At 56.9% G+C, this 57292-nt stretch carries 51 protein-coding genes and 3 pseudogenes (1 of these 54 cut by a window edge); 20 read left to right on the forward strand and 34 right to left on the reverse strand.

Annotation, left to right across the window (positions count from 1 at the left end; translation table 11 throughout):
* Window positions 1–214: 214 nt before the first annotated feature.
* On the reverse strand, window positions 215–832 hold the full coding sequence (gene thrH / locus KGB21_RS19805; protein WP_034147999.1) for a bifunctional phosphoserine phosphatase/homoserine phosphotransferase ThrH: 618 nt from the start codon (window positions 830–832) through the stop codon (window positions 215–217).
* A gap of 163 nt (window positions 833–995) precedes the next feature.
* Between thrH and KGB21_RS19810 the strand changes: the two genes are divergently transcribed.
* Window positions 996–1736: a phosphoadenylyl-sulfate reductase gene (locus KGB21_RS19810; protein ID WP_007971943.1), complete on the forward strand. Its 741-nt coding sequence runs from the start codon at window positions 996–998 to the stop codon at window positions 1734–1736.
* Between the two features lie 128 nt (window positions 1737–1864).
* On the opposite strand, the gene KGB21_RS19815 is transcribed toward KGB21_RS19810, so the two are convergent.
* The 3 genes from KGB21_RS19815 to KGB21_RS19825 all read right to left on the reverse strand — a co-directional run bounded on the left by KGB21_RS19815 (window position 1865) and on the right by KGB21_RS19825 (window position 5057).
* Complete coding sequence (locus tag KGB21_RS19815) at window positions 1865–2788, reverse strand: LysR family transcriptional regulator (RefSeq protein ID WP_034148000.1); 924 nt, start codon at window positions 2786–2788, stop codon at window positions 1865–1867.
* Between the two features lie 403 nt (window positions 2789–3191).
* A complete protein-coding gene (locus tag KGB21_RS19820; RefSeq protein WP_223506439.1) occupies window positions 3192–3605 on the reverse strand; it encodes a hypothetical protein in 414 nt (137 codons plus the stop codon).
* Between the two features lie 675 nt (window positions 3606–4280).
* A complete protein-coding gene (locus KGB21_RS19825; protein ID WP_223506441.1) occupies window positions 4281–5057 on the reverse strand; it encodes a DNA-binding transcriptional regulator in 777 nt (258 codons plus the stop codon).
* A gap of 134 nt (window positions 5058–5191) precedes the next feature.
* Between KGB21_RS19825 and KGB21_RS19830 the strand changes: the two genes are divergently transcribed.
* The 8 genes from KGB21_RS19830 to KGB21_RS19865 all read left to right on the forward strand — a co-directional run bounded on the left by KGB21_RS19830 (window position 5192) and on the right by KGB21_RS19865 (window position 14133).
* Window positions 5192–6850, forward strand: coding sequence for a bifunctional 3-(3-hydroxy-phenyl)propionate/3-hydroxycinnamic acid hydroxylase (locus KGB21_RS19830; RefSeq protein ID WP_223506443.1), 1659 nt, complete (start codon window positions 5192–5194; stop codon window positions 6848–6850).
* Window position 6851: 1 nt separating this feature from the next.
* Window positions 6852–7805, forward strand: a complete 954-nt coding sequence (gene mhpB / locus KGB21_RS19835) for a 3-carboxyethylcatechol 2,3-dioxygenase (protein WP_223506444.1) — start codon at window positions 6852–6854, stop codon at window positions 7803–7805.
* Between the two features lie 17 nt (window positions 7806–7822).
* Window positions 7823–8692, forward strand: a complete 870-nt coding sequence (locus KGB21_RS19840; protein ID WP_077431643.1) for an alpha/beta fold hydrolase — start codon at window positions 7823–7825, stop codon at window positions 8690–8692.
* A gap of 14 nt (window positions 8693–8706) precedes the next feature.
* Complete coding sequence (gene mhpD, locus KGB21_RS19845; protein WP_223506446.1) at window positions 8707–9501, forward strand: 2-keto-4-pentenoate hydratase; 795 nt, start codon at window positions 8707–8709, stop codon at window positions 9499–9501.
* Window positions 9502–9533: 32 nt separating this feature from the next.
* A complete protein-coding gene (locus tag KGB21_RS19850) occupies window positions 9534–10469 on the forward strand; it encodes an acetaldehyde dehydrogenase (acetylating) (RefSeq protein ID WP_223506447.1) in 936 nt (311 codons plus the stop codon).
* Window positions 10470–10479: 10 nt separating this feature from the next.
* On the forward strand, window positions 10480–11499 hold the full coding sequence (gene dmpG / locus KGB21_RS19855; RefSeq protein WP_223506449.1) for a 4-hydroxy-2-oxovalerate aldolase: 1020 nt from the start codon (window positions 10480–10482) through the stop codon (window positions 11497–11499).
* A gap of 84 nt (window positions 11500–11583) precedes the next feature.
* The gene (mhpT, locus tag KGB21_RS19860) at window positions 11584–12789 is read left to right on the forward strand and encodes a 3-(3-hydroxy-phenyl)propionate transporter MhpT (RefSeq protein WP_223506451.1); all 1206 of its coding nucleotides are present in this window, start codon (window positions 11584–11586) and stop codon (window positions 12787–12789) included.
* Between the two features lie 72 nt (window positions 12790–12861).
* Window positions 12862–14133 (forward strand): OprD family porin, encoded by a 1272-nt coding sequence (locus tag KGB21_RS19865; protein WP_223506453.1) that lies wholly within the window; start codon window positions 12862–12864, stop codon window positions 14131–14133.
* Between the two features lie 240 nt (window positions 14134–14373).
* Here KGB21_RS19865 and KGB21_RS19870 read toward each other — a convergent pair whose 3' ends face one another.
* Window positions 14374–18264, reverse strand: coding sequence for an autotransporter outer membrane beta-barrel domain-containing protein (locus KGB21_RS19870; RefSeq protein WP_223506454.1), 3891 nt, complete (start codon window positions 18262–18264; stop codon window positions 14374–14376).
* 467 nt (window positions 18265–18731) lie between these two features.
* Here KGB21_RS19870 and KGB21_RS19875 point away from each other — a divergent pair, with 467 nt between their 5' ends.
* The 3 genes from KGB21_RS19875 (at window position 18732) to KGB21_RS19885 (ending at window position 20675) form a co-directional block, all read left to right on the forward strand.
* Window positions 18732–19274 (forward strand): DUF3455 domain-containing protein, encoded by a 543-nt coding sequence (locus KGB21_RS19875; protein WP_223506456.1) that lies wholly within the window; start codon window positions 18732–18734, stop codon window positions 19272–19274.
* A gap of 106 nt (window positions 19275–19380) precedes the next feature.
* The gene (locus tag KGB21_RS19880) at window positions 19381–19947 is read left to right on the forward strand and encodes a sigma-70 family RNA polymerase sigma factor (protein ID WP_411741406.1); all 567 of its coding nucleotides are present in this window, start codon (window positions 19381–19383) and stop codon (window positions 19945–19947) included.
* Window positions 19944–20675, forward strand: coding sequence for an anti-sigma factor domain-containing protein (locus KGB21_RS19885; protein WP_223506459.1), 732 nt, complete (start codon window positions 19944–19946; stop codon window positions 20673–20675). Before KGB21_RS19880 ends, KGB21_RS19885 begins: the two co-directional genes overlap by 4 nt.
* A 48-nt stretch (window positions 20676–20723) precedes the next feature.
* Here KGB21_RS19885 and KGB21_RS19890 read toward each other — a convergent pair.
* Window positions 20724–20866 (reverse strand): annotated as a pseudogene (locus KGB21_RS19890) (KUP/HAK/KT family potassium transporter); the annotation flags it as partial.
* Here KGB21_RS19890 and KGB21_RS19895 point away from each other — a divergent pair.
* Window positions 20849–20929, forward strand: a pseudogene (locus KGB21_RS19895) (DUF1289 domain-containing protein); the annotation flags it as partial. The pseudogenes KGB21_RS19890 and KGB21_RS19895 overlap by 18 nt on opposite strands.
* Before the next feature lie 182 nt (window positions 20930–21111).
* Window positions 21112–21843: a carbon-nitrogen hydrolase family protein gene (locus KGB21_RS19900; protein WP_223506461.1), complete on the forward strand. Its 732-nt coding sequence runs from the start codon at window positions 21112–21114 to the stop codon at window positions 21841–21843.
* Window positions 21844–22160: 317 nt separating this feature from the next.
* Here the strand turns inward: KGB21_RS19900 and KGB21_RS19905 are convergent, their stop codons facing one another.
* Window positions 22161–23309 carry an aldose epimerase family protein gene (locus KGB21_RS19905; protein ID WP_223506462.1) on the reverse strand — a complete coding sequence of 383 codons (1149 nt, stop codon included), beginning with the start codon at window positions 23307–23309 and terminating at the stop codon, window positions 22161–22163.
* Between the two features lie 152 nt (window positions 23310–23461).
* Window positions 23462–23560, reverse strand: a pseudogene (locus KGB21_RS19910) (integrase); the annotation flags it as partial.
* A 394-nt stretch (window positions 23561–23954) separates the two neighbouring features.
* On the opposite strand from KGB21_RS19910, the gene KGB21_RS19915 reads away from it, so the two are divergent.
* Window positions 23955–24905: an enoyl-CoA hydratase/isomerase family protein gene (locus tag KGB21_RS19915; RefSeq protein ID WP_223506463.1), complete on the forward strand. Its 951-nt coding sequence runs from the start codon at window positions 23955–23957 to the stop codon at window positions 24903–24905.
* Window positions 24906–25239: 334 nt separating this feature from the next.
* Here KGB21_RS19915 and KGB21_RS19920 read toward each other — a convergent pair whose 3' ends face one another.
* The 9 genes from KGB21_RS19920 to KGB21_RS19960 form a co-directional block, all read right to left on the reverse strand.
* Entirely contained in the window at window positions 25240–25986 is a 747-nt protein-coding gene (locus KGB21_RS19920) for a fumarylacetoacetate hydrolase family protein (RefSeq protein ID WP_223506464.1), read from the reverse strand.
* A complete protein-coding gene (gene hydA, locus KGB21_RS19925; protein WP_223506465.1) occupies window positions 25983–27419 on the reverse strand; it encodes a dihydropyrimidinase in 1437 nt (478 codons plus the stop codon). The genes KGB21_RS19920 and hydA overlap by 4 nt, the downstream gene beginning before the upstream one ends.
* Before the next feature lie 57 nt (window positions 27420–27476).
* Window positions 27477–28373 (reverse strand): allantoinase PuuE, encoded by an 897-nt coding sequence (locus KGB21_RS19930; protein ID WP_223506466.1) that lies wholly within the window; start codon window positions 28371–28373, stop codon window positions 27477–27479.
* 54 nt (window positions 28374–28427) lie between these two features.
* Window positions 28428–29297 carry a MurR/RpiR family transcriptional regulator gene (locus KGB21_RS19935; protein WP_223506467.1) on the reverse strand — a complete coding sequence of 290 codons (870 nt, stop codon included), beginning with the start codon at window positions 29295–29297 and terminating at the stop codon, window positions 28428–28430.
* Between the two features lie 36 nt (window positions 29298–29333).
* Window positions 29334–30569 (reverse strand): cysteine desulfurase-like protein, encoded by a 1236-nt coding sequence (locus KGB21_RS19940; RefSeq protein ID WP_223506468.1) that lies wholly within the window; start codon window positions 30567–30569, stop codon window positions 29334–29336.
* Between the two features lie 20 nt (window positions 30570–30589).
* A complete protein-coding gene (locus tag KGB21_RS19945) occupies window positions 30590–31324 on the reverse strand; it encodes an amino acid ABC transporter ATP-binding protein (protein WP_317846735.1) in 735 nt (244 codons plus the stop codon).
* A complete protein-coding gene (locus tag KGB21_RS19950) occupies window positions 31321–31998 on the reverse strand; it encodes an amino acid ABC transporter permease (protein WP_223506469.1) in 678 nt (225 codons plus the stop codon). The genes KGB21_RS19945 and KGB21_RS19950 overlap by 4 nt, the downstream gene beginning before the upstream one ends.
* A gap of 64 nt (window positions 31999–32062) precedes the next feature.
* Window positions 32063–32839 carry a transporter substrate-binding domain-containing protein gene (locus KGB21_RS19955; protein ID WP_223506470.1) on the reverse strand — a complete coding sequence of 259 codons (777 nt, stop codon included), beginning with the start codon at window positions 32837–32839 and terminating at the stop codon, window positions 32063–32065.
* Window positions 32840–33506: 667 nt separating this feature from the next.
* The gene (locus KGB21_RS19960) at window positions 33507–33716 is read right to left on the reverse strand and encodes a hypothetical protein (RefSeq protein WP_223506471.1); all 210 of its coding nucleotides are present in this window, start codon (window positions 33714–33716) and stop codon (window positions 33507–33509) included.
* Between the two features lie 224 nt (window positions 33717–33940).
* Here KGB21_RS19960 and KGB21_RS19965 point away from each other — a divergent pair, with 224 nt between their 5' ends.
* A complete protein-coding gene (locus KGB21_RS19965; protein ID WP_223506472.1) occupies window positions 33941–34330 on the forward strand; it encodes a response regulator in 390 nt (129 codons plus the stop codon).
* Between the two features lie 611 nt (window positions 34331–34941).
* On the opposite strand, the gene KGB21_RS19970 is transcribed toward KGB21_RS19965, so the two are convergent.
* Window positions 34942–36393 carry a DUF1254 domain-containing protein gene (locus KGB21_RS19970; protein ID WP_223506517.1) on the reverse strand — a complete coding sequence of 484 codons (1452 nt, stop codon included), beginning with the start codon at window positions 36391–36393 and terminating at the stop codon, window positions 34942–34944.
* A gap of 380 nt (window positions 36394–36773) precedes the next feature.
* Here KGB21_RS19970 and KGB21_RS19975 point away from each other — a divergent pair, with 380 nt between their 5' ends.
* Window positions 36774–37394 carry a tyrosine-type recombinase/integrase gene (locus tag KGB21_RS19975; RefSeq protein WP_223506473.1) on the forward strand — a complete coding sequence of 207 codons (621 nt, stop codon included), beginning with the start codon at window positions 36774–36776 and terminating at the stop codon, window positions 37392–37394.
* 119 nt (window positions 37395–37513) lie between these two features.
* On the opposite strand, the gene KGB21_RS19980 is transcribed toward KGB21_RS19975, so the two are convergent.
* From KGB21_RS19980 to msrA, 6 genes are all read right to left on the reverse strand, one after another.
* Window positions 37514–37732: a hypothetical protein gene (locus tag KGB21_RS19980; RefSeq protein WP_223506474.1), complete on the reverse strand. Its 219-nt coding sequence runs from the start codon at window positions 37730–37732 to the stop codon at window positions 37514–37516.
* A 200-nt stretch (window positions 37733–37932) separates the two neighbouring features.
* Window positions 37933–38379, reverse strand: coding sequence for a GNAT family N-acetyltransferase (locus tag KGB21_RS19985; protein WP_223506475.1), 447 nt, complete (start codon window positions 38377–38379; stop codon window positions 37933–37935).
* A 237-nt stretch (window positions 38380–38616) separates the two neighbouring features.
* Window positions 38617–39993, reverse strand: coding sequence for a sensor domain-containing diguanylate cyclase (locus KGB21_RS19990; protein ID WP_223506476.1), 1377 nt, complete (start codon window positions 39991–39993; stop codon window positions 38617–38619).
* 271 nt (window positions 39994–40264) lie between these two features.
* Entirely contained in the window at window positions 40265–41464 is a 1200-nt protein-coding gene (locus tag KGB21_RS19995; RefSeq protein WP_223506477.1) for an MFS transporter, read from the reverse strand.
* 348 nt (window positions 41465–41812) lie between these two features.
* Entirely contained in the window at window positions 41813–43435 is a 1623-nt protein-coding gene (locus tag KGB21_RS20000; RefSeq protein WP_223506478.1) for an ABC transporter substrate-binding protein, read from the reverse strand.
* A 57-nt stretch (window positions 43436–43492) separates the two neighbouring features.
* A complete protein-coding gene (gene msrA, locus KGB21_RS20005; protein WP_223506479.1) occupies window positions 43493–43942 on the reverse strand; it encodes a peptide-methionine (S)-S-oxide reductase MsrA in 450 nt (149 codons plus the stop codon).
* A gap of 856 nt (window positions 43943–44798) precedes the next feature.
* On the opposite strand from msrA, the gene KGB21_RS20010 reads away from it, so the two are divergent.
* Window positions 44799–45848 (forward strand): SDR family oxidoreductase, encoded by a 1050-nt coding sequence (locus tag KGB21_RS20010; RefSeq protein WP_223506480.1) that lies wholly within the window; start codon window positions 44799–44801, stop codon window positions 45846–45848.
* 111 nt (window positions 45849–45959) lie between these two features.
* On the opposite strand, the gene KGB21_RS20015 is transcribed toward KGB21_RS20010, so the two are convergent.
* From KGB21_RS20015 to KGB21_RS20025, 3 genes are all read right to left on the reverse strand, one after another.
* On the reverse strand, window positions 45960–46574 hold the full coding sequence (locus tag KGB21_RS20015) for a glutathione S-transferase family protein (protein ID WP_223506481.1): 615 nt from the start codon (window positions 46572–46574) through the stop codon (window positions 45960–45962).
* A 37-nt stretch (window positions 46575–46611) separates the two neighbouring features.
* Window positions 46612–47001, reverse strand: coding sequence for an EF-hand domain-containing protein (locus KGB21_RS20020; RefSeq protein ID WP_223506482.1), 390 nt, complete (start codon window positions 46999–47001; stop codon window positions 46612–46614).
* 479 nt (window positions 47002–47480) lie between these two features.
* Window positions 47481–48368, reverse strand: a complete 888-nt coding sequence (locus KGB21_RS20025) for a LysR family transcriptional regulator (RefSeq protein WP_223506483.1) — start codon at window positions 48366–48368, stop codon at window positions 47481–47483.
* Between the two features lie 138 nt (window positions 48369–48506).
* Here KGB21_RS20025 and KGB21_RS20030 point away from each other — a divergent pair, with 138 nt between their 5' ends.
* The gene (locus KGB21_RS20030) at window positions 48507–49403 is read left to right on the forward strand and encodes an NAD-dependent epimerase/dehydratase family protein (protein ID WP_223506484.1); all 897 of its coding nucleotides are present in this window, start codon (window positions 48507–48509) and stop codon (window positions 49401–49403) included.
* Between the two features lie 48 nt (window positions 49404–49451).
* Here KGB21_RS20030 and KGB21_RS20035 read toward each other — a convergent pair whose 3' ends face one another.
* The 4 genes from KGB21_RS20035 to KGB21_RS20050 form a co-directional block, all read right to left on the reverse strand.
* A complete protein-coding gene (locus tag KGB21_RS20035; RefSeq protein ID WP_223506485.1) occupies window positions 49452–50852 on the reverse strand; it encodes an efflux transporter outer membrane subunit in 1401 nt (466 codons plus the stop codon).
* The gene (locus KGB21_RS20040) at window positions 50852–54043 is read right to left on the reverse strand and encodes an efflux RND transporter permease subunit (protein ID WP_223506486.1); all 3192 of its coding nucleotides are present in this window, start codon (window positions 54041–54043) and stop codon (window positions 50852–50854) included. The genes KGB21_RS20035 and KGB21_RS20040 overlap by 1 nt, the downstream gene beginning before the upstream one ends.
* A gap of 12 nt (window positions 54044–54055) precedes the next feature.
* Window positions 54056–55315 carry a multidrug efflux RND transporter periplasmic adaptor subunit MexE gene (mexE, locus tag KGB21_RS20045; RefSeq protein ID WP_223506487.1) on the reverse strand — a complete coding sequence of 420 codons (1260 nt, stop codon included), beginning with the start codon at window positions 55313–55315 and terminating at the stop codon, window positions 54056–54058.
* Between the two features lie 141 nt (window positions 55316–55456).
* Window positions 55457–55735: a LysR family transcriptional regulator gene (locus KGB21_RS20050; RefSeq protein ID WP_092280725.1), complete on the reverse strand. Its 279-nt coding sequence runs from the start codon at window positions 55733–55735 to the stop codon at window positions 55457–55459.
* A gap of 167 nt (window positions 55736–55902) precedes the next feature.
* Between KGB21_RS20050 and KGB21_RS20055 the strand changes: the two genes are divergently transcribed.
* Window positions 55903–56478 (forward strand): TetR/AcrR family transcriptional regulator, encoded by a 576-nt coding sequence (locus tag KGB21_RS20055; protein ID WP_150734413.1) that lies wholly within the window; start codon window positions 55903–55905, stop codon window positions 56476–56478.
* Window positions 56479–56540: 62 nt separating this feature from the next.
* On the opposite strand, the gene KGB21_RS20060 is transcribed toward KGB21_RS20055, so the two are convergent.
* The 3 genes in view from KGB21_RS20060 to KGB21_RS20070 are tightly spaced (at most 48 nt apart) and all read right to left on the reverse strand, a layout consistent with a single transcriptional unit that may run on beyond the window.
* Window positions 56541–56870, reverse strand: a complete 330-nt coding sequence (locus KGB21_RS20060) for a YciI family protein (RefSeq protein ID WP_223506488.1) — start codon at window positions 56868–56870, stop codon at window positions 56541–56543.
* 48 nt (window positions 56871–56918) lie between these two features.
* Entirely contained in the window at window positions 56919–57248 is a 330-nt protein-coding gene (locus KGB21_RS20065; RefSeq protein ID WP_223506489.1) for a YciI family protein, read from the reverse strand.
* 41 nt (window positions 57249–57289) lie between these two features.
* Window positions 57290–57292, reverse strand: the end of a protein-coding gene (locus tag KGB21_RS20070; protein WP_223506490.1) for an NADPH-dependent F420 reductase. 600 nt of this gene lie beyond the right edge of the window; the window shows 3 of its 603 coding nt (coding positions 601–603); its start codon lies off the right edge, out of view; it ends in the stop codon at window positions 57290–57292.

Consider the following 57292-nt stretch of genomic DNA (forward strand, 5'->3'; position numbering starts at 1 on the left):
GGAATTCATCTCGCATTACAACTATCGCCGTTGCCACTCCGCCTCGAACCACTTGCCGCCTGCGCTGTTCGAGCAACAGGCGGCTTAATCCTCCTACGGGATGGTTTAAAAAAACTGAACCACTACACCGAAGGCTGCGATCTTTTGATTTTGATTTTTAAGATCAAAAGATCGCAGCCTCGTTTCACTCGACAGCTCCTACAGGGGACCGGGTTTACAAGGTCAGGGCGCGGTTGGAAGCCTTGATAAATTCCTGCTTCAGCTCTTCAAAGGTGTGCACCGCCGGGAATTGCGGGAATTCGCGGATCACGTTATCCGGCGCGTGGAACAGAATCCCCGCATCCGCTTCGCCCAGCATCGTGGTGTCGTTGTAGGAATCACCCGCCGCTATCACTCGGTAGTAGAGACTCTTGAACGCCAATACTGACTGACGCTTGGGATCTTTCTGACGCAATTGATAGCTCGTCACTCGCCCGGCATCGTCGGTAATCAGACGATGGCAAAGCAAGGTCGGGAAGCCCAACTGGCGCATCAGCGGCTGGGAGAACTCGTAGAAGGTGTCCGACAGAATCACCACCTGGAAACGCTCACGCAGCCAGTTGACGAACTCGATAGCGCCGTCCAGCGGCTTGAGCGTGGCGATCACTTCCTGGATATCGGCGAGTTTGAGGCCATGCTCGTCGAGAATCCGCAGGCGCTGCTTCATCAGCACGTCATAGTCGGGAATGTCCCGGGTGGTGGCCCTGAGGGATTCGATCCCGGTTTTTTCGGCGAAGGCGATCCAGATTTCCGGGACCAGTACACCTTCAAGATCCAGACAGGCAATTTCCACAAGACACTCCCATTGGTATTGTTTATTGAGTCGAGCGAGCCCGAACTCTAGCGACTCCTCCCCCACCGCGCAACGCATCGAACGCCCCGGCCAGCGCAGCTTTTTGTTACCATCGGCCCCATATAGAGCGCCCAGCGCCACCGACCTGTAGGAAGCCGCCCTGATGAGCCCAACGTTCGACGTCGTGGAACTCGCCACGACCTATGCCAACAAATCCGCCCAGGACATTCTCAAACTCGCCTTCGCCGAGTTCGGCGATGACCTGTGGATCTCTTTCAGCGGCGCCGAGGATGTGGTGCTGGTGGACATGGCCTGGAAGCTGAACAAGAACGTCAAAGTGTTCAGCCTCGACACCGGCCGTCTGCATCCCGAGACCTATCGCTTCATCGATCAGGTGCGCGAGCACTACAAGATCGACATCGAACTGGTGTCGCCGGACTACACCAAGCTCGAACCGTTCGTGAAGGAAAAAGGCCTGTTCAGTTTCTACAAGGATGGTCACGGCGAATGCTGCGGCATCCGCAAGATCGAGCCGCTGCGCCGCAAACTGTCGGGTGTGAAGGCCTGGGCTACCGGCCAGCGCCGCGACCAGAGCCCGGGCACCCGCAGCGCCGTCGCGGTGATGGAAATCGATACCGCGTTCTCCACCCCGGAACGCACACTGTACAAATTCAACCCGCTGGCGCAAATGACCAGCGAAGAGATCTGGGGCTACATCCGCATGCTGGAGCTGCCGTACAACAGCCTGCACGAGCGCGGCTTCATCAGCATCGGCTGCGAACCGTGCACCCGCCCGGTCCTGCCGAACCAGCACGAGCGTGAAGGTCGCTGGTGGTGGGAAGAAGCGACGCAGAAAGAATGCGGACTGCATGCGGGGAATATCATCAGCAAGTCCAAAGCCTGACCCCACGCCTGGCGATATCTCCCTGTAGGAGCCGGCTTGCCGGCTCCTACAAGGGATTTGTGAACGACGCAGATCCAGTGTGGGAGCTAGCCTGCTAGCGATGGCAACACCACGGTCTCAAACCATGCTCAAACCGCACTGAACCTCTGCCCCAACCCCCGCTCCGCAAATTGCTCAATAATGAAATCGACAAACGCCCGGGTCTTCCCCGGTAACAGTTTGTGCTCGGCGTAATAGATAGAAATGTTGCCGTCATCGACATACCAATCCGGCAACACCCGCTGCAACGTCCCTGCCTCCAGATAGCCCACGGCGAACGGCATGCTCACCAGCGCTATACCCAAACCCTGCGCCGCCGTGGCACAAGCCGCTTCCGAATCACTCATGGTCATCCGCGCCTTTAGCGTTAACGGACTGTGTTGCTGAGTGCGACTGGTCAACTGCCAGGAACGCACGCGACCGGTCTGCGGTGAACGAATGAGGATGCCATCGTGAGGCTTGAGATCGTCGGGCTCGACGATCTTCTCATGCGCCGCCAGGTAATCGGCGGAGGCCACCAGCACGCGATGCGCCGGAGTCAGTTTGCGCGCTACCACGCCTTGGGGCAGTTCGAATCCGCCACCTATTGCCGCATCGAACCCCTGGCCGATCAGGTCGACCTGACGGTTGTCGAAATGCCAGTCCGGACTGATCGCCGGAAAGCGCCGCAAAAACTCACCGAGCAATGGCACCACATACAAACGGCCGAACACGGTACCCATGCTGACTTTCAACGTTCCTGCCGGGCGCCCCTCGGCGCTGGCCAGATTGGCCACGGCATTCTGGATCGTGTGCAGACTGGCACTGACCTCACTGAGAAACAGTTGCCCGGCCTCCGTGAGCGTCAGGCTGCGAGTACTGCGCTGAAACAGCCGTACACCCAGCCGCGCTTCAAGTTTGGCCACGCTTTTACCCACCGCCGCCGGGGTCAGGCTCAAGCGCCGCGCGGCTTCGGCGAAGCTGCCGACCTCGGCACTGCGCACGAAGCATTCGATACTGCTGAAGGTTTCCATAAGCGCCACTATAAACTTTTGGTTTACACAGACTATCGCAATTACCGGCTACACAGCCTTCAGTGGTCATTAGAAAATAAAATGAAGTCATTTGATTTTAAAACGAGCAGGCATGTCTGACCCATTCGCGCCAGGCAGTGATCGGCCAAAAGCAGTCGCATACGGAGTTTGGGGAGTAATGGAATAGAGTCGGACTCCACGACGGAGGCGTTGACCAGCGTGTACTAGCCTAATAGCTGGCCATCCTCAACAAGCATGAACGACCTGGAGACGTTGCGCTTTTCGTCCTGGGTGGCCTGCTGGGCGATATAGGCGTTAAGGGCAGGGTAAAGAGCGCAATCAAAGGCTTTGCGGTCTATCGATCTGTCGTACGGGATAGTGCTGAATTCCATTTCCTAAAGGCTTAGCGCAGAGCGAGCAAGGCCTGGAGATTGGCGTTCGGCGGAGGGGGATTGTCGAGTATTTCATGTGCGACAGCCGAATTCATAACGGTGAGGCCTTCCAGATCCACCAAGTCAACGACCATAGCTTCTTTGGGGCGCTCAACAACGCTGTTCATCACGGCCTTCATCTGTTGCTGCAGCTCCTGGATTTCCATCTGCATCGCAGCAATGGACGGCTTGTCTACACGAACCACCAGAGGCTTGAACTTTGCAGGGCGCCGAAAAAATTTGGCTCGGAGTGGGAGGGCCGTCTTGACCTCTTCGTACACTGAGGGGGCACCAGAAATCGCGATCGTCACAATGCGAAGGCTGCCAGCATCCTGGAACGGAGGATGGCCCTTTGCAGTTGGTTTTTCGATCGATTTATCGGTCACATGAACACCTCATTTGCGAGAAGAATATCACAAATAGCTTGACATCGCTTTGCCTGAGGCTGCTACGAGGCAGGGGGTACGGGCTATTCAAGCTTTTTGCGGGTAGGCAAGGGGCTTAAGTGGGAAATAGCACCCTACTTGACCAGCCGTTTGCGTTGCATATGACCATCCATCTGCATTGGACCTGACCAGCTGTTTGCGTGGGACTTGACCACATGCTTTGAATGGATTCCTCGGAGCATCAGAATTTGCTCACCGCCATTTTCATATCATAGGTGGGAATTCGCACGGGCTTGCCCCCATTTGCGTTCGACTTGACCATTCATGTGCAACGTTTTTGACCAGCAAGATTAGTGGATACATGACCGGCAGAGAACGGCCGATTCTGTTGAAAAAGTCGGCCATGGTTTCCACGGCAAAAAAGTACGCGCTTGAGATTGAAATCTTTTCTTAGAGCAGAGGATTCCGGGCTCAGAGTTCGCGTAGCTGCGCGCAAAAAAGGCGTTTTCAGCAGTCAATACGCGGGCAGTCTGGAAGGACCGACTTTTTCAACACTATCGGCCAAAAGTGGACGGTCCCGACTGCCTACTTAATCAGGGGCGACTTAGTCGATGTTCTGCTACCCCAAAACCAATAAGCCTTACCCAGTAAGCTGGCTTTCAGACGCAGGCGACATCAGCCCAATTGAGCCTGGATCTGTTTCACCACGCCCTGCATCGCCGGCAAATAGCGGCGGGCGGCTTCCTCAATGGGCATCGCCTTGGCGATGTACACCAGATTCAGGCAGCCCATCACCCGTTCCTCGTGCATGACCGGTATGGCAATGGCGGCGATCTTGCGTTCCAGACCCCAGTGCGAGTTGTTTTCGCCATACCCCTTGGCCAGGGTGTGCTCCACCAGCCGATCGACAAAACGGCGATCCGCAGCCAGCAGCGATTGTTCGTCTTCGCGGCTGATCATCAATTCGATGAGCTTTTCCCGCTCGGCGGGTGGGCAGAACGCAAAGTACGCACGCCCGGTCGCTGTCATTAGCAAGGGCAGGCGCCGGCCAACCATGGAGCGGTGAAATGACAGGCGGCTGAAGCGATGAGTGGTCTCGCGAATGACCATGGCATCGCCGTCCAGCGTGCATAGGTCGGTGGGCCAGATGACTTCCTGCAACATCTCTCCGAGCAAGGGCGCGGCGATGGAGGAAATCCATTGCTCATCGCGAAAACCTTCACTGAGTTCGCGCACTTTCAACGTCAGGCGATAACTGTCATCCGACTCGCTACGCCGCACATAACCTTCTGCCTGCAAGGTCTCCAGCAACCGTCGGACCGTGGTGCGATGCAGTCCGCTCTGCTCGGCCAGTTGCGCCGTGCTGGCCCCGCCATCGAAGCGGTTCAAGCTATTGATCAGAGCCAGGCCGCGCATCAGCCCACGGACGGACTTGTATTCTGTTTCGCTCATGAATTGCTCAATTATTGTTATGAATCAACGATGTGCACCTAGTGCACACTAACAACTGTTGTCGTTGTCGACCAGCTTCGTGATTTCCATACTGCGCCCAACAAGAAATCCAAAAGCGCTGTACGGAGATATCCATGAGTCCTGCACCCACTCCATCCACATTGGACCTGACCACCGACGTTGCCATTGTCGGCGCCGGTCCTGTCGGCTTGATGATTGCCAATTACCTGGGCCAATGTGGTGTGAACGTCACCTTGGTGGAAAAGCTCGACAGCCTGATCAACTACCCCCGCGCCATCGGCCTGGACGACGAAAGCCTGCGCACCTTCCAGGCTGTTGGCTTGGCCGACGCCGTGCTGCCGCACACCACACCCTGGCACGCCATGCGATTCCTGACCCCCAAAGGTCGCTGCTTTGCCGATATACAGCCCAAGACGGATGAGTTCGGCTGGTCGCGCCGCAACGCCTTCATCCAGCCCTTGGCCGATCGCGTACTGTTCGAAGGCCTGCAGCGTTTTGATAACGTCAAGGTGCTGTTCGGCCGTGAGCTCGAAGGCTTTGAACAAAGCGACATCGGTGTAGTACTGAACCTCAAGGATCAGCAAGGTCGCGGCGAACGTCTTCGGGCCCGTTACCTGATTGGTTGCGACGGTGGCAACAGCCTGGTGCGACGCAGTCTGAACATCAGTTTCGAAGGCAAGACTGCGCCTAATCAGTGGATCGTCGTAGACATCGCCAACGACCCCTTGAGCACACCCCATGTTTACCTGTGCTGTGACCCGGTACGTCCGTACGTTTCCGCCGCCCTTCCCCATGGCGTGCGTCGTTTTGAATTCATGGTCATGCCTGGCGAGACCGAAGCCGAACTGAGCAAACCCGAGAACATGCGCAAGCTGCTGACCAAGGTGCTGCCGAATCCGGATCGCATCGAATTGATCCGCAGCCGCGTCTATACCCACAACGCTCGCCTGGCCGGTCGGTTCCGTGAGGGCCGGGTGCTGCTGGCCGGCGATGCCGCGCACATCATGCCGGTATGGCAGGGTCAGGGTTACAACAGCGGTATGCGCGACGCCTCCAACCTGGCCTGGAAATTGTCACTGGTGATCAAAGGTCTGGCCGACGACAGCCTGCTCGACAGCTATGAACAGGAACGCCGCGACCACGCCAAGGCGATGATCGACCTTTCTGTGCTGGCCGGCCACGTGCTGGCACCGCCCAAGCGCTGGCAAGGCACTTTGCGTGACGGTGTGTCGTGGCTGCTCAACTATGTGCCGCCCGTCAAACGCTACTTCGTGGAAATGCGCTTCAAGCCAATGCCGAAATACGCTCAGGGCGCCTTGATCGTACCCAGCGAAAAAGGCTCACCGGTGGGCAAGATGTTCATTCAGCCCCAGGTACTGACCGAAGCTGGCAAAACCGTGTTGCTGGATGAGGTGATCGGCGAGAACTTCGCGATTATCGCCTGGGGCTGCGACCCGACTTGGGGCCTGACGCCAGCACAGATCGCTCAATGGCAAGCACTGGGCACGCGTTTTATCCAGGTGCTGCCGGACGTCCAGCTCAAAGCTGCCAGTGACGTAAGCCATGGTGTGATCCGCATTGGTGACAGCACCGGCCGCCTCAAGGAATGGTTCGCCCGCGGCTCGGCCTCCATCGCCCTGGTGCGTCCGGATCGCTTCCTCGCCGGCCTGGCCATTCCGCAAACCGTCGGCCAGGCCTGTGATGATTTGGCCCTGGCGCTCAAGGCGCTGCCGCAACCCGAAGTGGCGATCCTCGCCAGCAAGGTGGCCTGACATGAGCGCCTATCTGCACTGCTTGTCTCACACGCCATTGGTGGGCTACGTCGACCCGACGCCTGAGGTGTTGGCCGAGGTTGACGCCATGATCGCTGATGCCCGTGAGCGCATCGCGCGCTTCAACCCGGAGCTGATCGTCCTGTTCGGCCCCGACCACTACAACGGCTTTTTCTACGACGTGATGCCGGCCTTCTGCATCGGCATGGCCGCTCACGCCATCGGTGATTTCGAGACCGCCGCCGGCCCTTTGGACGTACCCAAAGCGCTGGCCGAGTCCTGCGCCCAAGCGGTCCTGGATGCCGGTGTCGACGCTGCCGTTTCCTATCGCATGCAGGTCGATCACGCGTTCGCCCAACCGCTGGAGCTGTTACTTGGCGGTTTAAGGGAATGCCCAGTGATTCCGGTGTTCATCAATTCGGTCGCCGTGCCGTTGCCCGGCTTCAAGCGTTCCCGTCTGCTCGGTGAAGCGATCGGACAGTGGGCGCAGTCGCTGAACAAGCGCGTGCTGTTCCTGGCTTCCGGGGGACTGTCCCATCAACCTCCGGTACCAGAACTGGCCAAAGTCGATGCACGTATGGCCGATCGACTGATGGGCAGCGGTCGCCAATTGCCGGCTGATGAGCGACAGGCGCGCCAAAAACGAGTAATCCAGGCCGCCCGGGATTTCGTTGAAGACCCACACAGTCTGCATCCGCTTAATCCCGCGTGGGATCAGCATTTTCTCGACACCCTCCAACAGGGCCGCCTGAGCGACCTCGATGACCTGGGCAATGACGAACTGTCGGAACTGGCCGGCAAGTCCGCTCACGAAGTGAAAACCTGGGTCGCCGCCTTCGCTGCCCTTTGCGCCTTCGGCCCTTATCAGACCGAAGGGCGCTACTACCGCCCAATTCCCGAATGGATCGCAGGCTTCGCCGCCCTTGGCGCCCAGCCGCTGAACAACAACCACTGATTCCGAGGAACACTGCCATGACTGCCACTGCGCCAGCTTTCACAGAAGCCTCTACCAGCCGTTTTGTCGACATCAGCGAAGGCGAGTTGAAGCTGCGACTGCATTACAACGACGTGGGTCAGGGAGTCGAAACCGTGGTCATGCTCCACGGTTCCGGACCCGGCGCCAGCGGTTGGGCCAACTTCCATCGCAACATCGAACCGTTGGTGACCGCCGGTTACCGAGTGATTCTGATGGATTGCCCGGGCTGGAGCAAAAGTGACCCGATTGTTTGCGACAGCTCGCGCTCAGACCTCAACGCCCGTGCCCTCAAGGGGCTGGTTGATGCACTGGATCTGGACCGTGTGCACATCATCGGCAACTCCATGGGCGGTCACAGCACCGTAGCCTTCGCCCTCGCCTACCCTGAGCGCATCGGCAAACTGATACTGATGGGCGGCGGCACCGGCGGCCCAAGCGCCTTCGTGCCGCAACCTACCGAAGGCATCAAACTGATCGGCGCGCTGTACCGCGAACCGACCATTGAAAACCTGAAGAAGATGATGAACGTCTTCGTCTTCGACGCCAGCAGTCTGACCGACGAACTGTTCCAGACCCGCCTGGACAACATCCTGGCGCGCCGCGATCACCTGGAAAATTTCGTCAAGAGCAGCATTCTCAATCCCAAGCAATTTCCGGATTTCAGCCACCGCCTGCACGAAATCACCGCCCAGACGCTGCTCGTCTGGGGCCGCGAAGATCGCTTCGTGCCCATGGACACCGGCTTGCGCCTTCTGGCCGGCCTGCCCCATGCACAACTGCACGTGTTCAATCGCTGCGGCCACTGGGCCCAGTGGGAACACGCCGAAACCTTCAACCGCATGGTCCTGGATTTCCTGACCCACTGACCACCGAGGCTGACATGACCCTGACTCAACACACCCTGGAAAGACTGGCCGCTGACCTGCGCCATGCCGAGGCCGATGGCGAAGCCATCGCCCCTCTGCGCGAACAGATTGGTGAAGACAGCGCCGAGGCCGCTTACACCATCCAGCGACTCAACGTCACCCACGGCGTGGCCAACGGCCGTCGTGTAGTCGGGCGCAAGATCGGCCTGACCAACCCCAAGGTTCAACAGCAACTGGGCGTCGACCAGCCGGACTTCGGCACCCTGTTCGCCGACATGTGCTACGGCGACAACGAAAGCGTGAAAGTAGGTCGCGTGCTGCAACCGAAGATCGAGGCGGAAATAGCCTTGATCCTCGAACACGATCTGCCCCGCGCCGACACCACGTTTGCCGACGTGATGGCGGCCACCGGCTGGGTTGTCCCGGCACTGGAAATCGTTGGCAGCCGGGTCCAGGACTGGAACATCCGCTTCGTCGATACCGTGGCGGATAACGCCTCCAGTGGCTGCTTTGTATTGGGTGGCCCGGCTCGACGTATCGATGGGCTCGACCTGCGCCAGGCCAGCATGCGCATGACACGCAATGGTGAAGAAGTGTCCAGCGGCAGTGGCGCCGAATGCCTCGGTCATCCACTCAATGCGGCCGTCTGGCTGGCTTGCACCATGGCTCGCCTGGGCGATCCGCTGCGTGCGGGCGACATCATTCTTACCGGGGCACTAGGGCCAATGGTGCCGGTCGCCGCCGGTGATCGTTTCGAGGCCGAGATCGAAGGCATTGGTCGGGTTGGTATTGGGTTCACCGCCGAGTGATCGGTGACTTGCGTACAAATGAGGCAACAACAATGAACAAACTCAAAGTCGCCATCATCGGTTCCGGAAACATCGGCACCGATCTGATGATCAAGATCCTGCGCAACGCCAGGCACCTGGAAATGGCGGTCATGGTCGGCATCGACCCGGCCTCCGACGGCCTGGCCCGCGCTCAGCGCATGGGGGTGGCCACCACCCACGAAGGCGTTGAAGGCTTGACCCGCATGGATGTGTTCAAGGGCATCGACTTCGTCTTCGATGCCACCTCGGCCGGTGCCCACGTCAAGAACGATGCGTTCCTGCGCTCGATCAAACCCGACATTCGCCTGATCGACCTGACGCCGGCTGCCATCGGCCCGTATTGCGTGCCAGTGGTCAATCTGGAACAGAACTTGGACCAGCTCAACGTCAACATGGTCACCTGCGGCGGCCAGGCGACCATTCCGATGGTCGCGGCGGTGTCCCGCGTGGCCAAGGTGCATTACGCCGAAATCGTCGCTTCGATTGCCAGTAAATCCGCCGGTCCCGGCACCCGTGCCAACATCGACGAATTCACCGAAACCACCTCCAAGGCCATCGAAGTGATCGGCGGCGCCGCGAAGGGCAAGGCGATCATCGTGATGAACCCGGCCGAGCCACCACTGATGATGCGCGACACCGTGTTTGTATTGTCCGAAGCGGCTGACCAGGCGCTGGTCGAGGCCTCCATCGTCGAGATGGCGGCCGCCATGCAGGCTTATGTGCCGGGCTATCGACTGAAGCAACACGTGCAGTTCGACGTCATTCATGAAGATGCGCCGCTGAACATTCCTGGTCATGGAAAATTCTCCGGGCTGAAGACTTCGGTGTTCCTCGAGGTTGAAGGCGCCGCCCATTACCTGCCGGCTTACGCCGGGAATCTCGACATCATGACCTCCGCTGCCTTGGCCACCGCCGAGCGGATGGCGCAGTCGATGCTGAACGCCTGAGGAGACCGAAATGACTTTCAATCCCGGTAAAAAACTCTACATCTCCGACGTGACCCTGCGCGACGGCAGCCATGCCGTTCGCCACCAGTATTCGATCCAGAATGTGCAGGACATTGCCCGCGCATTGGACAAGGCCAAGGTCGACAGTATCGAAGTCGCCCACGGCGATGGCCTACAAGGGTCGAGTTTCAACTACGGTTTTGCTGCGCACACTGATCTTGAATGGATCGAGGCCGCCGCCGATGTGATTAGCCACGCCAAAATCACCACGCTGTTGTTGCCCGGCATCGGCACGGTGCATGACCTGAAAGCGGCCTACAACGCCGGAGCCCGGGTGGTGCGCATAGCCACCCATTGCACCGAGGCGGATGTGTCGAAACAGCACATCGAGTATGCCCGCGAGCTTGGCATGGACACCGTCGGTTTCCTGATGATGAGCCACATGATCCCTGCCGCGCAGTTGGCCGCCCAGGCCAAGCTGATGGAGAGTTACGGCGCGACCTGCGTGTACATGGCCGACTCGGGCGGCGCGATGAACATGCAGGACATCCGTGATCGATTCCGCGCGTTCAAGGCTGTGCTGAAGCCGGACACCGAAACCGGCATGCACGCTCACCACAACCTGTCGCTCGGCGTGGCCAACTCGATCACCGCAGTGGAGGAAGGTTGCGACCGCATCGACGCCAGCCTCGCCGGCATGGGCGCCGGCGCCGGTAACGCACCGTTGGAGGTGTTCATCGCCGCGGCTGAGCGCCTGGGCTGGAACCACGGTACCGACCTTTACACACTGATGGACGCGGCCGATGACATCGTTCGGCCGTTGCAGGACCGTCCGGTGCGGGTCGACCGCGAAACCCTGGCACTGGGTTACGCCGGGGTCTATTCGAGCTTCTTGCGCCACGCCGAAATTGCCGCTGAAAAGTATGACCTCAAGACCCTCGACATCCTCGTCGAACTGGGCAAACGGCGGATGGTCGGCGGTCAGGAAGACATGATCGTCGACGTTGCGCTGGATCTGCTCAAGCGCTGACACCAAGCACCACACCGACTGACCGCCCACGCAGGGGTCGGGCGGCCCTGCTTTGCCCACACAACAATAAAACGGGTACTACCCATGACTGCGCTAAAACCGACAACACCGTTGCACATGACGCGGACCATCGGTCTGTGTTTCCTCGTGGCCCTGATGGAGGGCCTTGACCTACAGGCCTCCGGGATCGCTGCCCAAGGCATGGCGGCCGCGTTCGAACTGGATAAATTTCACATGAGCTGGGTGTTCAGTGCCGGAATTTTCGGCCTGCTGCCCGGTGCGTTCCTGGGCGGCCTGCTAGCTGACCGCATCGGCCGCAAGCGCGTGCTGATGGCATCGGTAGCGATGTTCGGACTGTTCTCGCTAGTCACGGCCATGGCTTGGGACTTCAACAGCTTGCTGGTTGCCCGTTGCCTCACGGGCATAGGTTTGGGCGCCGCATTGCCCAACTTGATCGCGCTGACCAGTGAAGTGGCCGGTCCGCGTCTGCGCGGCACGGCCGTGAGCCTGATGTATTGCGGCGTGCCACTGGGTGCTGCGGTGGCGGCTGGCATTGGCATCGCTCAACTGGCCGGTGGCTGGCAAGTGGTGTTCTACGTCGGTGGTCTGGTACCGCTGTTGATCGTCCCTCTGCTAGGGCTTTATCTGCCGGAATCGGCGCAGTTTCGCAGCGTCCAGGACACCGCCCCCATCGGCGTGGTCCGGGGCCTGTTCCGCGAGGGCGCGGCCCTGCCGACCGCAATGATCTGGGTGAGTTATTTCTTTACGCTCATGGTCGTGTACATATTGATCAACTGGCTGCCCAGCTTGTTGGTCGGCCAGGGTTTCAGCGGCCGACAGGCCAGTTGGGTGATGTTTGCTCTGCAGCTTGGTGCTGCGGTCGGTACCTTGCTGCTGGGTTGGGTAATGGACCGACTGCCAGCCTGGGTCCTGTCTGCCCTGATCTATATTGGCATTCTCGCTTCGCTGACCGCTCTGGGTATGGCCAGCCAACTGGAAAGCATGCTGGCAGCCGGTTTCATTGCGGGCTTTTTCGCCACCGGCGGGCAATGCGTGCTGTATGCCTTGGCACCGCATTTCTATAGCCCGTCTGTGCGCGCCACGGGCGTGGGCAGCGCGGTGGCCATCGGCAGACTCGGCGCAATGAGCGGCCCGCTGGTGGCCGGCAAGATGCTCGCCTTGGGCACCGGCACGACCGGAGTGATGCTGGCTTCGGCGCCGGGAATCGTCATCGCCGCAGTCGCGATGTTTTACCTGTCAGTGCGCCGCAACGGCGCTCAGCCTGACTGACAACTCCCGCGTAATACCCCGTGCCGGAACGGTGCGGGTTCATCCCCAACAACAATAAAAGTGAACACCGGCATGCTCAAGACTACTCTTCGGGCGCTCAGCGCCTGCACCTGCGTTTTATACTTTGGCCAGACGTGTGCCAGCGGTTTTGTCGATGACAGCCACGCCGATCTGACGATGCGAAACTTTTACTTCGATCGTAACTACGTGAACGCCACACCCCAGGCCGCCGCCCGCGAGTGGGCCCAGGGGTTCATTCTCAACGTGCGTTCAGGTTATACGGAAGGGCCAGTGGGGTTCGGCCTCGACGCCCAAGGTTTGCTGGGAGTGCGCCTGGATTCTTCACGCGCTCGCACCGGTACCGGCCTGCTGCCGTACAGCGCCACCACCCGTGAGCCGGCCGATGAATATTCGGAGCTGGGTCTGACGACCAAGGTCAGGGCATCGAAAAGCGAGTTGCAATTGGGCACCATAAGCACGTTTCTTCCGATCGCTTTCGCCAGCCCTACCCGACTGCTACCACAGACCTTTCGTGGCGCGTACCTCAAGTCCCAGGAAATCGACAACCTGACCCTGCACGTCGGCTGGCTGGACCGCATCAACCTGCGCGACTCCACCGACTATCAGAAAATGTCGGTAGGCTCACCCAATGGACGCTTCAATGGTGCCGCCGAGTCGGACCGTTTTTCCTTCCTCGGCGGCGACTATGCCTGGTCGCCGCAATTGACATTTAAGTACTACCACGCAGAGCTCGCTGACCTATACCGCAAGGACTTCTACGGCTTTGTCGATAATCGCCCGATCGGCCCCGGCAGCCTGAAAAGCGACTTTCGTCTGTTCGTTACCGGTGAAGACGGTGCAGCCAGGGCCGGCCCGGTGGACAACCGCAATGCGGCACTGATGCTGGCGTATGCCCTGGGTGCCCACAAATTCGGTGCCGGCTACATGCAACTGACAGGCAAGACAGCCATGCCATACCTGTTCGGCACCGAACCGTTAGTGATCACCGAAGGCACTCTGAGCTCTGAGTTCCTCAACCCTAAAGAGCGCAGTTGGCAGGTACGGTATGACTACAATTTTGCAGGCCTTGGCGTGCCGGGACTGAATGGCATGCTGCGCTACGTAAGTGGAGACAATATCGAACTAGCCAAGCTGGGAGGCTCCAACCTGACAGAGAGCGAAAAGGATTTCGAGCTGTCCTATGTGCTGCAGAGCGGCCAACTGAAAGGCTTGGCGCTGCGGTTGCGCAACGCCTGGTACCGCAACGACTTCAGCGCACAAGCCAGCCATCGAGATGACAATGAGCTGCGGGTTAACATCGATTACACGTGGAATTTATGGTGAGTTCCGGCCGGCTCCTGTGTGAGGCGCCAATACTTGCATCACGAAGATGCGAGCGCACCGTCACTGAATCAAGCCGCTTCCATTCGTCAGATTCATGGTTTTCTGGGGGCGCCAAGCGCTTGCTGCGGGTCGATTTCGGCTCTTCGTGACCGGCAGAAATCGGCCAAAAGGGGACATCCGAAAGGTCCCTTTTGGCCAATAGCGAACTCTGGCGATTAAGCTATTGCATCAGCACTGCATCTAAAAGTTGATTTTGAATCCCAGCATCGCGTCATACCCATGACTGTCACCGTCGAACCCCTGGCGATAACCCGCCGAAGCGGTAAACGTGGTGCGTCGATTGGCCTGGTAGTCGATGCCCAGATTGACTTCGCCCCAGGTGCCCTGAATATCTGACTCGAACGGAACGTAACCCGACTCAGAGGAAAACTCGGTCTTCGGTTGCCCTTTGAACTCATGCCAGACACTGGGACGAACCCATGCGTTGGTGCGCCGTACACTCTTGTCGACGCCCTCGGTTTCCCAGTCTTTGGCGATGCGCACGCCGAGCCGTCCGATCAGCGATTCCACATCCTTGAAACGAATGTTGGCGCCGACGTCGTCACTGCTGTCCAGGTCGACGTAGCTGTAGATGGCCTGCAACTGCGGTTCGACGTACCAGTCTTTGTCGAACTCGTAGGGGTAGCCGTTTTCCAGTGAGGCGGTGTAGCCCCAACCGCGGGTTTTCAGTTTGGCCAGGTCGTTGGGCTTGGCCTCGATATCGAAGCGGTTGACCTGCAGCACGCCGTCCAGATACCAGCCGGAAGGGCCGAAGTGCGTCCAGTACGCGCCCACACCGTAAGCGCGCAAGGTGTCTTCACCGGCGGGACGGCGGGTGTAGTGGCTGACGCCAGCGTCGATGGTGCCGGCCGAAAGCGACACACCGGCCTGTTCATGACTGCCATCGGCCCTGACTTTACGGTAGAGGTCGGTGCCGACCTGAAAGGCGGTCAGGTCGTAGTTGTATTCGGGGGTGTTGCCCAAGGCGTTCTTGCGATCGCCGTCCTGTTTGCCGCTGCGATAGATAACCCTTCCCCAGCCCATGGACGGGGCCACAGTGGACTCATCTTCCTTGGGCAATGGATCGCCGGCATTGAGACGCTCTTCGCCGACCCGCTCGTGCAAGGTATCGACCATCGTCCTGCCGTAGACCAGCGCCAGCGCCGGCACCGCGCCGTACAGCGAAACCTCCGGCCGAAAATTCGGGACGTGCGCGGGAACTGGATCGGGATCCGGGGTTGGATCAGGATCCGGAGTCGGGTCAGGCGTTGGATCAGGGGCTGGGTCTGGAGGAACAGGGGGAGCAGGGGGAGGCGGTGGCGTGGGAGCATCGGATCGAAGGAACCAGGTGTCCCTGGCGGTGCCATCCTCGGCACCTTGTTGCAGGCGATACTCGTACGGCCCCGCGACTGCCCTGCTGGCCAAGCGAAACGCGTTGGGGTCACTTGCTCCATCGGTTTTGTTCAGCAACTCAACCACCGCAATGCCGTTGCCCTCGGTCAGTTCGCCTAGCCCGCCGACATTGCTGACGGCGACGCGAGTGGCGCCGCCGCTGGCGGTTGTCGTCGAGTCGACCACCAACAGGTCGGAACGACTGTTGACGCCACCACCATTCAACGTGGTGTTGAGCAGCAGGCTGCCGCCATTGGACACGAACGTTCCGCCGCCATCGGTCCCGGCGGTGGTCGCGCCGCTGATCAGCAGCACATTACCCACGGTGTTGGTGCCGGCCGCTAGGTCGAGTGTGCCGCTGTGGGTGAAGCTGTTCACCCCAAGTATTTGGCCCTGCACCGCACCACCCGGCGTCGGCGTATTAGCCACTTGGCCCAAGGGCAAATAGGCACCGCTGGCGTTGAAATTGACGATGCCTGTAGCGGGTTGCGCTGCCAGGCGAATGACGCCGCTGTTGTCGATACTGTTGTTGCCCGCCGAACCCAGATTACTGGTCGAAACGCCCCAGGTATCACGCGTGCCGCTGCCGGTGCTGTCGGCGAAACTGCGCATAGTCCAGGTACCGCTGTTGGTCACAGTACTTGTGGCGCTGACGGCATTGACCGAGCCGGTCATCTGACCGGTGTTGTCGAGTGTGAAATTCGTCCCGGGCGTGGTTGCATCGGCACGAACCGCTGAATCGCTGAGTGCGCCAATCACGCCTGTGTTGATCAATGTCTGGGTTGCACCCCCCAGGGTCACGCCGCTGCTGTCTGCCCATCCACCTTGAAGGGTCGCGCTGTTGCTGACGCTGACCGATCCGCCCTCGGTCAACGCATCAATCGCCGACGACCCCGTGCCCTTCGTAGTAATTGCCCCGGTGTTGCTGACCGAGAGCGCGGCCGCGCCGGATGCTTGCGCGAGAATCCCCTGGCTGTCGCTGGCACCCAGCGTCTGAATCGGCCCGGTGTTGACGACGCTCTGCTGGCCACTGACGGACAACGTGCGGATGCCACGCTGCTGATTGCCGCGAGCGATCAGTTCCCCACTGTTACTCACATTCAGGGTGCCCACGCCGGTGCCCGAGTTGAACGCGTTGCCCGCCAGAATCGCCGCGCCCTGGCCATTGACGTCAATCAGCGGCCCGGTGAACGTGGCACTGACATTGCCCCCCAGAGTCAACGCCTGGATGCCGAAGGAACCGATGCCACTGCCGTCGCCCGTCCCAGCATCGGAGTGGGTGATGATCGTGCCGCCAGCGTTGACGTCCACGGTGCCTGTCGGTGATTGGGTTGACGCGTAGATACCGTTGGCATTGCTGTTGATCGTTTCGATACGGTTGCCGGAGTAATCGACGCGGACATTGCCGCCCGTCGAGTCGACCCGAATGCCACCCGCGCCAAAGCCGCTGGCGAAGATGTTGCCGGAATAGTCGATAAGGACATTGTTGTTTTCGGCGCTGACGATGATGCCGTAGGCGCGCGTGGTGTTCAGCCCGCCGAGCACGGTGAGATTGCCGCTGCCGGTGATGGTCGCGTCACCGGTACCGCGCTTGATGACGTAGATCGCCCGCGAGCCGGCAGGGTTGGCCGCGTCGCCGACATTGATGGCGGCATTGTTTTCGATGCTGATCGAACCGGTGGCGCCAACATTATCGTTGGCATAGATACCGTGCGCGGCGCCCCCGGTGGTGGTGATCGCACCGGTGTTGGTGATGTCGATGCTGCCAACGGTAGAAAAGGATCGAATGCCGAAACCATTGAGGCCATTGGCGCTGAGTGTCCCGCTGTTGCTCAACCGGGTATCGCCGGCGCCGCCCTCGGAGAAGAGGCCGAAGGCGTTCATGCCGATGGCCTGAACAGTCGCCGCGTTCACCAAGGTGGTGTTGCCATTGACCGCGCGGGTGTGGACACCGGCGTGGTTGCCGATGCCTGCAGTCGGCAAGGTGTCGTCGGTAATGGGAGGGCCGGCGGACAGCGCATCGTCGTTGTTGACCAGGATGCTCACCCCGGCTCCGACGCTGACGCTGTTGTCGCCGCTGCCGGTGGCTTTGGCCCAGATGCCGTTGCCGCCGAGCAGGGTAATCTGACCACTGCCATCATGGGTAACGTTGATTCCGCCGCCGCCACTGGCATTCACATCGATCCCGTCGTGTTCGTTGCCGACCACGGTGTTGAGGATGTTCAGCGTGGTGCCCGACGTGACGGAAAACGTCGAGAGTCCACTGCCGGCATTGGTGATGGCCAGCGCATCGAGTCCGCTACCGCCAACGTTGACCGTGTTGGTGCCGCCATTGACGCTCAGGGACGCATTGCCGGTAGACCCGATTACGTTCGAAAACACGGCGTTTGCGGCCGTCGGTGGCGTGCTATTGATCGTGGTGCCGCTGAGGGCAACGGTTGAGTTGGCGTTGTTGCCTCGACTAAGCACCGAGGATCCGGCAGTGGTGGTGATGGCCGTACCCGCTTGAGTACTGATCGAGGCATCGACGCTGGCGGCAGGCGTACAGGTTTGCGAAACGTTGTAGGTTCCGACGGCAAGCGGCCCACAGGCGGCCTGGGCATCCGCCAGCGTCAGGACATTGGCCATGGCGACCAGCAAGGCGCTACGTTTGAAATGCGGGGCAAACCCGACACGGAAATGGTCGCGAGCGCTTTTCATTAAAACCTCCCTGTTTAACTCACAGTGCCTGCCAGCAAGTGGCTATAGCATTGCGATTACCGCTATGGACTTTAGTAGGTAATTAGCAGATCGGCCAAAATGGATAGCAGGGACACCTAATGAAGGCCTCCATTAGGCGCGTTATGCGTTGCCGCGGCACAAGTAAACCGCAGATCGGCTTTTACCGTGCGCACCGTCAAACGTGCAAACCGGGGACTGAACGAAAAAGCTGCCGACCGATAGACGTCCTTCCCGAGCGAGCACTGGGTCGGATCAAGCCCTTCGAGGCCGGCAACAGTCGGAAAAACAGACATTCACACAGTCAAGCGATCAAGCGATCAAGCACTAACGCTACAACCCTTTCTCCACAGATATTTTTTCAATCAGCTGCATCCAGATAATCCTCCCGCGGGTAGTACAGGTAGTAGCCATAGCTGCTGAACTGATCACTTTCTGGAGATACTTGCATGAACGCTAAACGATTCCTGTGCATTGTCAGTAGTACGCTTGCAACTACCTGCTTGCTGGTCACAGTGCCAGCTGCCTATGCGCAAACAGATCTGCCCGACAGCATCAAGGTCCCGGACGGTCATAAGATCGCGCTGGAGACCGTGGGGACGGGCGAAATCACGTATGAGTGTCGCGACAAGGCTAACTCCGTTGGCCAGACTGAATGGACTTTCGTCGGCCCCAAAGCGGTTCTTAATGATCGCAACGGCAAACAGGTCGGCACTTACTTCGGACCGCCTGCTACCTGGCAAGCTAAGGACGGCTCTAAAATCACCGGGACACAACTGGCAGTTGCCCCCTCAGGCACCGGCGACCTCCCCTACCAGTTGGTCAAAGCCAACCCTGCTGAAGGTAAAGGTGCGATGAGCGGTGTCAGTTACATCCAGCGGGTGGCCGTTAAGGGCGGCGTAGCACCTATGACCGAATGTTCTTCCGCAAACAAAGGCAAACGGGAGATCGTGAAATATCAGGCTGACTATATTTTTTGGGCAGCCAATTAAGCCGACGATCCAGAGCAGGTTGTTCGCGCATAAGTCGTCTACGCTGCTTCGATGGAACTCCAGCCCTATGGCTGGAGTATTTTCCACCTGCTGATGGCTGAAAACCTTGTCCTTGCCTGAGCCCTGTTTTGACTATGAAGCCTGCCTGGCTGCTTGCGCCCGAGGCGAGCAGCAGGCACTGCGGGACTTGTATGAGCAGGAAAGTGCTCGTCTTTTGGGTGTTGCCAAGCGCATCGCTCGTGATAACGCCCTGGCCGAAGACATTGTGCACGATGTCTTTATCAAGATTTGGACCCGTGCCGCCAGTTTTGATCCAGCGAGAGGCTCTGCGCGGGGCTGGATTTTCAGCGTAGCACGGCATCTGGCGCTCAACTTCATGCGTGATAGCGCCAGGGAGGTACAAGTCAGCGAGCAACGGGAAACGGCACTGCAAGCTTCAGCGTCCATGGAGGAATCGCCAGAGAGTGCGGACGCCTTCGATTATCGAGCCCGTTCAGGGCGTATCTATGTGTGCCTCGAGCAACTGGAGCCGGCGCGTCGCAACTGCATCCTTCATGCGTACGTCGACGGCTATTCGCATTCAGAAATTTCACAGAAACTGGGCGCACCGCTGGGGACTGTCAAAGCCTGGATCAAACGCAGTCTGGTGGCATTGCGGGAGTGCATGGGATGACCATAAGCCCACAGGATGACATCCCCGACAACATTGAAGAGCTGGCGAGTGAGTATGTGTTAGGCACATTGTCGGCAGAGCATCGTAGCGAAGTCCAAAAGCGTCTTGCTCAGGACGCCGATTTGCGGGCGGTTGTGGATGCATGGGAACAACGTTTGCTAGCGTTGACCGAACTAGCTGAACCGCAAACACCTACGGCATCACTCTGGGGGCGTATCGAGCACAGCTTGAACAGCATTGACCGGCGAGCACCACGAGTGACGGCCACCGCGCAGCCAATCTCATGGTGGAACCTTCTTCCGCTATGGCGTGGGCTGGCGGGGACAGGTCTTGCTGCAACGTTGTTGCTCGCAACAATGCTACTGACACAAACAGCTCCGGTGAATCCGACCACCTACCTAGTCGTTCTGGTGGCGCCGCAGAACCAGGCGCCCGGCTGGGTGATACAGGCGAGCAACCCAAGAGAAATCCAACTGATACCATTGGGGGTCGCGCAAATCCCAACCGACAAAGCACTTGAGTTCTGGACCAAAGCGGACGGCTGGCAAGGTCCGGTATCACTTGGACTGGTCAAACCTGGGCAAACGCTTTCTGTCCCCTTGGATAGATTACCGCCGCTGGAACCCAACCAACTCTTTGAGTTGACTCTGGAAAACCCCAATGGATCGCCGACTGGCAAACCCACAGGACCGATTCAGTTCATTGGACGGGCCGTTAAAGTGATCTGAACGAGCGCTTTGGATGAAAAGGCCGCAGAGGCGGCCTTTTTCGCCCCTCACATCTCCCTGAGTGCCCAGTTCAATCACTCTGTTCAGTGGCAATTTGAAATACTTCAGGTGGCTGTTGCGTTCTTCAGCAAAAACGCGAAAAGACTCTCCCGCCAGCGCGCCATCCCAATGCGCTTGGTGGGGATCTGTGTGTGAGTTGCGGGCGAAGCAAGAAAGACATCGAAAAATGGGAACTCATGAAGCGGTCTGAAAAATAGCCGCTTTTGCAAAGCGCGTTTTACCTGCAAACCATAAGCGCCCATTGGCGTTGGTGGGACTGCCGCCCACTCACTTTTCAAACTGCCGACGTTCGTGCAGCATGCGTTGACTTTAAAGCAGTGGCTGACACCGGTCAGTTGCTCTCCAAGCAAACCGTAAACATGGACGCGAGACGGAAATGAAGCTAATCGCTGCGCAGATCCTCCCTGTACCAGGAGAATATGAAAAAAACATCGCCAAACACATTGATGCCATCCATCTAGCCGCACGGCAAGGTGCCGATCTCGTGCTCTTTCCCGAGCTTTCCCTCACCGGTTACGAACCGAGGCTGGTTGAGGGCCTGGCGGTGCATCCGAGTGATAGCCGTTTTGATGAATTCCAAAGATTAAGTGACCGGTATGGGATGCTCATCGCTGTTGGTGCACCAACCAAGGGATCTAAGGGCACTGAGATCAGCATGATCAGTTTCCAGCCCGGGCTGGAGCGCATGAGCTATTCAAAACAGCATCTGCACTCCGACGAATTACCTTTTTTCACTGCGGGCACCCGAAGGCTTGTTCTGAGTCAGGCAGGCTATGTCCTGGCCCCCGCCATTTGCTACGAATCACTGCAACCCAGCCACGCCGAAGAAGCCGCAGAGTCTGGTGCTCAGGTGTATTTGGCAAGCGTGGCAAAGTCTGAGAGAGGTACTGCATCGGCAAACAGTCATTATCCGATGATTGCTAAAAAGCATTCCATGACTGTGGTGATGGCGAACTGTGTTGGTGCCGCCGACGACTTTGTAGCAGCCGGTTGCTCTTCAATCTGGAACAGCCACGGTGAAATCGTTTGCAGCGCCGACGCAGTCAACGAAGCATTAGTCGCATATGACATCCAGACTGGAGAAGCGAGTATTTTCAGCCTGGTTTGAAGTCCACCCATGCTCTCCCACCGCTTTGAGAATGACTGGCTGCTTTGGGTCGGTTGCTGCCCTTCGCGGCATGTAGCAATCGGCCAAAAGCAGACGATCTACTCAGACGGTGCTCCACTTAGATCGATCACGCCGTAAACAGGCTGAATCGGGCCGCGCTGCAGCTGTCGAGCCTGCGTCCAAGGACAAAGTCCTCGTAAGTCCTGCAACGCTGTGTTTCAGGCACACAGCATCCGCCTGGCCAGCGACGACTGCGTCCTCGGACGCAGCCTCGCAGGCTCGACAGCTGCTATGTGGTATGGCGAGAGTTCGGGGGGTTATGGGGCGGAAAACTTCAGCACAACGCTCTGGGTATAAGTTTTGCTCGGGTCCAGTCGCGTTGAAGGGAAGTTCGGCTGATTCGGCGAATCCGGGTAATGCTGAGTCTCCAGCGTGAACGCGCCCCAATGCGGATAAATCTTGCCGGCCTTGCCCTTGACCGTGCCGTCGAGGAAGTTGCCGGTGTAGAACTGCACGCCCGGCTCGCTGGTGTAGAGCTGCAAGCGGCGGCCCGATTGCGGGTCGCTGACATCAGCGGCGAGCTTGCTCACATCGCCCTTGGCGTCCAGCACCCAGTTGAAGTCAAAACCGCCCTGTTTCGGTTCAGCGAATTTCAGCTGCGGGTGATCAGCCTTGATATTTTTGCCGATGGCGGTGGGCTGGGTGAAGTCCATCGGTGTGTTGGCGACCGGTGCCAGTTCACCGGTGGGGATCAACGTGGCATTAACCGGCGTGTACTGCGACGCGTACAGGGTGGCGACCTGTTTCAGCACATCACCATTACCGGCGCCGGCGAGGTTGAAATAGCTGTGGTTGGTCAGGTTCAGCACCGTCGGTTTATCGGTCGATGCCTTGTAGTCAATCCGCAGTTCGTTGTTCTCGGTCAGGCTGTACGTGACCTCGGTTTTCAGGTTGCCTGGAAAGCCCATTTCACCGTCCACTGACAGGTAAGTCAGGGTCACGCCGACCGAATCCTTGCTTTTGGTCGGTTGCGCTTTCCACACGTGTTTGTCGAAACCCAGCGGCCCGCCGTGCAGCGAGTTCGGGCCGTCGTTTTTCGGCACTTGATAGTGTCTTCCGTCCAGTTCGAACGTACCGTTGGCCAGGCGATTGCCGTAGCGGCCGATGGTCGCGCCAAAGTACGCGGTACCACTTTGATAACCCTGAACGTCATCGAAGCCGAGCACGATATCTTCGGCCTTGCCGTCCTTTCCCGGCACCTTCAATGACTGCAGAACCCCGCCATAGGTAATGACTGTGGCTTGCATGCCATGGCTGTTGCGCAATATGTATTGTTCGACGGGCGTGCCGTTATTGGTCTTGCCGAACGCTTTGTGTTCGGCAGACAGGCCGGCAGCCTGGGCGGAGAGAGTGGCGATTATCAGGGACAGTCCGAGGCCGGATAGCAAGTGTCGGGATTGAAGCATGGTTGACCTTCCTTTGTTGTTTTTAATAATTAGTCATACTAAATACTCAACAAGAGAAGATTTATAGCTGCTTGCCGGACAATATCCAACAAAAAGCATGACTTTTTTGCCTCGTCTGTAGCGCTGCCTTGCCTCGCCGCATCGGAAAAAAACTCGCTGCGTAGGTGGGCCTGTCGCATCCAAGCCTCCAGAATCGTTCGGGTTTGTTCAGTGATTTCAAATTGCACTGGGTGCTGGGTTTTCTGCTGCTGCGAATCCCCGTTTGAGCTGTTGTTGTGGCCTGCCATTTAATGAGGGCGTGCAGAAGCGTGCCCGTTGCTCCGTTCCTTCGGGGGTCGACACATGTACGTGGGTTTCGTGCGCATGACCGGACTGTGGTCTGGCACGGTCGGCAGTCCAGGCTGAGGTGGACATGTGTTGATAGATCCATGAATACCGGGATCTTGGTGGGCGAAACATGTCGCCTTGTGCCAGGTGGGGCCAATCTAGCTTGCGCTACTGCTGCCACTGATAATCGCGCCTAAATTTGCCAAAGAGCTGCTGCTGACCATACTGCTAAGTCGAGCATCAACAGGTGCTTGTGATCCTGAAGAGTGTTCAGGTCAATTCATCGCTGTTCATTCCATTAAGTTGGAGTTCACCGTTATGAAACTACCCCGTATCGTAAGCGCCACTCTCGCCTTTAGCATGCTGCTGGGCGGCACCACCATGGCTGGTCAAGCCCTGGCTGCCGACACTGCCAGCCCCCCCAAATCTGCCAGCTCCTCCCCCAACCAGTTTCTCATTGAAAAGATCAGCCCCGAATACTGGCGAGTGCAGATCAACAACCCGCCTTTCAACATATATGGCCCGGATTCTACCTTCCAGTTCGAGAAGGTGATTAGCGCGATCGAAAGCGACAGCAAACTCAAGGTGGTGGTCTTTGAAAGCAAGGTGCCTGGTTTTTTCCTAACCCACTACGACTTTGCGGAGCCTCTGCAGCGGACCCTGGAAATGCCCAACGGGAAGACCGGCCTGCCGCCCCTTCCGGACATGTTGGTACGCCTGAGTAAGTCCCCAGTGGTTTCCATCGCGATGATCAACGGCCGCGCCTCCGGCGTGGGCAGCGAACTGGCGCTGGCCAGCGATATGCGTTTTGCCAGCGACAAGGCAGTGCTTTCCCAATTTGAAATTGGCGCCGGCTTTGTCCCAGGCGGAGGCCCGATGGCGCGCCTGCCACGCCTTATCGGCCGCGGCCGTGCATTAGAAGTCTTGCTGAGCGGTAACGATATCGACGGCAAGCTGGCCGAGCGTTATGGTTACGTTAACCGCAGCTTCCCCGAAGGCGAACTGAACAGCTTCGTCGATGCTCTGGCCCGCCGCATCGCCACCTTCGACAAGCAGTCTCTGGGCGAGATCAAGGAGCTGGTGAATGTAGCTTCCCTCCCTTCAAACGAAGACATCGGGAAGGAATGGCCCGCTTTTCTCAACTCTGTTCGACGCCCTGCCGCCCAACACCATATCGGCCGCCTTATGGAACTAGGCCTGCAACAAAAAGCTGATGTGGAAATTAACCTGCCCAAGTATACCGGCCAGGTCAGTGCCGAGAAAAACTGAGGCGCGGATAACTGCAACAGTGCTGATTTTACCGGGGCTGGGCCAGGCTTAGCCCTTTACTCCAGCAAGATATCTGTTATGACAGGCGAAATTTTTGTTTGCCTCAAAGTTGTGAATAATTCTGTGTACGATTAGTACCCTGAAGGAGCAATTCCAGCCGGGCAACCTCGAATTTATTCCATATCACCCGATCAGCAGACTAGGGTAGCGAGATGGCTTCTCCAGAGGGGCCTGAGGGAATGCCCAGAGGCAAGCCTCAAAGCCCACGCCTTTTAAGCAGGAGCAATGCGCCGGCTGGCTTCGAAAACTGAAATCGGCAAGCCTTTGAACCGCATCAAGTCGACAAGGCAACCCGACCTATCCCGGCAAACTCAACGTACACTTCCACCCCGGCCGGCGCCCAGTAAATACCGGTCCAGCTACCACAAGCCACCAGGTCGCCGGCTCGCAGGGGACTGCCCTGCGCTGCAGCGTGACGCGCCAGCCACGGCAGCGAACTCAGCGGATCACCGAACGGATGGCTGCCAACGCCGACGAACGCAGGCTCCCCGGCCACCCGCAACGCCACCTGTTGTCTTGACCAATTCGGCATCTCCCTCAATGTTTGCGGTGCACCGAGTACCAGTGCGCGGTTAAGTTGCTGGTCGGCCAGCCGAAGCAGTGGCGCGGCCTGATCGCCCTGCAGCCAACGCGTGCCACACAGTTCGATGCCCGGCATCCACACATCGACCGCCGCACAGGCCATGGCCAGATCAGTGTGCTGGTCGAGGTCGCGCGACAGGCGCACGATCAGTTCACCCTCGATCCCGAAACCGAAGGCATCGCCCGGCGGAACCTGCCAACCCGACGGGTGTACCGCCATTGCCGGTACCCCGGCGGCGCTGATCAGCCCTCCCGGAGCGCCACCCAGTTTCCAGGCCGCTGGCGGCCCGCAGGTGAACCAGCCGAGGGCATCCGCTACCTGGTGCTGCACGGCATAGGCTTCGGCCTCACTAGCCAGTTCCAGGGTTGGCAACGGTTGTTGGCGTCCCTCACGCCATCCACGAATCAGGATGGCGGCCACCTGCGCGACCGCACTCACAAATCCAACTCGGTCTTACGTCGGCGCAGTTGCGCGGGCGCCGGGCGCTCGCACGGCAGAAACCGGCCGCGACCAGCCTCACCGCGCGGCTCGCCGTCCCAGACCACCTCACCGCGAGACAGCGTCATGGCCGGCCAGGCGCTCAGCGTCATGCCGGCGTAAGGCGTGTAATCGACGTTGTGGTGCAGCATTTCGTTGCACAGGTGCACCGCCTCACCTTCGTTCCAGATCACCATGTCGGCATCAGCACCAATAGCGATGCTGCCCTTGCGCGGATACAACCCATACATCTTGGCGGCATTAGTGGAGGTCAGCGCAACAAAGCTCTGCGGGGTGATGCGCCCACTGCGCACGCCTTCGGACCAGAGCAGTGCCATGCGGGTTTCGACACCGGGAATACCGTTGGCGATTTGGTCGAACGACACCTCTTCACCGTGGGCCTTCTTGCCATCCGGGCCATCGAAGCGAAAGGGGGCGTGGTCTGACGAGAAAATCTCGAACGAGCCGTTCTCCAGGCCATCCCAGATCACTTGCTGGTTTGCGGCATCGCGCGGCGGCGGGCTGCAGACGCACTTGGCACCTTCGAAGCTGTCGTCACACCCCAGCGAGTCGGCGGTCAGGAACAGGTACTGCGGGCAGGTTTCGGCGTACACCTTCAACCCCTGGCTCTGGGCCCAGCGAATCTGCTCCACGGCCTCGCGACCCGAGACGTGCACGATCAGGATCGGCACGTCCACCAGCTCGGCAAGGGCGATGGCACGATGGGTCGCTTCGCGCTCCACCAGCATCGGCCGCGACGCGGCATGGTAGCGCGGCGCAGTCAGCCCGGCCGCCAGTAGTCGCTCGGTAAGCCAGGCGATGCAATCGCTGTTCTCGGCGTGGAGCATCACCATGGCGCCCTCACGGCGCGCGACCGACAACGTCTCGAGAATCTCCCGGTCGCCCAGCTTCAGCGCATCGTAGGTCATGTAGATCTTGAACGATGTATAGCCTTCAGCAATCAAGGCCGGCAGTTCTTCACGCAGGACCTGCGGGGTGGGGTCGGTGACGATCAGATGGAAGGCATAATCGATCACCGGCTTGTTACCGGCCCGACGATGGTAGTCATCGACGGCAGCGCGCAGGCTTTCGCCCTTCTGCTGGCAGGCGAACGGGATGACGGTGGTGGTGCCACCGCAGGCCGCCGAGACCGTGCCGCTGAAGAAGTCATCAGCCATCACCGAGCCGTCGCCAGTCGGCTGGTCGAGATGCACATGGCTGTCGATGCCTCCGGGGGTGACATGCCGGCCTGCCGCGTCGATTTCCTGGTGACCCTGCGGCAGGTCCAGGCCAAGGGAAACGATGCGCCCATCACGAATACCGATATCGCTGGTGAATGTGTCAGCGGCGGTTACCACGCGGGCGTTGCGAATCACCGTATCAAAAGGTTGCATATCAGGTCTCTTCCAGAAGTAACCGGCCCGCGCCGATCACGCGGCGCGTGTCTTCAATCAAGTTCGCTCAAGCCAGGCACGGGCGATTTCTTCGCGCGTAGCAAACCATACTCCGCCGTGTTGCTTGGCATACTCGATGAATTGCTTGATCGCCCTTACACGCCCGGGGCGGCCCACCATGCGTGGGTGCAGCCCGACCGACATCATGCGTGGCCCTTCAACCGACTCCTCATAAAGGACCTCAAAGCTTTCTTTCATGTACTCGAGAAAATCCGATGCTTGCGAAAGCCCAGGAGAATTCCAGTAGCGGAAATCGTTCACGTCGGCGGTGTAAGGCACCACGAGATGACGCTTACCCTCGACCTCGACAAAGTAGGGAACATCGTCGTTGTAGGCATCGGAATCGTAGAGAAAACCGCCCTCTTCAGCGACCAGCCGACGGGTGTTGACGCTGGCGCCATACCGGCAATACCAGCCCACGGGACGCTTGCCGCAGGTGCGTTCGAATGACTCGATTGCCAAACGCATGTGTTCACGCTCTTGCTCTTCAGTCAGGCGAAACACTTCCTCCCAGCGATAACCGTGACTGCAAATTTCATGACCACCTGCAACGGCAGCGCGTGCCACATCAGGGTTCTGCTCAAAGGCTACTGCGCAAGCATGAAAAGTCGCACGAACCGATTGCTGGTCGAGAATATCCAGGATTCGCCAGATGCCGACGCGAGACCCGTACTCGTACATCGACTCCATCGCCAGATTGCGTGTGCCGTCGGGTATTGAATAGCTGCCCCATTCGGTCATGGATTCCTGGTCCGGGTCGCCCATGGCGAGCGAGCGTTCGGAGCCTTCTTCGTAGTTGATCACCAGGCTGATGGCCAAACGTGCGCCATTCGGCCAGGTACCTTTCGGGCGTTGTCTACCGTAACCCACTAAATCGCGTGCAGGTGAAACCATCGGGATATTCTCCTGAAGTGACTGGTTAAATAAGTACGTGGCGAAAGTCGCGACTTAGCAGTCGATCTCTTTCAACCGGTCATGGCTAAAGGTGCTGTCCGATTGCCACTCGCTGAAGGCCAGTCCCATGGCCAGGGTTTGCGCAATACAGAAAGAAGCGGTGAGCGAGCGAAAGCCCAGTAATTCAGCGTCGTTGACCTCGATTACTGTATCGGCCATCTGCCCGATAGGACTCAGAACGCTGTCAGTGATCGCTACCAGCGTCACGCCTGCGGCCCGCGCCAGACGACAAGCCTCAACGGTGTCATTGGCGTACGGCGGGAAGCTGACGGCTATCAATAAATCATCATCGGCAATGGCGCTGATTTGCTCCGGCAACGTACCGCCAGCACCGCTGATGTGCACGGTTCGCCGGCCCACACGACTTAACGCGTAGCTCAGATACGCCGCCACCGGAAAGGCGCGGCGCATACCGATGACGAAGGTGGTGCGCGCGACCTGCAGATGGCCGATGGCTGCTTCGATATTGGCCTGTTCGCCGCCTTCGGCCAGGTGTTCCAGAGAAACGATATTGGCCTGGCTGAACTCACGCAGAATCCCGCCGACGTCGCTCGGGTCCTCGAGCAACGTCTCACCGCCGTAGTGCCGAATGCGCTCGCTATGAGTGTCGGCAACCTGTTGCAGCGGTGCGCGGAACAACCGCTGCAAATCCTTGAACCCTGCAAAGCCAAGAGCCTGAGCCAGCCGAATATAAGCGGAAGGCGCGATGCTCGAACGCTTACCCAGTTCGGCCACCGTGCTGAGTGCGATCTCATGCGGGTTGTCGATCAGGAATCGGGCTGCATCACGCAGGCGACCGGTCAGTTGTTCGTGCTGGGCCGCTATACAGTCACGCAGCTCTGCAAGGGTTTCAGGTAAGGCCATAATGAAGGCTCATAAAGTTAGAAGTGTGTGTGCCTGTCAACGCAACGCAGTGATTGCTTGATCCAGCGCAGAGATGAGGCGGTCGACTTCTTCCAGCGTGTTGTAATGCGCCAACGACACTCGTACTACCCCGCCAAACCGGTCAAGCCCAAGGGCTTCGATAAGGCGCCGCGCATAAAAGTCACCATAGCGAATGCCGATCCGGTGCTCATCGACCTTGCGCACAATAGCCTCGGACTGAACGCCCTCGACCACGAAACTGATCGTTGGTACTCGATTGCGGGTATGCGCTTTGCCAATGATTCGAACGCCCTCGCGCTGGCGCAAAAATGCCAGCAGACGCTCGGCGAGCAGATCTTCCTGTACCTCGAACGCATCAAACGCGGCCTGCATGCACTTGCGCTCGCTGCCTTGCACTCCAAGCCGGGTGCTGATGTCGAGCAAGTAATCGGTAATGCCGATGCAACCGAAGGACAACTCATAGTTGACGTTACCAGGCTGCAATTTGTAAGGCACCACATCCTGGCCGATAAAGAAATGATTAAGACTCGGCAACTCAAGCAACAGATAACGACGCCCCCAGAGCACAGCAAAGTGTGGACCGAAGGTTTTGTAGAAACTGTAGACGTAGAAGTCGGCACCGCTGGCCTGCACATCAACCAGTCGGTGTGGCGCATAAGCAACAGCGTCCACGCACAGCTTGGCGCCCACTGAGTGCACACGTCGTGCAACCTCGGCGACTGGATTGATCGAGCCGAGAATATTCGAGGTGTGGGTCATGGTCACATAACGGGTTTTGTCATTGAGCAAAACCTGCAGGTCATCCAGTTCCAGCTCACAACTATTCTGGTTGACCTGCCAAACGCGCAGGGTCGCACCGCGGCTTTCGCAAAGTTTGATCCAAGGGCCGATATTCGCCTCGTGATCGCAATTGGTCACGATGATTTCATCGCCCGGAACGATTGACGGGGCGATGGCACGACACAGTATTTGCAACAAGTGGGTGGTCGAACCGCCCATGATCACTTCTTCAGGATGCTCGGCGTTGATCAACTGCATCACCGAATGACGCGCCTGCATCACTCGCGCCCCAGCGTCGACGGAAGGTTGGTAGGAAGCGCCCAATTGCACGCTGCTGTTGAGCATGTAGTCAACGACCCGCTCCGCTACGGTGCTCAACACCATCGAACCCCCGGCGTTATCCATGTAGGAATAGCCATCGGCCAGACCTGGAAATTGCTTGCGAACGTAATCAATATCGAGAGATTTCACTCTACTTTCTCCAGCCGGATTCAATGATGCAAGATGGCCTGCAGGAACGCTTGTGTGCGAGGTTCCCGAGGTGCGGTAAAAAACGGTTCAGGGATGTTCTGTTCAACGATGCGCCCGCTTTCCATGAAGATCACCCGGTCGGCGACCCGACGGGCGAAGCCCATTTCATGAGTGACCACGACCATCGTGACGCCGGAGCGAGCGAGGTTTTGCATGACGTCGAGTACCTCTCCTACCATTTCCGGGTCCAGCGCTGAAGTCGGTTCATCGAACAGAATCGCGCGAGGTTCCATCGCCATGGTACGGGCAATGGCAACACGCTGCTGTTGGCCGCCAGACAATTGGCTCGGGTATTTGTGCGCGTGATCGCCCATGCCGACCTTCACCAGTAGCTCCTTGGCCCTGGCATGCGCATCACGCCGGCTCAGACCACGAACACGGATCGGCGCCAGCGACACATTGTCGAGAACAGTGAGGTGCGGATAGAGATTGAAACTCTGAAACACCATACCCACTTCGCTGCGGATGGCGGCCAGTCGCGGACCGTTTTCAACACGCTCGCCCGCCACACGGATGTGGCCTTGCTGGTAGTTCTCAAGCAGATTGATGCAACGGATCAAGGTTGATTTACCCGAACCGGAGGGGCCAAGAATGACCACCACTTCACCTTCTTCGACCTGCAGATTGATATCGCTCAACGCTTTGAAGTTGCCGTAGTACTTGTCGAGCTTTTCGATGTCGATCAACGTGCTCATGCGGTTTTACCTCCAGAAGCGTTACGACGTTCAACCCAGCTGACCATTTGCACCAGCGGCAACAGCAACAACAGGTACAGCAAGGCAGCCCCTACCAGCGGAGTCGGGTTGGCGGCCAGTGCCTGCGCCTGGGTTGCCTGCTTCAGCAAATCAGGCATCGCTACCACCGAGGCAAGCGCGGTGTCTTTCATCACGTTGATGCAGTTGCTGGTCATGGGCGGCATTACGATGCGAATGGCTTGCGGCAAAACAACGTCGCGCATGGTGTTGAAAAAGCTCATGCCTTGAGAAGCCGATGCTTCGAACTGGCCACGGGGAATGGCCTCGATACCCGACCGAAAAATTTCCGCACTGTAGGCGCAGGAGACAAGCGAGAGCGCACTGGCAGCGGCCGCAAAAGATGACAGCCGGATGCCGACAAAAGGCAGCGCGTAATAGATGAGTACCAGCAAAACCAGCAATGGAATGGAGCGCATGATATCGATGTAGATTCGTGCGAGCGCTCGAACGGGTGTGTAGGAGTACAACCGCAGCAACGCCAGCAAAAGGCCTCCCACCAGGCCCAGGGCGATGCTCACCACCCCAAGCAAAATGGTCACGCCCAGACCACGCATCATCAGCGGAAGCGAATCGACGAGCACGTTCCAGTTGAAAAATGTCTGCAAAAGATCCATGGGATACCTCGGTCAATACAAGTGGCGAACGGGTGTCGCCACTTTCACGCATTATCGGCAGGGCTTACTTGAGGACAGCGGTCACTTTCATGGTGCTCGAATCTTTATCGGCGTCGGAGCCGAACCACTGTTTGTGGATTTTCCCTAAGGTGCCGTCTTCTTTCATCTTGCTGATGATGTCGTTGACCTGATCGCTCATCGCCCAGCCTTTGGCGTGCATCAGCGAGTAACGCTCACCGGTGGGAATACGCGCCACGATGGAATACTGCGGTTTGTCCTTGATGTAGTAGAGCACTGCCGGAATGTCGCTGAGGTAGCCATCGATTCGCCCCGAAGCCAAATCGAGCATGGCCGGAGAGAGTCCTTCGTAGCGCGAAACATCGGCGAACTTGTACTCGTCCTTGTGTTGGCCGATCCACATATCGCCGGTCGAGCCAGTGTCGACGCCAACCACCTTGTCTTTCATGTCGGCCAGGCTCTTGACCTTGGAAGTGGTCAGTGCGGTGAGTGACTGGTCGCTATCGAAGTAAGGCTGCGCAAAAGCTACCGACTCCAGGCGTTTCGGGGTAATGGTGATTGATGAGATAGCGATTTCAACACGCTTGGATTGCACGGCGCTGAACAGGCCGTTGAAGGGAATATTGACGAACTCGACGCTTTTTCCGGCGCGTTTGGCCACCTCTTTTACAACATCGACTTCAAAGCCGACAAACTCACCTTTGGAGTCCTGAAACTCCCAGGGAACGTTGCCAACGTTAGCACCTACGGTCCAGTCCGCGGCCCAGGCTGGCAGTGAAACTGCGGCCGTCATTAACAATCCCAACATCACTTTCGCTTTCATGTTTGCTCCCGATTGTTTGAATTTTGTAGGTGCTAACAGCGGTTGATCTCGTACAACGTGGAATTGAGACTAATCCAGTGAAGCAATTATTTCAACACCGTTTATCTATGAATTATTTGCTCCATGACAGAGCGCAGTTTTCCTCCAGCGTCGCGTCAAAAGGGCTGGGTACGGTCAGAACAGACCAAGGTTGCCGCGCGCAGCAGACTTCGCGGCGGCAGGCAGAAAACGGCCAACAGCGGACGTTCGTCCGAGGATTGCCTTACGTCAAAAACAGCACTAGACAATTCACAGCCCCCCATCGACGGAGAGGTCAGGCTGCCGATTGTGTCTCGTGTGTTGTCTTATCACACGACCAACGATGCCCGTGCGCCGCGAGAGGTACAATCGCGGACAGTTAGTTGCGTGCTTTGAGATCGCCGTACCCGCGAGGCAGCTTCACCCATGCGTCAAGGGCTGCTAGCTGCCGCGCGACTGCAGTATCCCATTCAGGGCCGATGGTTATGTTTTTGCTCAACATGTCGCGGATGGCAGCTGACGCCGCTCGTACTCATGATGTATTTCCAGCGCCCTTGATAAACACTCTTCTTGCTGATTCATAGGATTCTCGAAAATTAGACAAGAAGTATTAATCCACTTACCAAAGTCGGCCAGTGAAAGGATCGTTTTATGAGTCGGCGGGCTGAATAATTGCATTAGGCGCATTCATAAAAGCATCCCAGCTTTGGTAGGCGTCGTGCTGCCTCTTGCTGGCAAAATCCCAGTCCGGCCCCGATACACATTTGGAAGAAACCAGCGTCATCATTCCCATCGTAGCTGCGTCGAGCTCTATCAGGAGCTCGTGTGATTTGATCCTGAAATCTTCGATCGATGCCATTAGCTTTGCCTCGGAGCGGAGTTCACCGCCATTAAGAAACAACTGCTCCTCAGGCGGTGGAGTGCGCAGGCACCGGATAATTCATACCGTCTGACCGCTAGCCCGTTTTGCTCGAACCGATCCACCTCCAGCCCTGCCAAAATCTTGCTTTCACATTGGAGCGGTCAAAAAGCGCTTACACTGAACCTTCAACCCATAAGTAATTTGGAGAAGGAATCTCGCAAGTGAGCGTGCGTTTAGCTGAACAATTGCCTGCAACCGGGCATGTAATCGCCATTGAGGACGATCCGGTGGTGCGGATGCTGTTTGAAGAAACTCTTGCTGAGCTTGGATTTTCATCAGCGACTTTCGACAACGCAGCCGCAGCTTTGTCCCACCTCGAGATAATCAAAGGTGAGTGCATCTTGATCATCGCGGACCAGGGGCTTCCGGGAGGAATCCGGGGATCTGAATTCATCCGACTGGCAAAAGAACGATGGCCTTTGATTCCGTCGATTCTCACTTCTGGCTATGTTGTCGATGAACAGGTGATCCGCCCCCCGACGATTTTTCTGCGTAAGCCTTTCACTCTCAATCAATTAGAAATGACCATTAACTCTGTTCTCCAACAGTAACGTCCACTGGTGTAAGAGTGGGAGGTATTCCTACCACTGGCTTGATGGATACTTTGTGTCGTTTTTTGCCCTTCGCGACAGGCAAAATACGGCCGATTCTGTTGAAAACAGTCGGTCATGGTTTCCACGGCAGAAAAGTACGCGCTTCAGATTGAAATCTTCACTTTAAGCAGAGGATTCCGGGCTCAGATTTCGCGTAGCTGCGCGCAAAAAAGGCATTTTCAGCAGTCAGTAAGCGGGCAGTCTGGAAGGACCGACTTTTTCAACACGATCGGCCAATAGCGGGCATTCGGAAAGAAAAATCTATCTACTCAGAAAAACGGACGCCTGTTTGGGGCGCCCGTTGATTTATAGCGACTGTTTATCCAAAGAGTTAATCGTGTCCGTTATGACCATTCTGCTGCATGGCTTTGAGAATGCCATCCAGGTTGTAGGTTTCCGGCACCTGCATTGGCGGGAATTCCTTGTACGACATTAGCTCCTTCTCCCAGAGCAACTGCCCGATGGGCAGCATGTTCCAATAGCAGCCCTTGATGATTGGCTGCTGTTGGCAAAAAGGCAGCACAAGCCGACACCGACCTACGGCGAGTGTCAGCACTGGGCCGCAAGATTTACTTCGTGACCACCAGCGCCGGTGGCTGCCAGCTGCCGTCGCCAGCGGGAAGAATCGAAGGAGGTGCGGTCTTCGGCCAGTAGAGGCGCATTACCAGAAAGACCGTGTCGTTGGGCGCGGGCAACCAGTTTGCCTCCTTAGCCTTGCCGGGGGAGTCTTTCTGGATGTACAGCGTCAGTGAACCATCCGTGTTTTTCTTCATCGCCGACAGCATCGGCGAATTGATCAGGTAACGGTTGAGCGGATTCTTGATCAGCAGCTGGCTCTTGCCGTCGTACATGGTCACCGACCAGAAGGCATTGACTGGCGGCAGTTTGCCGGCCGGGAAAGTCAGCGTGTACTTGCGCTTGCTGGTATCCAGCGTCTGGCCGGTGCCGTCGGTGCGCGTGTTGGGATACATCGCCTCGACGGCGTCGTTGCCGTAGAGGCCGCCTTTCGCGGCACCGGCACGCTTCAGCCAGTCGGCCTTGTAGAATGTTTGGTCGCCGAAGTACGCGCCGACGTTCCAGCCGTTGATTATCTTCGTCCCGCTCGCGAGGAACTTGTCGACCTTCTCGTCACCGGCCTTCATCCCGAGCAGGACCACGGCCTTGTGCTCGAGCGAGAGGTCCTTAAATTCGAAGGTGCGACCGGGGCCCACCCCAATGCTCGCCAGCTTGGCCCGTATCTCCTGGTCGTCAGCCGATGGAGGCACATACTCCATCGCGGCCGACAGGTACTCGAAGAAGTTGGCCTTGATGCCTTCCGTCGTAGCCGGCACGAAATCAATCTTCGGCGCAGTGGGCGGCGCGGGTTGATGGAGGAAGGCGGACAGCGGCTGGACCTTGTAGCCCGCTTGCACCTTCTCGACATTCGGCATGTCCTTGGCATTGTAGAGCTGAGTCCGAATGGCGCTCACGGCGAAGGGAGTGGTCGAGGTGAAGACTTTTTTGATACCGGGAGGGGGCGCGCCTTTCCAATCGGGACCGACCACCATATATTGGCCTGGCTCGTTGCCGGTGGCACGGCTGCCGATGTAACCGTAGTTGTAAGTGTTGCCGTCGATCATCTGCACCGAGTAGTAACGCCGCTTGTCCACTGCCGGCACCGAGATCACCATCGGTTCCGCACGCAGGTCCAGCCAGACAAACGAGTACGGGGTGTCGCTGTTCGGAGTGATGATGGCCGTGTCTTGGTAGGTGTAGACGCGAGGCTCGTTCTTGATCTGGTTGAACGGCGCCTTATATTGCGGGCCGCCCTTGTCCACAGCATATTCGTGCATCACGGCGTAGTTCATGACAAGCGGTAAGCCGTAAATAAAGCCTTCCTCGGCGATCGCCTCGGTCTGCTCGAGACTCGGCGCGGGTACGCCCTTGGTCACATCCGTCTTGTCTGCCTGCGTGATGGGATCGTTCTTGCTTGCACACCCCGCAAAAAGCGTTGAACCCACTACGACGAGTGCCGCAGCCATTGACCAGCCCCGGTTAAACTTCCTGTTCATTTCCACCTCGTTAGTTTTGAGCAAGCTGGCACCGTGAGCGTTCATGGTCACGGTGAAATAATTTGAATACGTCTTGTGGCGAAGCGCCTACTCACGCGCTCAGGGAGTGTAGATCACAATAAGCCAGCATCACCTTGCGCAGCTGAGCAACTCCGATTCAATTCCGTAATACTTACGCGCAGCCGTTACGGACCATCTGGCTTCTAAACAGCCAATCGTGATCAGCAACCAAAAAGCGGATAGTCAGAGATTCACTTTAGAGGCCCGCCAAGGACCGCTATGGGTCGATAGCCACCACCAGCCATTGTGACTGATCCACCCTTGTCTTCCCTCAACGTGGAGGACGAGCCATGAACACTATTGCTAGATACCGCCATCAGCCTTGGAACAAGGGAAAGCTTGTCGGTCAGAAAGCCCCGCTCCGAGTCAGAGATATCTGGGCTATCCGAGTAAGACTTCAGCTTGCTGAGAAGACGCGTGATTTGGCGCTTTTCAACTTGGCCATCGATAGCAAGCTGCGTGCCTGTGACTTAACCAAACTGCGGGTCCGAGACATTGCCCATGGGGAGCATGTGTCGTCACGGGCCATCGTGATGCAGCAGAAAACTCAACACCCAGTGCAATTTGAAATCACTGAACAGACCCGAACGGTTCTGGAAGCGTGGATGCGCCAGGCGCGACTCCGCAGTGAGGATTTCTTGTTCCCGAGCCGGTTGCACGCTTCAGAGCATTTATCCACCAGGCAATACGCTCGAATAGTCAAAGCGTGGGTGACAACCATTGGCCTTGACCCAACCATGTATGGTACTCACACGCTACGGAGAACCAAGGCTTCGTTGATTTATCGCAGGACGAAGAACCTGAGAGCGGTTCAACTCCTGCTTGGTCATACGAAGCTTGAAAGCACTGTCAGGTACTTGGGAATCGAAGTCGATGATGCCTTGGAAATGGCAGAGCAGACGGAGGTGTGACCATTCACTGCGACGGTCGTGCCAGACCGTCGCTATCCGTCCCTCTACCAGTCAATTTGTGCCTACAAAGTCAGGGAGCTATTCAAATCAGAGGGCAGTCCTGGACCTCACTGAGTGATCTAAGACTGGCGTACCCTCAGAATGGAATCTGTGATGGCTTGAGCATTTGTGTCCAGCGTTTCCATTGCCGATATCGCATTAGCGGCGACACTGCCGACCCCATTTTCTGACAGCCACTTGGTTATTTCTTCTATCGCTGCACATAGGGCGTGCTGGTTGTGGAGGAGCAATGTCAGAGCGTCCGCTGTGGCGATTTTGCAATTTGAGTTATCGGGCATGACGGTCGTCCTTGAGTAATGATGCCGGAAGCCTAGCTCATCTCATCTCGCCGTTGCCTTTCCCAGATCTACCCAGCTATTTGGACTCGATCTGACGATCCTTTGGACCGAATTTGACCCGTACGTCCCTAGTTTATGACCGGCAGAGGTCGACCCATTTCAGACGTTCGAGTCAGGGTGCTGCTGGCCGATAAAGTGATTCAGGTGTCGCCTAGCAGCATGATGTGAGTGGCATGGGCATCCTCTGTTCGCATGAAACCACAGTGCAGGTAAAACGCGTCTCCTTCGGGCGTATCGGTGGAAAGACGCACGCTCTGAAAGCGAAGAGTGGCATGTGCGACCAGCACTTTTACTAGCGTTTGACCTACGTGTAGCCCCCTTGAAGAAGCTGCGACGTAAACCCGTCGCAGCCTTGCCGTATTAGTCTCGACATATGGATCAACTGAAAGGCCTCCGATGCCTATCAGTTGCTGGTTGAAATACGCCGCTATGAGACATTCTCCGGGTGCATCGAAGCGATTCGCTCCGGAGTGCCATTCGGAAATCAGCCGAGTGAGAAATCTAAAACCCTCTTTACCTGCCTCTTTTTCCATAGCCAGAATCTGTGGCGGCAGGTGCGTGATGTGATGAATCTCGACTTGTTTCATGCATCGTCCTTGATCCGGTGTTAAGCCGCTTTGGCTGGTCGAGAATCTTCGTGTGCACTCTATGAGATATGCAAGTGGCGGTTATCGACCCATTGCAGCCGGTCGCCACAGGCAGAAACCGTTCAACACTGGTCGTAGCAGATGGCCACCGGAGTCCTCCTGTGGTCAAACGAGTTAATCAGTGATGAGTCGCAAACGGCAATTGTCTTCAGCTATTGAAGTACGGGTGAGTTCCTCTCAATCGCTAACGTATCGGTCACGCCCTTGTTGTTTAGCTTGGTAAAGCAGCGAGTCAGCCCGGACAAGCATGTCCTGAAGCGAGTCATCAGCGCCCCTCCAAGCGGTGACACCCAGGCTGCAAGTCACGTTGATACGGGTTGTGGCGTAGTCTAGCGACGAAGCGTGTAGGGTCTGTATCACACGTTCGGCCATTAGTTCTGCGCCGGAGATTTCCGTGTCGGGCAGCAAAATGAGGAACTCCTCCCCGCCGAAACGAGCCGCCAGATCCTGTTGCCGAACAGTCCGAATGAGCAACTGCGCGAAGAATTTTAATACTTCATCACCTCCGTCATGCCCGTAGGTGTCATTGACCTTTTTGAAGTGGTCGATATCCAGCATCAGTATGCAGAACGAACCGTGCCTACGCGACGCTCTCGCCAGCTCGGCGCTGGCTAATGCCATCGCTTCTCTACGGTTGTACAAGCCAGTCAGAAAATCGCGGGTAGCGGCTCGATATTGCAACTGGTAGGCATCGATCAGTTGTGCAACGAGCCAGTTGATGAGAAACAAGCAAGCCAGTATTCCAACCAGCAGTAACAATCCGAGACCATTCCAGCTCAGGAATAAAGCGGCGAAAGTCGGTATGAGTGGTTCGCTATAAAACTGTACCCGTAGAGCGAGCTGCGGATCGACGAAGTCTCGGACAAAACGCTCCTCGTCCTGATTATTCGAGGCCGAAGTCGAAGGCCAACCGGCGACTGTGCCAGGAAACAGGTCAGCTTTGTTGTCGGTGAAACGAACATCGACATATAAGGGAGGAGCCTGACCCTGCGTCACCGCGACATGCACAATCAATGCATCGATAAACGCTGGGCCGATCGCTGTGCGAGGAGGCAGTGGCGGTGGCCGTATTTGCGTCTGTGTTTCACGTATCACTGCGAAATGCCCATTACAGCTATAACCGAGAAGTTGGCGGCTGGTTAATTGGATTACGCCCCGGAGCAGGCGCATGCGAGGCGCTTCTGGACTGGGTAAGGGGGCTACCTGCTGAATGGGGACACGCAAAGTAAATTGAGACAGCTCTTCGACATCCTCAGTCTGAACCGCGGTGGTGCGCCGTTGCTCGGTAATGTACTGCTCTGACAGACACCCTGCCGGAAGAGGATTTGCCAAGAGCAGTGATAGTTGAAGCTTGTGGGTCGTCAGTTGGCGCACCAGGGTGCTAAAACCCCATGTACTTCGCTGGCTGAGCAATGCCTGTTGCCCCTCTATCAGCAACAGACGCTGCCGCTGGTAGCGGTCGACCACCCCGATAATCGCGAGAAGGGTCAACAGTACCACTATCAAACAGCAGCCGATTTTGATCGCCCGTGGGTGCTCGAGCATCCGCCTCATGTCGATTACTCCAGTGTCGAATTGGACGGCGCTTGTCTGGCAACACAGGGCCAGCTTGCGATTGCTTTATAGTTATAGACGCTTTGTCTCTGTTTCCTATATTTACGCGTTATTTCCTTAACTGACCCATGACACCCAAATATTCGGCGCTCAAATATCGCGCTTCGAATAAGTCTAGGCAGTGAGAAGCTAGTGAAGTCTTTTCTGGATGTCTGCTTCTGGGCCGATTTCTGCCTGTCACGAGGAGCTTCAATCGGCCAAAAGCGGTGTGTCATGAGACACCTGCTCGCAAGCTTCCAGCCCTGGCAAACCAGTATATAGCCGCCGCGCCGAGCAGCGTGGTTAGCACGGCCAGGAGTAGAATGACGCGATCCGTTCCCAAAGGTGCGGCCAGCAGCGCTACCAGCAGGCCGGCAAGTGGTTGAGACAGGTTGTTGAGTAAAGTAATTACGCCCACCGTCTTGCCGAAGTCCTGGGGCGGAATTACCCGCTGACGCAGGCTGCGCATGTAGACGTTGAACATCTTGTCGAAGCCAACAATCAACAGAAAACCCAGCGTATACCCAGCCAAGTTAGGGCTCAGGGCGCTGATGAAGGCACCGGCGGCGATCATTGCATAGCCGACACCGCCCAGCATCCGCAGCGGCAGCACCACCCGGGCGAGGAAGAACAGGATCGCGATGGTGGTCACGGCGCCAGCAGCTTGCAGCGCGGCATAGCCATCTTTGCCGCCACCGTAGTGGCCGATCACCATGGCCGCCGATGTAGCCAGGGTGACCCCGACGATCAGGTTGACGCCAACGGCCAGCGTGATGATTTTTTGCAACTCCACCTGCTGTCGGATATGCCCGAAGGCGATACGCAGAGGTTGCAGCCAGATGTCCTGGTGCTGCTCGAACACCGCCAAGGAGATACGGCTGCAACGTTGCCAAACCCGCATGCTCAGGTCAGCCAGCAGGAACAACCCCGCGACCCACAGAACCACCCAGTACCAGCCCCAAACCTCCAGCAACAGCGCCGCTGCCAAGGGCCCGAGAACCAGCCCGGTTTGATCGGCGATTTGGGAGTAGGACAAGGTTTTGGTGTAGCTGTAGTGCTGGAAGACATGGGGCATCAGCACCTCCCTGGCCATGATGCCCTGGGTGGTCAACACGCCGCACAACGCCGATAGCATCACCAACCAGACGATGCCGCCGAAGAGGGTATAGAGCCCCACAGTTACCCCACAAAGCATGGCCCGGTAGACCTGGCTGATGTGCAGTATCCTCACGGGCGAGAACTTGTCGCACAAGGCTCCGCACAACGGAAATGCGAGAAAGCGCGGCAGCGATTCGACGAAAAACGCCAGCCCCGCCCAGGACGCGCTGTTGGTGGTTTGGAAAACCACCAACGGTACGATAAACAGCAAGATCTGATCCGCCAGTCGAGACAGAAACAACGAAATGAAAAAAGCCAGGTAATCCTTACGCATGATGACGTCCTGTCGCAGTGTTCGCTTCTAAGTCGCTCCACCGCCGGTTCTGAGTATTCATCGCTAAATTGCACTGAAAGCGGAACATGGCTCCGCGACCGTTGAGTCGTAGCTAACCAAGTGAGTTTGTTTAGCTTGTAAAAGGGCCCTCCAAGGGCCTTTCTTTCATCTCATTCACGAGCGACGAAAACTTCGTCAGCTTACCTAGCCGTCGGCACTTCGCGCCGACGATGTCATAAAGTATTTCCCCACACTCTGGACTGGGAGCAGGTCGCTGAAAATTAAACTGTTGAAAGCAGTGCGAACCTTACCCCAGCCTCCCGCAGCTTCTACAGTACAGTCGACCGTTTATTGGATTCCCACACCATAAAACGAGTTATATCCAGACGGGCTGATCTTGAAGCCTGTGACGTTATTACGGATCGGCTGGAAGACCGTCGAATGGGCAATCGGTGTGATCGGTACAGCGTCTTTGAGCAGGTGCTGCGCCTGTTTGTACAGCTCAATACGACGGCCCTGATCGGCGGTGGCTTTGGCTTCCCTAATCAACGCGTCGTAAGGCTGGTCGCACCACTTGGAATAGTTGTTGCCATTCAGCGCACTGCACCCAAACAGGGTGCCCAACCAGTTGTCCGGGTCACCGTTGTCGCCGCTCCAGCCAATCAATATTGCGCCGTTTTCACCCTGCTTGGCGCGCTTGTTGTACTCGCCCCATTCGTAGCTGACAATCTTCGCCTTAATCTCGATCTTGGCCCAATCGGCCTGAATCATCTCAGCCATCAACTTGGCGTTGGGGTTGTACGGACGTTGCACAGGCATTGCCCACAATGTGATTTCGGTGCCCTCTTTGACTCCGGCTTCCTTGAGCAGTTGTTTGGCCTTGTCAAGGTCGTACGGCGCGTCCTTGATCGTGGTGTCGTAAGACCACTGCGTCGGCGGCATGGCATTGACCGCCAGTTGGCCCGCACCTTCATACACTGCGTCGATGATGTTCTGCTTTTTGATCACCATGTCCAAAGCCTGGCGGACTTTCAGCTGGGCCATTGGATTGGGCTCGTCACTGCCTTTGATCTTAGGCGAGACGTTATAGGCGAGATAACCGATGTTGAACCCAGCTTGGCTCGGCAGGACGAGGTTCTTGTCAGCCCTGAGCGACGCCAGATCCGCCGGACGCGGATAGTAACTGACCTGGCACTCGTTTTTTGCCAGCTTCTGGATACGCACAGACGGGTTTGGTGTAATCGCAAAGATCAGGTTATCGAGTTTGACGTCTTCCGGTTTCCAGTACGTCGGGTTACCGGTAAAGCGAATATTGGAATCTTTCTGGTAACTCTTGAACACGAACGGACCGGTACCAATCGGTTTCTGGTTCAGGTCTTCTGGTTTGCCTTGCTTGAGCAGTTGCGCGGCGTACTCGGCAGACTGGATCGAGGCAAAGCTCATGGCCATGTTCTGGGCGAATGCCGCATCCACGGTTTTCAGACGAAACTGAACGGTATGCTCGTCCACTTTGGTAATGCTGACGATGCCGGTATCCATGCCCATGTCCGTAAAGTACGGGAACTCGGTCGGATAGGCGGTACGGAACGGATGGTCTTTAAGCAGCATGCGGTTGAAAGTGAACAACACGTCATCGGCATTGAAGTCGCGGGTCGGTGTGAAGTAAGGCGTGGTGTGAAACTTGACGCCTTCGCGAAGGTGGAACGTGTAAGTCAGCACGTCCGCTGACACATCCCAACTGCTAGCCAGCCCCGGAACCAGCGTGGTACTGCCCCGTTCGAACTGGGTGAGGCGGTTGAAGATGGTCTCGGCCGATGCGTCGAAATCGGTACCGGTCGTATATTGGGCGGGGTCGAAACCGGCCGGGCTGCCTTCGGAACAATATACTAGGGTGGAGGCAGCTTGCGCGAACGGCGCGCACGCAATCAGTCCTGCACTGAACAGGAATGGGATGATGGTGTGTTTAAACATGAAGGTCTCGGTTATTGTCATGAATTGGAAAAGAGCGGCGCCCTCTACCCTGCACACTTAGATGGAGCAGCTGCTCTTGCCGTGCTTTTCCAGATAACGCTGATGCTCTTCACTGGCCGATGCAAAGTGCCCCAGAGGCAGCACGCCGGTCACGACCGGCTTATTCAATTGGCCGGATTCATCCAATGAACGTTTGGCGGCCTGCGCCAGCTCTTGTTGTTCGGTGTTATGAAAGAAAATTGCAGAGCGATACTTGGCGCCAATATCACTGCCCTGGCGATCAACTGAAGTCGGGTTATGCAGACCCCAGAAATGCTCGATTAACTGCGTATACGCCAGTGTCTTGGGGTCGAATTCGATTTGCACTACTTCTATTTGCAACAGTCTATCGTCAGTCGGCGAAGCCAGACCCACGCGGGTGTCGACCACACCCTCAAGTGCACGAAACGACGCCTCGGCGCCCCAGAAACAGCCTGCACCGAACGTGGCTTTTTCACTATTGCTCATGCCTGACCTCTTATTATCGAAATTACTGAAAGTGCGCCGTCCAGCCCCGCCCCTTTAACTAGGGCCGACGCAGCGACGGTGGAGTATGGTGACAACTCAATAAGAGCCAAAAGACTTTTTTACGCTAACCTTATTAGATTTTTACTAAAGACTAAGAGAGTTTTAAGAGTCGTGTATCACACTGTATCAAGAAGCACTTCAGGTACAGTGTGATACTTGATAGTTAGTTGCTCCATATGAAATCCCCCCGTGTGGCTGGCTCAAATAAATTTGAGCTTGCTTGGCAATTACCATCGCGGAAGTGTGTGTGTTGCGTTTCTTTGTAAGCGTCCGGCCAAGACGCCCCCCTCGAAATCACAATCAGTCGGGACTTTCGAAACCCGTCTACCAACATAGCTGTCGCAGAGAAATTTCAAAATTTTTGAACCGAGGTTAATCTTCTGCGAAATTGCGCTCCACTTGACCACCCGTTTGCATTCGACCTGACCAGTCACTTGCATCGTTCTGACCAGCAATTGCATCGGATTTGACCAACACGCGTTGTAACCATGATCGGCAGAGAACGGCCAATAGCGGTCAGTCGAGAATGTGCTTTAAAAGCCACGAAATGGTACGAATAATCAGCCGTGTCACTTCCTCAAAACCACCACTCATTTGATTTTCGGATATCTGATGTTCACGGTTAGTGGATACCGAAGGAGTGATGAATGACGCAGCATAGCTGCTCGTCGCGTGACGCCATTCTTATCTGCTCAGGAATTTTCATGGTGCTTTCGTTCAGCTATGGCAACAATCTTTCAAGCGCTCAGATTGCAGCCCGCCGTGCGTGTGTCTGCATGACCAAGGAGGGCCGAGCATGAACACTCATCTTCATGCGTTAGTCGTTGGAGCCAGCGGCATCATCGGTAATGCGGTGGTGGAGACCTTGGTGGCAGATCCGCAATGGAGTGTCCGCGCCCTGCGTCGTAGTCTGAACCCGGATGTCGATTCCATCGAGTGCGACCTCACAGATGCAGCAGCTACCAACGCCGCACTGGGGGATGTCAGCGATATCACCCACGTTTTTTTCGCGGCTTACCAGCCCAATGGCAATGCTCTCATTGAGGCACAGACCAATGCGGCGATGTTGCGCAACGTCCTCGACGGTTTGAAAGCCGCTGGAGCCAACGTTCAGCGGGTCGTGCTGTACCAGGGCGCGAAAGTATACGGCGGCCACTTGGGCGGGCCGGTTCCTACGCCGTTTTACGAAGATGCGTCTCGGCATCTGGCGGCGAATTTGTATTTCGCCCAGGAAGACGTCCTGCGTGAACGCCAGCTCGCCGGCGAGTTGGAATGGTCAATTCTGCGGCCGGATGCCGTATTGGGCGACATCGCTGGCAATCCTTTCAATATAGCCATGGTCATCGGTGCTTACGCGGCACTGTGCCGCGAATCCGGCGTGCCACTCAAATTCCCCGGTTCGCCCCACACCTATCGTGGCATTTACGCTCAATTAACAGATGCCCGCTGGCTTGGACGCGCAAGCCTATGGGCCGCAACTGCCGATAGTGCTCGCAATGAAGCCTTTAACTTGGTAGGTGAACCGTTCCGCTGGAATCACCTGTGGAAGAAGCTGGGTGAAGCCCTTGACCTGCCGATCGATGAGCCACAACCGATGTCGATGAGCACGCACATGGCTGATCAGGCATATGTTTGGCAGCACCTCGCAAAGAAACACGACTTGCAACCCATACCATATGCACAGTTAGTGAACTGGGGGTTTGGAGACTTTGTATTCAACTTCCAACAGGACCTGCTTTCGGATATGGGCAAGATTCGCCGTGCCGGTTTCACGGAGCCTATGCACACTGAAGTCGCGTTGCTCGAAATGATCGCTAGCTTGCGAGCAAAACGTTTTCTACCGTGATGATTTTGTTGCACAGTCACTAAAGCTTTACTCCACTACACCGCTACGCCAGGATGTTGAGGTCCTGGCGGCTTACCTTCCTCCTGCCCGAGCAACTTTTGCTCCTCCCATCTATAGAAAGGCGTTCAAGCCCCGCTGGACGGCAGGCCGAGCTTCGATGGCGTGAAACCAATCTGACAGCCGTGAATGGCTTTTCCAGTCCAAACGGTCGCGAACAGATGAAGCAATCGTAAATGCAGAAATATCGGCCATAGAGAAAAAATCTCCAGCCATGAATTCCTCTGTGAGAAAACTTTCCGCGAAAATGAGCTGCTCGATGACGCGCTTGTCTATCACGGTGGCGGCATCATCCATTCCCGCTTGGCGCAGGAAGAATGCCGCGTGGCTAGGAGCGATAACGTCAGTCACGAAAAAGAAGTAGCGATCAAAAACTCTGACAGATTCGTGGTCAGGCAACATCGGCGCCAACCGGCCGGGGGCTTTGGCATCCGCGTATTGGATAATTGCGTTGGATTGGTTAACGACCAACGCGGGCGTCAGCGTATGGTCGACCAGCGTCGGGACTTTACCAGCTGGGTTAAGGGCCTTGTAAGGCATATCGCGCTGCTCATGGGCCCATAGATCCACTTTTCTGGCTGTATAGGCAATGCCTGCCTCTTCCAGTGCGATTGCGGCCCGGAAACTATTCCCCGTGTTAGCGCCATACAACTCTATCAAATTGTTCATAAGACACTCTTTTAGCGTTCAAAGTCCCAGCGGTGAATCAATCGCTGTGGCGCGACCAAAATGCGGTGGCGACGGCCAGACCCTGGGCCAGGAACTGGTTGGTAGCGGCGTCGTTTACACTGCCGTCCGCATTGCGGGTGTAGGTGTCGATGAGTCGCTGAAACAGCTCGGTGTTCTGGCTGCCGCCCGACTTGATACCGGCGTAGTACTCATCAAGCGATAGGCTGCCATCGCCAGACTTGTCGAAGGTCTTGAACATGATTTGGGCGTTGGCGTCGCTGACTCCAGCGCGATTTAGCTGCTTCACGAAATGGCTGAGATCGAGATCCTTGCCGTCGCCTGCTTGAACGAAAAGCTGTGGCGCCCAAGCCTCGCTAAGCGGCATGGAGCTTTTGTCTACTCCAACTTTGATGATGCCGAGACGCACGCCCTCATTCCCTTCCTCAACGGTAAGAGTGATGTTTTTCTCACCTCGGGCGTAAGCGGCAAGCCCCGGAAATTTCTCTGCATCAACCTGAGAGGCAGAATTCTTCGCCGCCTCGCTTAGGGTCACTACAGTGGATGGAGATGGTTCGTTGACAACGTCGGCTGGACGGTCAGTATTTGTACTTACATCGGTTGTCAGGGGTGTCGGCCTAGGAGTAGCCGAGGCTTGTTGAGAGTATGTAGCGGCTGCATTGCTGACGCTTGAGACTGACATGCTGGAAGACCCCACCATCGAGCTTACGTTGGACTATCAACAACATTGATAGCGATCGCTATCATTAAGGAGAATCTACCAGCTCAATGAAAAAATCAGCAAAGTTTTTTTTCTTTTTGGGGAGCGGCATATCGAATTCACGCGATTGAATAGAACAGCATCCGTTATGGTCTACGCGCGTTACAGCTGAACTCACCTGTTGCCGCTCAAAGGGACAGCATCACCTCTGAAAGAAACTCAGTGAATAGCCGGACTTTTTGCGAAGGAACCCGTCCTGCTGGGTAAACGGCATTGACTTCAATTGAATCCAGCAGCCAGTCCGGCAAGACCGAAATCAGTTGCCCAGAGTCCAACTCAGCTTCACATATCCAAGCAGACGCAATGGTCAATCCTAGCCCCGAACATGCGCTGGCCAGGGCAGCCTCTGCCGAAGCGACACGGATACGCGGTGACATCTTCACCACCGTCGATACGCCATCACGGCTGAAATTCCAGCCTGGACTTGCTGACCCGCCAGGGCCTGCAATGCAGTGAAAATTCACCAGATCCGATGGATGCTGAGGAGTGCCCACGGCATCCAAAAACGATGGCGAGGCAACCAACAACCTGTGCTCAATCGCGAGTCGCTTGAAACCAAATGACGAGTCTTCCAATTCGCCAAAACGGATCGCCACATCAGCGCCTTCAGCGACTAGATCATGCATTCTGTCCAACGTCAGAAGCTCCAGTTTCAGCTCAGGATGGATTGCCAAAAATTTCGGCAACTGGGGGATGACAATCCTTCCCGCCAGGATGGAGGGCAGCGCCACTCGCAGTACACCTTTCAGGCTGTCCATCCCCATTGCGACGTGGTCGGCCTCCTCCAGATCAAACAGAATCTGCCGTGCTTTTTGCAAAAAAACCTGTCCGGCCTCCGTTGGCACAATTCGACGGGTACTACGCAGCAACAGCCGCGTATTTAATCTTGATTCGAGTTCAGAAATTATTCGGGAGATGGAGGGCTGAGATAAACCAAGCTCCCGGCCTGCTGCCGAAAAGCTCGCTGTCTCAGCCGCTCTAACGAACACCTTCAACTCTTGGAAACGATCACTCATTTTGATCTCGGATAGGTGATATTCAAAATCACCCGATAGTCTCCATTTTGCGAATACCGCACCATTCTTCAACACGCTCTGCGCCGCGCTGTGATGCACAAGCGTGGTGAGCTAAAACGTCACCACAGAGGAATGAAGATGAAAGTATTTGTCACTGGAGCATCGGGGTACTTAGGCGGTTCCATCAGCCACCGCTTGGTCGAAAGCGGACATGAGGTTATCGGTTTGGTAAGGACGCCTGCACAAGCTGAATGGTTGGAAGCGCGCGGCATTGCTGCGCAGATCGGAACGCTTGATGACGCCGATTTGCTTCAAGAGGTCGCGCGCTCCGCCGACGCCACTATCAATGCCGCGAACTCAGATCATTACTTCTCCATTCGAGCATTGATCACTGCGTTGGCCGGTACCGGGAAAACTCTCATCCATACCAGCGGAGCCAGCATCGTCTGTGACGACGCGATGGGAGGTGAACCCAGTCAGGCCATTTACGGAGATGATCAGCCTTTCACACCCATGCTGCACCGCGTTCCCCGCATTGAAATCGATCGGATGGTCAGGACTGCTGGCGTCAACCAAGGTCTGCGCGCATTTGTAATCAGCCCGTCGACGGTTTACGGCAACGGCCTAGGCATGAAGGTCGTGAGTGACCAATTACCCAAAATCGTTGCGAAATCCAAAGAACTGGGTGCCGGGGTTTACGTCGGCAGCGGCAAAACGATCTGGTCCAACGTCAACATCAACGACCTTGTGGATCTTTACCTTTCAGCCTTGGAACGCGCGCCATCCGGAGCATTTTTCTTTGCAGAGAATGGTGAAAGCACCTTCGAATCAATCGCGCGCGCAGTGAGCAAGTCCCTTGGCTTCGAAGGCAAAACCATAAGTTGGGACATTAATGATGCGATGTCTGAACTGGGTGGTTTCGCTCGGATTGCGCTGGCGACAAACGCACGTGTACGCGCCATCAACGCGCGCAAGCTTTTGGCTTGGCAACCCAGTGGTCCGTCGCTTGAGCAAGCAGTTGAACAAGGGCTCTGATTAACAAACCGTCTCAGCGATGCAAATCGCTGAGACTTAGGGGCCTGATCAACCTTTATCGCTATCCCAGCCTCCTCCCAGTGCTTTGTAGATCGCAACGATCGCACGGTATTGATCGGTTTCGCCGAGCGCCTGAGCATCCTCGGCGTTGAGGCGCTCACGCTGTGCGTCCAATAACACTAGATAATCCACGGTCCCTTCTTTGTATTGGATGGCTGCCAGATCAGCTGCTGCACGGCTCGACTCACTCTGCCGGATCAACGATAGCAGCCGTTGTTGGCGTTTTCCGTAATCACTGAATGCGTTCTCCGACTCTTCCAGAGCCAGCAACACTTGTTGCTCGTAGGTGGCCAAGGCGCCTTCGGCGTCAGCGTCGGCGCCACGAATGCGTGCGCGAACGCTGCCCAAGTCAAATGCCGCCCAGGTGATGCTTGGTCCGAGCCCCCAGGCTCTGGCAGCACTGGAGCCAATCTGCGAACCTCGGCCGGCGGTGAAACCCAAAAAGCCACTCAAGCTCACCCTCGGAAACAGGTCTGCGGTGGCCACGCCGACATCCGCAGTGGCGGAAGCCAATCTGCGTTCGGCAGCGAGCACGTCCGGACGACGGCGCAGCAATTCGGCTGGATCACCGATTGGCAGCGCTTTCGCGATGGCCGGCAGGTCCGCAGGGGCCAACGATACGCTGAGTTTATCCGGGCGCTCACCCAACAGCGTGGCGATGCGGTTTTTCTGCCGCACCTGCTCCGCTTGTAGCTGAGGAACAGTTGCCTCGACAGCAGCCAGACGCGCATCGGCGCGCACTACATCGAGTTCATTACCGACTCCGGCATCGCGCAGACTAACTGTCACAGTGCGCGAGTCCTGTTGATTCTTCAGGTTCGCCAAGGCGATTTTTTCTCGCAGTTGGGCGCCGCGCAATTGTCCGTAGGCGTCCACCAATTCGGCGATCATCGTCACGCGCAGTTGGTATAGATCGGCCGCTGCTGCGCCCTCCTGCGCATTACTGGACTCCAGTTGACGCTGGATACGCCCAAACAGATCGACTTCCCAAGCCATGTCCAAACCAAGATCGTAACGTTCCTGATTGACTCGGCGTTCCGTTTGGCCCGGCACTTGAGCCCGCCCTTGCTCGCTACTAATACGGCTTGTGACCACCGGCAAATTGTCATTGCTGACGTCATCGCGTATCGCCCGTGCCGCCTTCCAGCGAGCGAACGCAACACGAAGATCGCGGTTACCTTGCAGGGATTTGCTCACTAACTGATTGAGCGTGGGGTCATCGAACTGTTGCCACCATACCGTTTCAAATCGCGACTGATCGTACTGGCTGGTGTGCGCTGCCGCGATCGTCGCGGGAGCGGTATCGGGTGCCTTGTAGTCCGGGCCTACCGTGCAGGCAGCGAGGGCTAGAACCAGGAGGCTGGGTAAAAAAAGCTTAAGAGTGTTCATCAGTGTGCCTCCGGATTCGAAGCGTGGGCTTGCTCAGCCTTGCCAACCTTGCGGGCGTTTTTGCGTTCGATGTAGCGACGGATCAACACGAAGAACACGGGTGTCAGTAGCAAGCCGAAGAAGGTCACGCCGAGCATCCCGGAGAACACCGCAACGCCCATGGCACGGCGCATTTCCGATCCGGCACCGGTCGATGTCACGAGCGGAATCACACCCATGATGAACGCAAACGAAGTCATCAGGATCGGGCGCAGACGCATACGGCAGGCTTCAAGCACCGCGTCCAGCGGCGACAGCCCTTGATCCTGTTTGTCCTTGGCGAACTCGACGATCAGGATCGCGTTTTTGCACGCCAGGCCCACCAGTACGATCAGGCCAATCTGGGTGAAGATATTGTTGTCGCCTTTGGAAATGATTACCCCGGCAATCGCCGACAGCAGGGTCATCGGCACGATCAGGATCACCGCTAACGGCAGGCTCCAGCTTTCATACAATGCGGCCAGTACTAGGAACGCCAGCAACACGCAGAGCGGGAACACCAGCAGCGCGGTGTCGCCGGACAAAATCTGCTGGAACGTGAGGTCAGTCCACTCGTAGGTCATGCCGTTGGGCAGTTCTTCTTTCAGCAGTTTTTCAATCGCAGCCTGGGCCTGGCCGGAGCTGTAGCCCGGTGCCGCGCCGCCGTTGATTTCCGCCGTGATGAAGCCGTTGTAGTGCATCACCCGGTCCGGGCCGGAGGTCGGCGTGACCTTGACGAAGGTCGCCAGCGGGATCATCTCGCCACGGTCGTTGCGCACCTTCAACTGGCCGATTTGTTCAGGCTCCTGGCGGAACTGCTGTTCAGCCTGGACGTTGACCTGATACGTGCGACCAAATCGGTTGAAGTCGTTGGCGTACAGCGAGCCGAGATAGACCTGCAAGGTATCGAAAATATCGCTGATGGCCACGCCGTGAGTCTTGGCTTTCTCGCGATCGATGTTTGCTTCGACCTGCGGAACGTTGACCGTGTAGCTGGTGAACAGGTTGGCCAATTCCGGCACCGAGCGGCTTTTGGTGATGATGTTCATGGTTTCCTTGTACAGCTCGTCGTAGCCCAGGTTGCCCCGATCCTCGATCTGCAAACGGAAACCACCAATGGTACCCAGGCCTTGTACCGGTGGTGGCGGGAACACCGCGATGTAGGCGTCCTGGATGCTGCCGAACTTGGCATTGAGTGACGCTGAAATCCCCATCGCTGACAGACTCGGATCAGTCCGCTCTTCAAAATTGCTCAGGCCAATAAAAGCAATACCAGCGTTCGGGCTATTGGTGAAGCCGTTAATCGATAGGCCAGGAAACGCCACGGCGCTGTCGAAGCCCGGTTCGTTCATGGCGATGGTGCTCATGCGCCGGATCACGTTTTCAGTGCGGTCCAGGCTGGCGGCGTCTGGCAATTGGGCAAAGGTCACTAGGTACTTCTTGTCTTGCGTCGGCACGAACCCGGTTGGGGTGGTGCTGAAGCCCATGTAGGTCATTGCGATCAGGCCAGCGTAAATCAGCAACGCGACGCTGCTGCCCCGAATAATCTTGGCCACTGCCACTACATAACCGTGGCTGGCCTTTTCGAAGAAGCGGTTGAAAGGTTTGAACAACCAGCCACCTAGCAAACGATCGAGCACTTTCGAGAAGCGATCCTTCGGCGCGCCGTGGGCCTTGAGCAATACCGCCGCCAGTGCCGGCGAAAGGGTCAGCGAATTGAATGCCGAAATGACTGTCGAGATGGCAATGGTTAACGCGAATTGCTTATAGAACTGCCCGGTGAGGCCAGAGATGAACGCCGCAGGTACGAATACCGCACAGAGCACCAGTGCCGTGGCGATGATTGGCCCGGTCACTTCGCCCATGGCTTTCTTGGTCGCTTCGATCGGCTCCAGCCCGCCCTCGATATTTCGCTCGACGTTCTCCACCACTACGATCGCATCGTCGACCACGATACCGATGGCCAATACCAGTCCGAACAGCGACAAGGCGTTAAGCGAGAATCCGAGCAGGTGCATCACGGCAAAGGTACCGATCAGCGAAACAGGTACCGCGACCAGGGGAATGATCGAGGCGCGCCAGGTTTGCAGGAACAGGATCACCACCAGCACCACGAGAATCAGGGCTTCGAACAGGGTGTGGACCACCGCCTCAATCGAGCTACGAACGAAGATAGTCGGGTCGTAAACGATCTCGAAATCCATGCCTTCCGGAAAGTTTTTCTTCAGCTCGGCCATTTTCGCCCGCACCTGGTTAGAGATGTCGATGGCGTTGGAACCGGGGCGCTGGAAAATCGGCATCGCTACCGCTTCCTGGTTGTTCAGCAAGGCGCGCAAAGCGTACTGGTTTGAGCCGAGTTCAACTCGGGCGATGTCCTTCAGGCGCGTTATTTCGCCGTTGGCACCGCTGCGAATGATCACGTTTTCAAACTCTTCTTCAGTGACCAGCCGTCCCTGGGAGTTGATCGACATTTGGAAACTGGTGGCATTCGGCGCCGGTGGCGCACCGAGTTGCCCAGCAGCGACCTGACGGTTTTGCTCACGCACCGCGTTGACTACATCAGTTGCGGTCAGATTGCGCGAGGCGGTCTTGTTCGGGTCGAGCCAAATACGCAGTGAATAGTCGCCCATACCGAACAACTGCACATCGCCGATACCGTTCAGACGGGCCAATTCATCCTTTACATTGAGGATCGCGTAGTTCGACAGGTAGAGCATGTCGTAGCGCTTATCCGGCGATACCAGATGCACCAGCAACGTCAGCTCAGGCGAGGCCTTGTCGACGGTAATACCGATGCGAGTCACTTCTTCCGGCAGCTTTGGCTCGGTGCGGGTCACGCGGTTTTGCACTTGGACTTGGGCGTTGTCGAGATCGGTGCCGAGGGCGAAGGTCACTGTCAGAGTCAGGCGACCGTCAGCGGTTGATTGCGAGGACATGTACAGCATGTTCTCTACGCCAGTAATGGCTTGCTCCAGTGGAGCAGCCACCGTTTCCCCAATAACTTTTGGGTTGGCACCCGGATAGTTGGCGTGGACCACCACGGTCGGAGGAACCACCTCGGGGTATTCGCTGATGGGCAATTGGAACAGCGAGATAGTGCCAGCAATTAAAATCAGCAGAGACAGTACGGCGGCGAAAATTGGCCGCGTAATGAAGAACTGGGAAAATTTCATGTCAGATCTCCATTAACCGCGAGGCGAAATCGCAGTTTCCGTCTTCACCAGTTCGGGTGATTTGACAGAGACGGGCGACTGGATGACGGGACGATTACTGGCTTCAATTGCCTGACGCTGGCTCGCCAGTGTGGCAACCGTTTCCGGGCTAGCCATTGGCGCATCCTGCGGATCAATCACCGCGCCAGGACGAACGCGCTGAAGGCCGTTGATGACAATGCGATCTTCTTTCTGCAAACCACTGCGAACGATGCGCAGCCCCTCAAGCTTTGGCCCCAGATCGACGCTGCGATAGACAGCTTTGTTGTCTTTATCGACGACCAGCACAAACTTCTTGCCGAGGTCAGTCCCCACCGCTTCGTCTTTTATCAGCAAGCCGGGGTAGGCAGCGCTGCCGACTAACTTCAACCGGGCATACAGTCCGGGGGTGTACTGACCGTCAGCGTTATCGAACACCGCGCGGCCGCGAATAGTGCCGGTTTTCGAGTTGACCTGGTTGTCGACAAAGTTCATCTGCCCGACGTGGCTGTTGCCCTCCTCGTCTGACAGGCCCATGTATACCGGAGTGGCTTGACCGCGCTGCCCTTGGCGGGAAAGCAGACTGTATTTAAGGAACATGCGCTCGTCAGCATCGAAATAGGCGTAGACCTTATCGGTGGAGACAACGCTGGTAAGCGGCGTGGTGTCAGCGGTGACGATGTTGCCGGCGGTGATTTCCGCCCGACTGACTCGACCGGTGATCGGTGCGGTAACGCGGGTGAAACTGAGGTTCAAGCGTGCGAGATCCAGCTGCGCCTGAATGGCATCGACACCGGCCCGGGCTTCTTGTGCAGTGGTAGTGCGAGTGTCGGCTAACTCTGCGGAAATCGCATTGCTGCTCAACAAGCGTTGGCCGCGCTGAGCTTCGTTGCCTGTGCGAACCAAAGTTGCTCGGGCTTGTTGCAGCTGCGCTTCGATGCGATGGACTTCATGTTCGAACGGACGTGCATCAATCTGAAACAGCAAATCACCTCTTTTTACCAGCGCACCATCGGTGAAGGCCACACGGTCGATCTGACCCGAAACCCGAGGACGAACCTCGACGGTTTCTGGCGCCTCCAGTCGAGCGGTGACTTCATCCCACTCGGTGATGGGCTGTTCGAGCACCTTGGCAACGGTGACGTGTGGCGCTGCTGAAGCCAACGCTGCATCAGGTGTGCGGTCACACGCCGCCAGAACTGTCAGGGCCAACGCAGCAAGAGGATAACGCAAAGGTTTTAGTGACTGTTCCATGGGATGTGTCCGCCAGACGGGTTTAGGGATTTGTGGATTCTCGGCCTCACGCGAGGCCTCGACGAATTGAACGGAGTGAACTTAGATATCACTATTAATGATATGCGTCATGTTTAAAGCCGAAAGAAGAATTGGCCCTGTTCAACCCTTGGTATCCGCAAGAGCAACACAAACAGAATCAAGCGCCGGGCCCAGCATTTGCGCTGCACTTAAAGCTCTAGGCGTTGGCACCATTGTGCGACCATTGCGCTCAAACAATGGGTCGTTGAACAGCCTACGAAGTCGGATCAACGCAGCGCTCACCGCTGGCTGGCCGAGCGATAGCCTCTTACCTGCACGAGTTAAGTTACGTTCCTGGATGAGCGTTTCGAAGACAACAAGCAGATTCAAATCGATACTGCGCAGCTCATTACGTTTCATGGGACAGATCCCCGTATAGATTTGACTAGAGTCGCAGACTCGGGACGCACCTAGCATCGCGGAGGCGCGATAGACGTTCGTCTACGACGTTATATGATCACCGTAATCAATGCTAGCATCGTAGCAAACCGGTTCAAGCAGGTTCGCCTGTCCTAGAGGAACACCTCATGAAAGTTACGAAAGAACAAGCGGCGGCGAATAAGGAGGCGATCCTCACCGCTGCATCCCGCCTATACCGCGAAAAAGGTATAGATGGGATTGGCATTGGTGAACTCTCACGATCAGTGGGTCTGACCCATGGCGGATTTTACGGACAGTTTCCTGGCGGAAAGGAACAGCTAGCATCGGAAGCCGTCAGCAGAACCTTCGAGTCAAACATCCAGGAGTGGCAGAGCGCAAAATCCATCTCGGAACTCATACAGGGTTACTTGACGCAAGCGCATCTGGATAACTGGATGGAGGGCTGCCCCATCCCCGCTTTAGGTGCAGACGTCGCTCGCACTGGCGGTGCAGTCAGCAGTGCGTTTACCAAAGGTATTGAGGACTTGATTGAAACGCTGATGGCGCTGGTCAAAGGCGAAACTCATGACGAGAAGTACCGGGAATCTCTTCGCATACTGTCCTCAATCGCTGGTGCAATGCTGATTGCCAGAGCGCTGGACAGCCCTCAATTATCTGAACAGTTCTTGCAGTCGGTCATCAGTGGCTGGCCTGCCGCTCCTGAAAAAAAGAGCGGGCTGTAAAGCGCCGCTCAAAGGATGAAAACTAAACCCCGAGGAACATCATATGAGTCTTCCTGGGCTTATCAGGTATGGAACGGCACCCACATCATCTTCACTTCGACATTCAGCAGGCCTGACTTAACCGTTGGATCGTCAGTGCCGATCTTGATGGCTTCTTCGAGGTCAGCGGCCTTGAAGATCGTCATGCCGCCGTCTGCCAGCACACCGTTGAGGCCACCGGCTTTCTCCATGAACGGCCCGCTGAGCACGGTGAGACCTTTCTCCTGCATTTCGATCATGTAGCCCACGTGATCCATGAACCCAGGCTGTTCGTTGTACCTAACGCCTTGAACCCAGTTCGGGCCCGGCGATTGGAAGGCGACAAAGTAGTGCGGGCCGTTTTCGTCAATCATGATTTTGTACTCCAGAGGAAAAGGGGGATCGAGAGCAGTTCCTACCAATCAGGTATGGAACGGCACCCACATCATCTTCACTTCAACGTTCAAAAAGCCGGACTTAACCGTTGGATCGTCCGTGCCGATCTTTGTGGCTCCTTCGAGATCCTTCGCCTTGAAAATCGTCATGCCTCCGTCTGCCAGCACGCCATTAAGGCCTCCAGCCTTTTCCATGAACGGGCCGCTTAGCACGATCAGGCCCTTCTGGTGCAATTCGATCATGTAGTTCACATGATCCATAAACTCAGGTTGTTCGTTGTATTTGACGCCCGGAACCCATTTTGGGCCAGGGGTTTGGAAGGCGATGAAATAGTGTGGGCCGTTTTCGTCAATCATGGTTTTGCACTCCAGAAGGATAGTTTGTTTCAAAAGAAAGGTTA

It is taken from the genome of Pseudomonas sp. GL-RE-29 (genome assembly GCF_019947275.1).
Taxonomy (GTDB): Bacteria; Pseudomonadota; Gammaproteobacteria; order Pseudomonadales; family Pseudomonadaceae; genus Aquipseudomonas; species Aquipseudomonas fluorescens_A.

Excerpts from the sequence above, each read along its gene's own strand:
- KGB21_RS19810 (WP_007971943.1), top strand. The coding sequence starts at position 996 with ATGAGCCCAACGTTCGACGTCGTGGAACTCGCCACGACCTATGCCAAC.
- KGB21_RS19815 (WP_034148000.1), bottom strand. The coding sequence starts at position 2,788 with ATGGAAACCTTCAGCAGTATCGAATGCTTCGTGCGCAGTGCCGAGGTC.
- KGB21_RS19825 (WP_223506441.1), bottom strand. The coding sequence starts at position 5,057 with ATGAGCGAAACAGAATACAAGTCCGTCCGTGGGCTGATGCGCGGCCTG.
- KGB21_RS19830 (WP_223506443.1), top strand. The coding sequence starts at position 5,192 with ATGAGTCCTGCACCCACTCCATCCACATTGGACCTGACCACCGACGTT.
- mhpB (WP_223506444.1), top strand. The coding sequence starts at position 6,852 with ATGAGCGCCTATCTGCACTGCTTGTCTCACACGCCATTGGTGGGCTAC.
- KGB21_RS19840 (WP_077431643.1), top strand. The coding sequence starts at position 7,823 with ATGACTGCCACTGCGCCAGCTTTCACAGAAGCCTCTACCAGCCGTTTT.
- mhpD (WP_223506446.1), top strand. The coding sequence starts at position 8,707 with ATGACCCTGACTCAACACACCCTGGAAAGACTGGCCGCTGACCTGCGC.
- KGB21_RS19850 (WP_223506447.1), top strand. The coding sequence starts at position 9,534 with ATGAACAAACTCAAAGTCGCCATCATCGGTTCCGGAAACATCGGCACC.
- dmpG (WP_223506449.1), top strand. The coding sequence starts at position 10,480 with ATGACTTTCAATCCCGGTAAAAAACTCTACATCTCCGACGTGACCCTG.
- mhpT (WP_223506451.1), top strand. The coding sequence starts at position 11,584 with ATGACTGCGCTAAAACCGACAACACCGTTGCACATGACGCGGACCATC.
- KGB21_RS19865 (WP_223506453.1), top strand. The coding sequence starts at position 12,862 with ATGCTCAAGACTACTCTTCGGGCGCTCAGCGCCTGCACCTGCGTTTTA.
- KGB21_RS19870 (WP_223506454.1), bottom strand. The coding sequence starts at position 18,264 with ATGAAAAGCGCTCGCGACCATTTCCGTGTCGGGTTTGCCCCGCATTTC.
- KGB21_RS19875 (WP_223506456.1), top strand. The coding sequence starts at position 18,732 with ATGAACGCTAAACGATTCCTGTGCATTGTCAGTAGTACGCTTGCAACT.
- KGB21_RS19885 (WP_223506459.1), top strand. The coding sequence starts at position 19,944 with ATGACCATAAGCCCACAGGATGACATCCCCGACAACATTGAAGAGCTG.
- KGB21_RS19900 (WP_223506461.1), top strand. The coding sequence starts at position 21,112 with ATGAAGCTAATCGCTGCGCAGATCCTCCCTGTACCAGGAGAATATGAA.
- KGB21_RS19905 (WP_223506462.1), bottom strand. The coding sequence starts at position 23,309 with ATGCTTCAATCCCGACACTTGCTATCCGGCCTCGGACTGTCCCTGATA.
- KGB21_RS19915 (WP_223506463.1), top strand. The coding sequence starts at position 23,955 with ATGAAACTACCCCGTATCGTAAGCGCCACTCTCGCCTTTAGCATGCTG.
- hydA (WP_223506465.1), bottom strand. The coding sequence starts at position 27,419 with ATGCAACCTTTTGATACGGTGATTCGCAACGCCCGCGTGGTAACCGCC.
- KGB21_RS19930 (WP_223506466.1), bottom strand. The coding sequence starts at position 28,373 with ATGGTTTCACCTGCACGCGATTTAGTGGGTTACGGTAGACAACGCCCG.
- KGB21_RS19935 (WP_223506467.1), bottom strand. The coding sequence starts at position 29,297 with ATGGCCTTACCTGAAACCCTTGCAGAGCTGCGTGACTGTATAGCGGCC.
- KGB21_RS19945 (WP_317846735.1), bottom strand. The coding sequence starts at position 31,324 with ATGAGCACGTTGATCGACATCGAAAAGCTCGACAAGTACTACGGCAAC.
- KGB21_RS19950 (WP_223506469.1), bottom strand. The coding sequence starts at position 31,998 with ATGGATCTTTTGCAGACATTTTTCAACTGGAACGTGCTCGTCGATTCG.
- KGB21_RS19955 (WP_223506470.1), bottom strand. The coding sequence starts at position 32,839 with ATGAAAGCGAAAGTGATGTTGGGATTGTTAATGACGGCCGCAGTTTCA.
- KGB21_RS19960 (WP_223506471.1), bottom strand. The coding sequence starts at position 33,716 with ATGGCATCGATCGAAGATTTCAGGATCAAATCACACGAGCTCCTGATA.
- KGB21_RS19970 (WP_223506517.1), bottom strand. The coding sequence starts at position 36,393 with ATGGCTGCGGCACTCGTCGTAGTGGGTTCAACGCTTTTTGCGGGGTGT.
- KGB21_RS19975 (WP_223506473.1), top strand. The coding sequence starts at position 36,774 with ATGAACACTATTGCTAGATACCGCCATCAGCCTTGGAACAAGGGAAAG.
- KGB21_RS19980 (WP_223506474.1), bottom strand. The coding sequence starts at position 37,732 with ATGCCCGATAACTCAAATTGCAAAATCGCCACAGCGGACGCTCTGACA.
- KGB21_RS19985 (WP_223506475.1), bottom strand. The coding sequence starts at position 38,379 with ATGAAACAAGTCGAGATTCATCACATCACGCACCTGCCGCCACAGATT.
- KGB21_RS19990 (WP_223506476.1), bottom strand. The coding sequence starts at position 39,993 with ATGAGGCGGATGCTCGAGCACCCACGGGCGATCAAAATCGGCTGCTGT.
- KGB21_RS19995 (WP_223506477.1), bottom strand. The coding sequence starts at position 41,464 with ATGCGTAAGGATTACCTGGCTTTTTTCATTTCGTTGTTTCTGTCTCGA.
- KGB21_RS20000 (WP_223506478.1), bottom strand. The coding sequence starts at position 43,435 with ATGTTTAAACACACCATCATCCCATTCCTGTTCAGTGCAGGACTGATT.
- msrA (WP_223506479.1), bottom strand. The coding sequence starts at position 43,942 with ATGAGCAATAGTGAAAAAGCCACGTTCGGTGCAGGCTGTTTCTGGGGC.
- KGB21_RS20010 (WP_223506480.1), top strand. The coding sequence starts at position 44,799 with ATGAACACTCATCTTCATGCGTTAGTCGTTGGAGCCAGCGGCATCATC.
- KGB21_RS20015 (WP_223506481.1), bottom strand. The coding sequence starts at position 46,574 with ATGAACAATTTGATAGAGTTGTATGGCGCTAACACGGGGAATAGTTTC.
- KGB21_RS20025 (WP_223506483.1), bottom strand. The coding sequence starts at position 48,368 with ATGAGTGATCGTTTCCAAGAGTTGAAGGTGTTCGTTAGAGCGGCTGAG.
- KGB21_RS20030 (WP_223506484.1), top strand. The coding sequence starts at position 48,507 with ATGAAAGTATTTGTCACTGGAGCATCGGGGTACTTAGGCGGTTCCATC.
- KGB21_RS20035 (WP_223506485.1), bottom strand. The coding sequence starts at position 50,852 with ATGAACACTCTTAAGCTTTTTTTACCCAGCCTCCTGGTTCTAGCCCTC.
- KGB21_RS20040 (WP_223506486.1), bottom strand. The coding sequence starts at position 54,043 with ATGAAATTTTCCCAGTTCTTCATTACGCGGCCAATTTTCGCCGCCGTA.
- mexE (WP_223506487.1), bottom strand. The coding sequence starts at position 55,315 with ATGGAACAGTCACTAAAACCTTTGCGTTATCCTCTTGCTGCGTTGGCC.
- KGB21_RS20050 (WP_092280725.1), bottom strand. The coding sequence starts at position 55,735 with ATGAAACGTAATGAGCTGCGCAGTATCGATTTGAATCTGCTTGTTGTC.
- KGB21_RS20055 (WP_150734413.1), top strand. The coding sequence starts at position 55,903 with ATGAAAGTTACGAAAGAACAAGCGGCGGCGAATAAGGAGGCGATCCTC.
- KGB21_RS20060 (WP_223506488.1), bottom strand. The coding sequence starts at position 56,870 with ATGATTGACGAAAACGGCCCGCACTACTTTGTCGCCTTCCAATCGCCG.
- KGB21_RS20065 (WP_223506489.1), bottom strand. The coding sequence starts at position 57,248 with ATGATTGACGAAAACGGCCCACACTATTTCATCGCCTTCCAAACCCCT.